This is a genomic window from Pseudomonas sp. PNPG3, assembly GCF_023093815.1.
Taxonomy (GTDB): Bacteria; Pseudomonadota; Gammaproteobacteria; order Pseudomonadales; family Pseudomonadaceae; genus Aquipseudomonas; species Aquipseudomonas asiatica.
In genome coordinates this window covers 71982-128727 of sequence record NZ_JALLKV010000011.1, presented here as the reverse complement: position 1 = coordinate 128727, position 56746 = coordinate 71982, and the positions used below count along the sequence as shown (strand labels likewise).

Below are 56746 nucleotides of genomic sequence, written 5' to 3'. Positions count from 1 at the left end.
ACGCCAACCGCGAAGCGCACTTCGCGCGCGCGGCCATGGAGGACTTCAAGCAGACCGGCTTTCGCCAGATGCGTCTGGTCAGCCAGTTCGAAATCGTCAACCAGGCGCTGGTGGTGGGCTTGATCATCGCTGCCGGTGGCTATGCGCTGTGGCTGTGGCACCAGGGCCAGGTCGGTACCGGGGCGGTGGCGGCGATCACCGCCATGGCCTTGCGTATCAACGGCATGTCGCACTGGATCATGTGGGAGATAACCTCGCTGTTCGAAAACATCGGCACCGTGCAGGACGGTATGGCCACCCTCACCCGCGGCCCCAAGGTAAAGGATGCGCCGGATGCTGTGGAGCTGGTAACCACAGGGGGCGCGGTGAGTTTTGACAAGGTCAGCTTCAACTACAACGGCGAGCGTCAGGTGCTCAACGACCTGAGCCTGCACATTCGCCCGGGCGAAAAAGTCGGCCTGGTCGGCCGCTCCGGCGCCGGCAAGTCCACCTTGATCAACCTGCTGCTGCGCTTCTACGACGTGGACCGTGGTGAAATCCGCATCGACGGGCAGAACGTGGCCAAGGTCACTCAGGACAGCCTGCGCGCGGCGATCGGCATGGTCACCCAGGACACCTCGCTGCTGCACCGCTCGATTCGCGACAACATCGCCTATGGCCGCCCCGATGCCACCGAAGCGCAGATCCGCGCCGCTGCGGCCAATGCCCAGGCCGATGGTTTCATCAGCCAGCTCAGCGACCGCCAGGGCAACACGGGTTACGACACCCTGGTGGGAGAGCGCGGCATCAAGCTGTCTGGTGGCCAGCGCCAACGCATCGCCATTGCCCGAGTGATGTTGAAGAACGCGCCGATCCTGCTGCTGGACGAAGCCACGAGTGCGCTGGACTCGGAAGTGGAAGTGGCCATTCAGGAGAGCCTGGATGAAATGATGCAAGGCAAGACCGTCATCGCCATCGCCCACCGGTTGTCGACGATTGCCGCCATGGACCGGCTGATCGTGATGGATGAAGGGCGCATCATCGAGCAAGGCACCCATGCGGAACTGCTGGCGAAGAACGGTACTTATGCGCGGTTGTGGCAGCACCAGAGCGGCGGGTTCCTGGGTGAGGACCAGGGTGTGGCCGAGGCGATGGAGTAGGCCTGTATGGGAGCGGGCCCGGCGAACACCGGCAAAGCCGGTGCCATGCGTCGACCTCCATCAGTTTCCATCGCGACGATGGACTGAGCTCAATCCTGGCCCTCAACCAAACACGTGCGAAGGCCGGCGCAGCACCGGGTCAAACGGGTTGACCCGTTCGCCAATCGCCGTCGCCTCGCGCTTGAGCAGCGCCACCACGGTCGGCATGCGGTTGGGCCCCAGGCGGTCGCTGATGGTCGCCACGCTCAGGGCCGCCACCGCATGGCCGTTGCGATCGAGGATCGGCACCGCCAGGCCGGCCATGCCATCGAGCACTCCGGTATTGCGCCCGGCATAGCCGAGGCTGCGCACATTGTCGATTTCGGCGCGCAGCATGACTTCGTCGTAATGGTGGAAATCCTTCAGCCGCGGCAGGTTGTAGCGGATCACCTCGTCGCGCTCCTCCTCCGGCAGGAAGGCCAGGATTGCCAGGCTGCCCTGCCCCACCCCCAAGGCCACACGGCCGCCAATATCGCCGGTGAAGGTACGGATCGGGTATGGCCCTTCGCTGCGGTCCAGGCACACCGCATCGAACCCCGAGCGCGCCAGCAGGAACAGCGAATCGCCCAACGAGGCCGACAGCCGCAGCAGGCTGGGGCGCACCACATCACGCAGGTTGCCGGCTTGCCCGGCCTTGGCCGCCAGGGCAAAAAAATCCAGGCTCAGCCGGTAGCGCTTGCTGGTCGCGCACTGGTCGACCATGCCTTCTTCAATCAGGCTGCGCAGCAGGCGGTGGGTTGTGGGTTGCGCCAGGCCAACCCGCTGCGCCAGCTGGCTGACCTTCTCGCCCTCGCCGCCGCATTCTCCCAGCGCACGCAACACGGCGAACAAACGCGACACCGCACCGACACCTACTTCCTTGGCCTGCACATTTCGTTTATCGGAATCCATTTTTCGTCAAACCCTTAAAAATTCCATTCAGTGGAATAATTTCAAAATAGCTGTCACCCAGTGAAATTACCCTTTGTCGCCATCCTAATCATTGCCCTACTCTCCGGTCCATAGGGCGATATCACAACATCGGCCGCCGCCACAGAAGCGAGCGCCAACGTCCGTAAAAGCATTGCTTTTCGCCGCTGGCGCTCTGCCCACCCTGAAACTGCCGGTTGACCCCGGTTCCGTTTGCGATGGAGCACAGCCATGACCTTTCTGTTGATCGACAAGCTTTGCAAGCGCTATGGCGCCACGGAGGCAGTGGCCAGCTCGTCACTGGCCATCGAGAAAGGCGAGTTCGTCTCCCTGCTTGGCCCTTCGGGCTGCGGCAAGACCACTACCCTGCAAATGATTGCCGGCTTCGTCGAGGTCACCAGCGGCCGCATTGTCCTCGACGGCCGCGACATCACCCACGCCAAGCCGGCCAGCCGAGGCCTGGGCGTGGTGTTCCAGAGCTACGCGCTGTTCCCGCACATGACCGTGCGCGACAACGTCGCCTTCGGCCTGCGCATGCGCAAGGTGGCCAACGCCGACATCGCCCGCCGGGTCGACCAGTCCCTGGCGCTGGTGCGCCTGGACAAGCATGCCGAGCGCTACCCGCGAGAACTCTCCGGCGGCCAGCGTCAGCGGGTGGCCCTGGCCCGCGCACTGGTGATCGAACCGCCGGTGCTGCTACTGGACGAACCGCTGTCCAACCTGGACGCCCACCTGCGTGAAGAAATGCAGTTCGAGATCTGTCGCATCCAGAACGAGGTCGGCATTACCACCTTGATGGTCACCCACGACCAGGCCGAGGCCTTGTCGATCAGCGACCGGGTGGTGGTGATGGAGGCCGGGCGCATTACCCAGGTAGATGACCCCTACCGCCTCTACGAACACCCGGGTACGCCCTTCATTTCCGATTTTGTCGGCAAGGCCAACCGCCTGCGCGGCGTAACCGGCCCCGGCGGGCAACCGCAGGCCAATGCCCAGGGCCCGCTGACCCTCAGCCTGCGCCCGGAAAAAATCAGCCTCGGCCCGGCCGGTAGCGGCAGGCTCCCAGGCCGCATCAGCTGCCGCTACTTCCTCGGCAGCCAGTGGCTGTATCGGGTCGACACTGCTCTGGGCAACCTGGCCGTGGTGCGTGCCAACGACGGCAACACACCGCTGGATGAAGGCACACAGGTCGGCCTGGACTGGAACGACGCCCTGCTGCGGGTACTGAACGTTGACGAGGTGGCGGCATGAGCGCGGCAAAGCTGCGCAGCAGCGCCTGGGGCTACGGCCTCAGCAGCCCGGCGCTGCTGTTGTTCCTGGCCTTGCTGGTGGTGCCACTGGGGCTGACCGTGCTGCTGTCGTTCAACGCGTTCGACTACAGCAGCGGCATCCAGGCCGGCCAGTACACCCTCGGCCATTACCTGAGCCTGGTGACCGACACCTACTACTACGAGATCTTCTTCCGCACCTTCTGGATCAGCGCCCTGGTCACCCTGCTTTGCGTGCTGATCGGCATCCCCGAGGCCTTGGTGCTCAGCCGCATGGGCGCGCCGTGGCGCTCGATCTTCCTGATCCTGGTGCTGACCCCGCTGCTGATTTCGGTGGTAGTGCGGGCCTTCGGCTGGAGCCTGCTGCTGGGCGCCGACGGCCTGGTCAACCAGGGCATCACTGCCCTCGGCGGCCAGCCGGTGAAGCTGCTGTATACGCCCTTTGCAGTGATCATCGGCCTGGTCCACGTGATGCTGCCGTTCATGATCATCCCGGTGTGGACCTCGCTGCAGAAGCTCGACCCGGCTGCCGAGCAAGCCGCGCTGTCACTGGGTGCCAGCCAGTGGACGGTGTTCCGCCGCATCGTGCTGCCACAGATCATGCCCGGCGTGCTGTCAGGCACGCTGATCGTGTTCGGCCTGGCCGCCAGTTCGTTCGCCATCCCCGGCCTGCTGGGCGGGCGCCGGCTGAAGATGGTCGCCACCATGATCTACGACCAGTACCTGGCCGAACTGAACTGGCCGATGGGTGCCACCATCGCCGTGGCCCTGCTGCTGATCAACCTGCTGGTGATGCTCAGCTGGAACCGGCTGGTCGAACGCCGCTACAAACGCGCACTTGGAGTCTGAACCGATGACCCGTAACGGCCCGCTGGCCCTGTCCTTTCACGCCCTGGTGATGCTGTTCATGCTCGCCCCGCTGGTGGTGGTGTGCCTGGTGGCATTCACCCCGGAAAACACCCTCAGCCTGCCCACCGCCGGCTTCTCGCTGCGCTGGTTCAGCGCCGTGTTCGAGCGTGCCGATTTCCTCGATGCGTTCTACAACAGCCTGAAACTCGCGGCCCTGGCTGCCACGCTGGCCACTCTGATCGCCGTGCCGGCGGGCCTGGCGATCACCCGCTACAGCTTCCCCGGCCAAGGCTTTCTCAACGGCCTGCTGCTATCGCCGATCATCATCCCGCACCTGGTGCTGGGTGTGGCCTTGCTGCGGCTGTTCGCCCTGCTGGGGGTCAATGGCAGCTTCGCCTGGCTGGTGTTCGCCCATGTCGTGGTGATTACCCCCTACGTGCTACGCCTGGTACTGGCTGCAGCCATCGGAATCGATCGCAGTGCCGAGCAGGCTGCGCAAAGCCTGGGCGCTGGCCGGGTCACGCTGTTCTGCAAGGTCACCCTGCCGATGATCCTGCCCGGTGTAGCCGGCGGCTGGCTGCTGGCCTTCATCAACAGCTTCGACGAAGTGACCCTGTCGATCTTCGTCACCTCGCCTGCCACCCAGACCCTGCCAGTGCGCATGTACGTATACGCCACCGAATCCATCGACCCGATGATGGCCGCCATCTCGGCGCTGGTTATCGCCGTCACCGCCCTGACCATGGTCGCCCTGGACCGCGTATATGGCCTGGACCGCGTGCTGGTGGGCAAGCAATGACAAGGAATGCTCCCATGCCCCTGTTCAAGCGCGTGGCCGAACACGACCGCGAGCCTGTGCCTTTCCTGCTCGACGGCCAACCGGCCAAAGGCATGAGCGGCGATACCCTGCTGACTGCCATCCTGACCAATGCCGGGCACCTGCGCGGCAGCGACTTCAACGCCGAACCACGCGCCGGCTTCTGCCTGATGGGCGCCTGCCAGGACTGCTGGGTACGCCTGCAGGATGGCCGTCGGGTACGCGCCTGCTCGACCTTTCTGGAACCGGGCCAGTGCGTGACCCGCGACCCGGGGCGCCAGCCATGAGTGCGATCGTGATCATCGGCGCCGGCCCGGCCGGCATCCGCGCCGCGCAAACCCTGGTAACCCACGGCCTGCGCCCGGTGTTGCTGGACGAAGCCAGCCGCGGCGGCGGGCAGATCTACCGCCAACAGCCGACCAACTTTCGCCGCTCGGCCAAAGCCTTGTACGGCTTCGAGGCAGGAAAAGCGCAAGCCGTGCACACCACCCTTGAGCAACTGCGCGGGCAGGTCGACTACCGCCCGGACACCCTGGTATGGAACGCCGAGCAGCAAGTGCTGGACACCTTGCAACAGGGCCAACTGGCCGACCGCCTGGCGTTCGACCGGGTGATCGTCGCCACCGGTGCCACCGACCGGGTGTTGCCGATACCCGGCTGGACCCTGCCTGGGGTCTATACATTGGGCGCTGCGCAAATCGTCCTGAAGTTCCAGGGCTGCGCGATCGGTGAACGGGTGGTGCTGGCCGGCAGCGGGCCGCTGCTGTACCTGGTGGCCTACCAGTACGCCAAGGCCGGTGCCACGGTCAGCGCGGTACTCGACACCTCACCGTTCAGCGCCCAGGTGCGTGCCCTGCCACGCCTGCTTCTACAACCGGGCACCTTTGCCAAGGGCCTGTACTACCGAGCCTGGCTGGCCCGCAAGGGTGTGCCGGTGCACCAAGGCGTGACCCTGCTGGGTATCGACGGCGAGCAACGTGCCAGCGGTGTGCGCTGGTCGCACAATGGCCAACAACACGACTTGCCGTGCGACGCCGTGGCATTCGCCCACGCCCTGCGCAGTGAAACCCAACTGGCCGACCTGCTGGGTTGCCAATTCGCCTGGAGCGTGCTCAACCGCGCCTGGCTACCGGTACGTGACGCCCAGGGCCGGGCCACCAGCCCTGGCGTGTACCTGGCGGGCGATGGTACCGGCATCCTCGGTGCCGACGGTGCCGAGATGAGCGGTGAACTGGCCGCCCTGACACTGCTGGCCGACCTTGGCAAGCCCGGCAACCCGCAGCGCCAGCAGCAACTGGAAAGGCGCCTGGCCACCTTGCAGCGCTTCCGCCAGGGGCTGGAGCAGGCCTTTCCATTCCCCGAGCAGTGGGCCCGGCAAGCCCCGGACGAGCTCACCGTGTGCCGCTGCGAGCAGATCAGCGCCGGGGAAATCCGCGCCACCGTGCGTGCCGGGCACTGGGAAATCAACCGGGTCAAGGCCATGTGCCGAGTCGGCATGGGCCGCTGCCAGGGCCGCGTGTGCGGTGCAGCTGCCGCCGAGTTGATCGCCTGCGAAAGCGGTCGGGCCATTGACCAGGTAGGGCGCCTGCGTGGCCAGGCACCGGTCAAGCCCCTGCCCTTTGGCCTGGAGATAAAACCATGAAGCTGATCGAAGTGGACGCCATCATCGTCGGCGGCGGCATCATCGGCAGCAGCGCGGCCTTGACCCTGGCCCGCGCTGGTCGGCAAGTGGCATTGCTGGAACGCGACTTCTGCGGCTCGCATTCCAGCGGAGTGAACTACGGCGGTGTGCGCCGCCAGGGCCGCTCGTTGGCCCAGCTGCCGTTGTCGATGCGCGCCCATGCCATCTGGGGGAATCTGCGCGAATGGATCGGCATCGATGGCGAATACGCCCGCAGCGGCCACCTGAAGCTGGCCCGCAGCGAAACCGACTTCGATGCCTTGAAGGCCTATGCCCGGCGTACCCAGGCTTTTGACCTTCGCCTGCAACTGTTTGAACGACGCGAACTGCGCCAGCGCTTCCCCTGGGTAGGCGATATCGCCGTCGGCGCCTCGTACTGCCCCGAGGACGGCCATGCCAACCCACGGCTGGTGTCACCGGCCTTCGCCCAGGCGGCCAGGCGCAGCGGCGCCCAGGTGCATGAACAGTGCAAGGTGCTGGAGGTGGGACACGACGGCCACCACTTCAGCGTACACACCAGCAGCGGCCAAGGCTTCAAGGCGCCCTGGCTGTTGAATTGCGCCGGCGCCTGGTCGGCGCAATTGGCCGAGCGGTTCGGCGAGCCGGTGCCGCTGACCGCGGCCCACCCAGCCATGCTGGTCACCGAGCCGCTGCCGCTGTTCATGACCGCCAGCACCGGGGTCGAAGGCGGCGGCATCTATGCCCGCCAGGTGGCGCGTGGCAACTGCGTGCTGGGCGGCGGGCGCGGTTTTGCCCTGACCCCGACCACCGCACGCCCGGGCCAGGCCGCAGTGCTCGACATCCTGCACAACGCCACCGAGCTGTACCCGGCACTGGCCGGCGCCCAGGCCATTCGCACCTGGAGCGGCACCGAAGGCTACCTGCCCGATGACGAACCGGTGCTCGGCCCCAGCCTGCACCAGCCCGGCCTGCTGCATGGTTTCGGCTTTGCCGGTGCCGGCTTCCAGATAGGCCCGGCTGCCGGTGAAGCGTTGGCGCAATGCATCCTGCACGGCGCGCCGACGCTCAGCCTGGCGGCTTTTTCCATCAACCGCTTTCAGCCCAACCACCACAAGGAAAACCTGTCATGACGCACAAGCAACGTTTGCTCGCCCTGTTCTGCACCGTGCCCGGCCTGTTCGCCTGCCTGCCCGCCATGGCCCAACCCACGCTGTACCTGGGCATGAACGGCGGCACCATGGAACGGCTGTTCAGCGACAATATCCTGCCAAAGTTCGAGCAGGCCAACGGCGTGAAGGTGGTGATTGTCCCCGGCACCTCGGCCGACATCCTGGCCAAGGTCCAGGCCACGCCGAACAAGCCGTCGATCCATGTGATGGTGCTGGATGACGGCATCATGTACCGCGCCATCGGCATGGGCCTGTGCAGCACGCTCAAACCCAACCCGACCTTGGCCCAGTTGCCGGAAAAGGCCCTGATCAAGGACAAGGCCGCCGCAGTCAGCCTGGGCGTGACCGGGCTTGCCTACAACAGCCGCCTGTTCAAAGCCAATGGCTGGGCGGCGCCCACCTCGTGGAACGACCTGGCTGACCCGCGCTTCAAGGACAAGGTGGTGTTCCAGTCGATGGCATCGTCCACCTTCGGCCTGCATGGTTTCCTGATGTACAACCGCCTGCACGGCGGTAGCGATACCGATGTCAACCCGGGCTTCACGGCCTGGCAGAAGAACGTGGGCCCGAACGTGCTGGAATACATCCCCAACTCGGCCAAGCTCTCGGAAATGGTGCAAACCGACGAAGCCGCGCTGTTCCCGCTCACCCCCACCCAGGTGACGGCGCTGAAGCTCAAAGGCATCCCGGTGGAGTACGCCGCGCCCAAGGAAGGTGCCGTGGTGCTCAACCAGGCCGAATGCGTCACGGCCAACAACGACCAGCCGGAACTTGCGCAGAAGCTCGCCGAGTTCCTGCTCAGCCCCGAGGCGCAGTCGCCGGCACTGGAGCTGGGTGACCAGATCCCGTCCAACCCCAACACCCCCACCAGCGACAAGACCCGTGGCCAGGTCGAAGCCATGCAGACCTACCTGCAGACTGCCGTGACCATCGACTGGGACCAGGTCAACACCCAGCGCCCCGAATGGAACGCGCGCTGGAACCGCCAGATCGAGCGATAAGCCGAGGGCCTGGGCCGCTCCCACCCCTTTGGGCTGCGCTGTCACGTATAGAACGGAATTCACAAGCGGTCCGCGTACCCTGTGGGAGCGGCTTTAGCCGCGAAGAATCCAGCGCGGTGCATGGCACCGGCTGCGCCGGTGTTCGCGGCTGAAGCCGCTCCCACAGGGTCCCGGCTAGCTCAATGAATCATGTTCAGTTCTATGAGATCGAGTTTCCCGCGAGAAGGCAACACGCCTCCAAACCCTAACACCTCAATCCAGCACCGGCCGCAACAACGCCTGGGCCTCGTACAGGGTCGGCAGATACCGCAAGCGTATTTCATCCACACTCAACCGCGAAGCATGGGTGGTGATGGTCAACGTCGCTTTCAGCCGGCCAGCCCGGTCCAACAGTGGCACACCCAGCACGCGCATGCCGATTTCATACTCCTGGTCCACGATACAGAACCCCTGCTCCTTCACCCGCAGCAACTCCGCCTCCAGCTGCAACCGGTCCGTCTGCGTATAAGGCGTCAACCCTCGCAGCGGGTTACGCGCAAAGTAGGCATCCCGCTCCACCTCATCCAGCCAGGCCAGCCAGACACGCCCACCGGCAGTGCAATACATCGGCACCCGCGAACCCGGCCGGATCGACAACGAAGACACATGGCTGTAGCGGCTGCGTACCAGGTGGATGATCTCGTCACCATCACGGGTACCTACCGACACATGCTCCTGGGTCTGCCGCGCCACCTGCTCGACGATCGGCCGCAGCATGCGCGGCAGTTGCGCCGAGTCCACATACGCCTGGCCAAGGCGCAGCGCCTTGGGCGTAAGCCAGTACTCACGGCTGTCGGTTTCGGCAAACCCTTCGTGCACCAAGGTCAACAGAAACCGCCGCGCGGCACTGGGGGTAAGGCCGGACAACCTGGCCGCCTGCGGCACGCTAAGGCGCGGCTGCTCGGCGCTGAACAGCTGCATCAGCGCCAGGCCCTTCTGCAAGCCGGCGATCAGGTCACGGGGGTGGATAGCGGGGGTGTTCATCTATTCGACTCGCAAGCAGGGCAAAAACAGCCGATTACCGCGATAACCGGATCAATGGTGCGATTATCGCATTAAACGCCCGATCAGCGCATTGTTGCCCACGCCCCCTTGCCTCACCCTTGGCCTGCATAACAACGCCAATAAGGAGGTCAGCATGATTCGTGGTTCGACTGAACTGGTCGCCATCGTCGGTTCGCCCATTGCCCAGGTGAAGTCCCCCGAAAACTTCAACACCTGGTTCGCCAACAACAACTGCAACCTCGCCATGCTGCCCATCGACCTGCAGGAGACCGCGCTGAATACCTTTGCCGGCACTCTGCGTGGCTGGCAGAACCTGCGCGGTTGCGTGGTCACCGTGCCGTACAAGCAGGCCCTGGCCAGCCGCCTTGATAGCCTGAGCGAGCGCGCAGCCGCGCTGGGCTCGGTCAATGTGATTCGCCGAGAGCGTGACGGGCGACTGCTGGGCGACAACGTGGACGGCGCCGGCTTCCTCGGTGCTGCGCGCAAACATGGCTTCGAGCCGGCCGGCAAGCGTGCGTTGGTAATCGGTTGCGGCGGGGTCGGCAGTGCCATTGCCTATGCACTGGGCGAGGCCGGCATCGCCAGCGTCACCCTCAGCGACCCCAGCACAGCGCGCATGGGCGCTGTGTGCGAGCTGCTCGGCAATGCCTTCCCCACGGTCGAAATCGCCACCCGGGTCGACGGGCTGGAAGGCTTCGACCTGCTGGTCAACGCCTCCCCTGTCGGCATGGGCGGTAGCGCGGAGCTGCCACTGCCTGCCGCCCTGCTCGCCACCTTGCAACCCGAAACCCTGGTCGCCGATGTGGTCACCTCGCCCGAGATCACCCCGCTGCTGAACCGGGCACGCCAGGTTGGCTGCGCGGTCCAGACCGGCCCGGAAATGGCCTTCGCCCAACTCGGCCACCTGGGCGCCTTCATGGGCGTCACGCCGCTGGAGATCTGAAGCCATGCCGACACATGAACATGCGCAACACAACTTTGACCTGGTCGTGCTGGGCAGCGGCGCCGGTGGCCTTACCGCTGCCGCCACCGCCGCCCGCCGGGGGCTGAAAGTGCTGGTGGTGGAAAAGGCCGAGCACTTTGGCGGTACCTCGGCAATTTCCGGTGGGGCGGTGTGGCTCTATGGTACTGATCAAGCCCGCGCCGCTGGTGCGGTGGATTCCCCCGAGGCCATTCGCACCTACCTCAGGCAGGTCATCGGCGACGGCTATGACCCCGCGCTGGTCGACGCCTTCATCGAGCATGGCCACCAGGCGCTGCGCTGGCTGGAGCAGAACACCGAACTGCGCTACGCCCTGCGCCCGCATTCGCCGGACTACTACCCGGACGCCCCCGGTGCCACCCAGTTTGGCCGGGCGCTGGAGATGGTCGAGTACGACGGCAGGCAGCTCGGCCCGCACTTCAAGGACCTGCAGATGCCGCCGCCCGGCATGTTGCTGTTCGGCGGCATGATGGTCAACCGCGTGGATATCCAGCACTTTCTCAGTATTCGCCGCTCGCCCCGGTCGCTGTGGCATTGCCTCAAGCTGATGGCGCGTTACGCGCGGGACCGCCTGCATCATCCGCGTGGCACCCGCCTTACCACCGGCAACGCCTTGATCGCCCGCCTGGCCAGCAGCGCCTTCGCCCATGGCACCCAGCTGTGGTTGCGCAGCGAAGCCCTGGAGCTGATCGTCGAACGCGGCGTGGTCACCGGCGTGGTGGTGCAACGCGAAGGGCGCCGTGAACGGGTGCTGGCCCGGGGCGGTGTGGTGTGCGCCATGGGCGGGTTCGCTGCAGGCGCGCTGGCCGACAGCTACCGGCCGGCCCGGCAGGCGCCGCACCTGACCATGTCACCGCCCAGCAATGACGGCGCTGCCCTGCGCCTTGGCCAAGCCGTGGCCGCTGCCCAGGGTGAGGGTCTGGTGGCCAACTTCTTCTGGGCACCGGTTTCGGAACTGCGCCATGTCAGTGGCGAGCGTGAGCGCTTCCCGCACCTGGTCACCGACCGCGCCAAGCCGGGGGTGATCGCGGTGGGCCCGGACGGGCGACGCTTCGTCAACGAGTCCGATTCCTACCACCACTTCGTGCAGACCATGTTCGCCAAAGGCATCGCCAGCTGCTGGCTGGTCTGCGATGCCGAAGCGATGAACCGCTACGGCCTGGGCCTCGCGCGGCCAAAGCCGGTGGACAACCAGGCGTTGATCCATGCCGGCTACCTGCACCGCGCCGCAACAGCGCAGGCACTGGCCAAGACCATTGGTGTCGACCCACAGGTATTCATGCAGACCCTGGAGCAGTTCAACGCCGACGCCCGCAACGGCATCGACCGCGCGTTCGGCAAAGGCGGCAACAGCTACAACCGCTACATGGGCGACCCGCAACACACGCCCAACCCATGCCTGGCGCCGCTGACCAGCGGCCCGTTCTACGCCATCCGCATCCACACCGGCGACCTTGGCTCAGCCCGCGGCCTGGTGACCAACGCCCAGGCCAACGTGCTGAACCGCGATGGCCAGCCGATTGCCGGGCTTTATGCAGTGGGCAACGACATGAACTCACTGATGAAAGGCACCTACCCCGGCCCCGGCATCACCTTGGGCCCCGCCCTCACCTTCGGCTGGCTCGCTGCCAACCACATCGCCGCGCGCCTGCAGGCGCCAACCACCCAAATGGAGACCCCAGCATGTACTACGAACTGAGAACCTACACCCTGGACCCACTGAAAATGGCCGACTGGCTGAGCCTGTACCAAAGCCACGCGCTGGAGGTGCAAAGCGAGCATCTCGGTAACCTGGTCGGCTTTTTCACCAGCGAGTTCGGCGAGGTCAACCAGGTGGTGCATATCTGGGGCTATGCCAGCCTCGACGAACGCATGGCACGCCGCGCAGCCATGGCAGCGGACCCCCGTTGGGCAGAGTTCTCAAGGCGCAATCGCGAGCTGGGCGCGGTGCTGCGCTTGCAGTCGCGAATGCTGCGGCCCACCGGCTTTTCGCCGCTGCAGTAAAACTAAAACCTTCCTCCAATGCCTGAGCGGAACCCCACGATGCAACCCCTCGAATGTGACGTACTCGTCATCGGCTCCGGTGCCTCTGGCCTGGCTGCCGCCGTTACTGCCGCCCATCACGGCCAGCAGGTGATCGTCGCGGAAAAAGCCAGCCAACTGGGCGGCACCAGTGCCTGGTCGGGGGGCTGGCTGTGGATACCGCGCAACCCGCTGGCCATTGCAGAAGGCATCGTCGAGACCGACGATGCCCCGGAGCGCTACCTGCGCGGGCAAACCCACGTCAGCGAACTGGACCCGCGCCAGCGCGCCTTCCTGCATTATGGCCCGGAGATGGTGGCGTTCTTCCAGCAACACACCGCCGTGCAGTTCCAGTGCGGCAGCCGCATGCCCGACATGCGCGAGGGCGATGGCAGCACGCGCGGTGGTCGTTCGCTGTGCGCCCTGCCATACGACGGGCGCCTGCTCGGGCCCTGGCTGCACAAGCTGCGCCCACCGCTGGACATCGTCAGCCTGGCCGGCATGGGCATTGCCGGCGGCGCCGACATGGCCGCCTTCTTCAACGCCACACGCTCGCCCACGGCCGCGCTGCATGTGGGCAAACGCCTGCTGCGCCATTGCCGCGATCTGCTGCTGCACCGCCGCGGCCTGCAACTGGTCAATGGCAACGCCCTGGTGGCACGGCTGCTGCGCAGCGCCTTGGACCTTGGCGTGACGCTACTGACCGACAAGCCGGCCAGCCGCCTGCTGGGCGAAGGCCGGGTCAGCGGCGCACAGTTTGCCGACGGTCAGATGATCCACGCCCGCCGCGGTGTGGTGCTGGCCTGCGGTGGCTTTGCGCATGATCGCCAGCGCATCGCGCAACTGATGCCGCATGCGCCGGACGGTACCCGGCATTACTCCGCAGCCCCCAGGGAAAACAGCGGCGACGGCCTGCACCTGGGCGAACAGGCCGGTGGCCTGGTCCAGGCGACCACGGCCCATGCGGGTGCCTGGGTACCTGTGTCGCGGGTGCCGCGCAGCGATGGCAGTTTCGGCCATTTCCCGCACTTGGTCGATCGCGCCAAACCCGGCTTCATCGCCGTGCGCCGCGATGGCCGGCGCTTCGTCAACGAGGCCGATTGCTACCACGACTTCATGAACGCACTGTTCGCCGCCACGCCAAAGGGTGAAGCGCCGGAAGCCTGGCTGATCTGCGACCATGCCGCGCAACGTCGCTATGGTATCGGCTGGGCCAAGCCCTTCCCTTTCCCCACCCGTCACTATCAACGCTGCGGTTACCTGCACAGCGGTCGCACGCTGGAGGAACTGGCGCAGCGCTGCGGGATCGACGTCGAGCAGTTGCAGCGCACGGTGGACGGCTTCAACCGCCATGCAGCCCAGGGTGAAGATCCGCTTTTCCGGCGCGGTGTATCGGCCTACAACCGGGCGCAGGGCGAGCCGTCGCAAGCCCCCAATCCGTCGCTGCGGCCACTGCTGCACGGGCCGTTCCACGCAGTGAAACTGTTGCCAGGCAGCCTGGGTACCTTCGCCGGCCTGGGCACGGATGCCTCGGCCCGGGTACTAGACCGCAATGCGCGGCCGATCCCCGGGCTGTATGCGGTGGGCAACGACATGCACAGCGTGATGGGCGGGCACTACCCGAGTGGCGGTATCACACTGGGGCCGGGGATGACATTCGGTTATCTGGCTGGTAGAGCGTTGAGTACCTTGACCACCTGAATTCACGTTGCCCCTTGCCTCGCCCGCAGGCCCAACGCAACCGTTCGGTAACCGAACACTAGCCCCTCCCCTTAATTGACGCTGCCGCCTTCACTGCTCACCATGCACCGGCCTTGCGTGCCCCCTGCCTGGGAACTGGTCACGTACTCGCAGCACCACAGCTGAATACAATTTCAAGAATCGAGCAGTTTATGAACCACTCCAAGATCACCCCCGCCGCCCCCCGGATGCCCCAGGGTTCGATCGGCGACAAGCTTCGCGGCGCCTTCGGCGTCGGCAAGACCCGTTGGGGCATGCTCGCCCTAGTGTTCTTCGCCACCACCCTGAACTACATCGACCGTGCCGCGCTCGGCATCATGCAGCCCGTACTGGCCAAGGAAATGAGCTGGACGGCGATGGACTACGCCAACATCAACTTCTGGTTTCAGGTCGGCTACGCGGTCGGCTTCCTGCTGCAGGGCCGGCTGATCGACAAGGTCGGGGTGAAGCGCGCGTTCTTCTTCGCCGTGCTGCTGTGGAGCCTGGCCACCGGCGCTCACGGCCTGGCCACCTCGGCCGCTGGCTTCATGGTGTGCCGCTTCATCCTCGGCCTGACCGAGGCCGCCAACTACCCGGCCTGCGTGAAGACCGTGCGCTTGTGGTTCCCGGCTGGCGAGCGGGCCATCGCCACCGGCCTGTTCAATGCCGGCACCAACGTCGGCGCCATGGTCACACCGGCCCTGCTGCCGATGATTCTGGCCGTGTGGGGCTGGCAGGCCGCGTTCATCGCCATGGGCAGCCTGGGCCTGGTGTGGGTGGTGCTGTGGGTGTTGAAGTACTACAACCCTGAAGATCACCCGCGCGTGCGCCAGAGCGAGGTGGAGTACATCCAGCAGGATGACGAGCCCGAGCCAACCCGCGTGCCGTTCAGCCGTATCCTGCGCCTGCGTGGCACCTGGGCCTTCGCGGTGGCCTACGCGATTACCGCACCGGTGTTCTGGTTCTACCTGTACTGGCTGCCACCGTTCCTCAACCAGCAATACAGCCTGGGCATCAACGTGACCCAGATGGGCATCCCGCTGATCATCATCTGGCTGACGGCGGACTTCGGCAGCATCGGCGGCGGCATCCTGTCTTCCTGGCTGATCGGCCGTGGCGTGCGCGCGACCACCGCGCGGCTGGTGTCGATGCTGATCTTCGCCTGCACCATGGTCAGCGTCACCTTTGCCGCCAACGCCAGTGGCCTGTGGGTCGCGGTGGCGGCCATCTCGCTGGCGGTGGGTGCGCATCAGGCATGGACGGCGAATATCTGGAGCTTGGTGATGGACTACACGCCCAAGCACCTGGTGAGTACCGTGTTCGGTTTCGGCAGCATGTGCGCTGCGATTGGCGGGATGTTCATGACGCAGATCGTCGGTAGCGTGCTGACCGCTACCAATAACAACTATGCCGTGTTGTTCACCATGATCCCGGCGATGTACTTCCTGGCGCTGGTGTGGATGTACTTCATGGCGCCGCGCAAGATCGAGAGCGCCTGAACGCGCTGACCATTTTCCTCTAGGGGCCCTTGCGGGCCCTTTTTTTGATCAGTCCGATGAACGCACTGTGTGGGGTCGCGCCTGAGTCAAGACATGCGCTGTACCTGTGGGAGCGGCTTCAGCCGCGAAGAATCCAACGCGGTGCCTGGCACCGGCTGCGCCGGTGTTCGCGGCTAAAGCCGCTCCCACAAGGGCTTCACAGGGCTCAAGCCATGCGCTGTACCCGTGGGAGCGGGCGTGCCCGCGAACACGGGCGGTAGCCCGTGCCATGCGCCGCGCTCTATCAATCAGACTCTGGCCAACACTGCCATGGCCTTCTCCAGCGCCATGCGCGCACGCTGTTCGCCGCTCATGCCCTGTTCCAGCAACTGCCGTGTGGGGATCTCCAGGCTCAACGGCACATTTGGCGGCAAGCCGCGCAGCAGGCCGACCAGATCGGCATCGCCCTCGCCCGGGAAGCGCCGCTCGTTGCGTGCCTGACGCAGGATCTCTTCCATCTCGGCCGGCACCGGGCCGGCAACGTCGCACAGCTGGGCATAGCGCATGCGCTGCGGTGCCAGTTGCGCCAGATCGTCCAGCGAAGAACCGGAGCGGTTGAAGTGGAAGGCATCCACCAGCACACAGCCATTGGCACGGTCAGCGTTGGCCACCACCCGCATGGCCTGGCGCAGATCACGCACATCAGTCCAGGGCATGAACTCCAGATGCGGATGGATGCCATACCCCACCGCCAGGTCACACAACGCAGCAAAGCGCTCGGTCAGCCGCGCTTCATCCGGGTCGTTGCCAGCCACCAGCAGCTCCGTGCCGCCCAGCTCGGCGCCCACCGCCAGGATCGGCTCGAAATCGGCGACACAGGTTTCCGGCTTCAGCCTCAGGATCTCCAGGTCGAGCACCTTGATGCCCGTGTCGCGCAGGCGCGCCTGGGTCTGCCGGCGCAGGCCGGCATCGGCCACCAGCGGGAAATGCTGCTCCTGCTCGGTGGCGGGCACCAGGCGCAGGCCAACGTGGCTGTAACCGGCGCGGGCTGCTGCCTCGACCATGTCCGGCGGGGACAGCTCGAGTACCGTCAGCGCTGCCAGAGAGAAAATTCGATCAGTCATTATCGTCACCCGACAATTCAAGCAATGTGCTCGGGCACACAGGCCCGGCCAGTTTCCGCTGCCTGGCGGATCGCCTCGATCAGCGCCAGGGTACGGCCACCATCGGCGGCATCGATCAGCGGCGCCTGTTCACCCCGGGCAACCCGTACGAAGTGTTGCAACTGCAAGGTCAATGCCTCGCCGGCGGGGATGCTTTCCTCGCTCTGCAACAACGGCGTGTGCCAGCCCGACCCGGCCTCGGCGTAGTGCCAGCGCTTGAGTTGCGGAATGCTCAGCGCCCCCTGGGTGCCGGCCAGGAGGTAGCACGGCTGGCCATCCTGGCGCGGGTAGACCGGGCTTTCGCCGGAGTCCAGCTCCCAGCTCCACGGCGCGGCCACCGCGTCGGAGCCAGTCAGGCTGCCCAATGCTCCATTGGCGAACTGCAGTAGCACCGCGGCGCTGTCCTCGTTGGCAAAACCGCGCACATCGTTGCGGGTGAATGCCTGCACCTGTACCACCTCGCCGCACAGGTGGCGCAGCAGGTCGAGGTCATGGATCAGGTTGGTCAGCAGGAAGCCAGCGCCCGGCTCGCGGCGCCAGGGGGTGTCGAAATAGCTGTCGGGCTTTTGCAACTGCCACAGCGCGGTGACGTTGATCAATCGGCCCAGCTTGCCGTCGGCAATCACCTGGTGAGCCTTGGCGATCAGCGGGTTGTGCCGGCGATGATGGCCGACCAGCACCGGCACATCGTGGCGGCGCGAGGCTTCCACCAGCGCGCGGACTTCATCCAGGTGCACGCCCACCGGTTTTTCGACCAGCACCGGTACACCGGCCTCGACGCAGTCCAGGGCGGTGGCGACATGCAGGTTGTTCGGGTTGGCGACGATCACTGCCTCGGGGCGCGCGTGCTCCAGCATCTGGCGGTGGTCGGCAAAACAGGGCACGCCGCATTCGGCGGCAAAGGCCTCGGCCTGCGGGCCCGGGTCGGCCACAGCGCACAGCTGGGCCTGCGGCACATTCAGCAAATGCTGGTAATGCTGGCGGCCCATGCTGCCGGCGCCGATCAAGGCAATACGAAGGGGTGCGTTCAACAGCCTGTCCTCTTGTCATTGTTGTCATGCGGATTCCGGAATCTGATTCCACAATCCACATTCGACAATTTAGAACCAGGTTCATCTTTTAAGAAGAAGCCGCAGGACAGAGTGTGCGGTAATCGACCGGAAATGCACCTTCAGGCGAACAACTCACTGGCCCGGCTGGCCGCCGATAGTTCCTCTGCCGCCGCCAGCAACAGCGGCGCCAGTTCTGCCAGGCGGCTTTGCGCCAGGCGCGCACTGGGCCCGGCAATGCTCAGCACACCGATCACCTCGTCACTTTGCGGGCGGCGCACCACCGCAGCCAGGGCCGAGGTGCCAATGGCCGAGGTTTCCTCGACCCAGGCATAGCCGCGCTCGCGAGCGCGGCGCAGGTAGCTGAGCAACTCGTCGGTGGAGCGCGGCGCATTCGGGCCGAACTGCGCCGGGTCGGCAATACCCTGGCGCAACACCATCTGCAGCGCCTGCTCATCGTCCAGGCTGGCCAGCCAGGCATGCCCGGACGCGGTGTAAAACAGCGGCGCGTCGCGGCCCATGTCCGGGTCATAGCGCAGCCCGGAGCGGGCACCCTGGGACTTGGCGATCCAGGTCTGGCGGGCGCCGTCGATCACGCCCAGACGCACCAGTTCGCCGCTGTCCTGGGCCAGGCGGTCGAGAATCGGCTGAATGATGTCGGCACCGCTGCTGGCCAGGTAGCGGAAGCCCAGCGCCACCAGCTTGGCCGACAGCTGGTAGCGGCTGTTATCCCGGTTCTGCCGCACATAGCCCAGCCGCACCAGTTCGGTGAGCATGCGATGGGTGGCGCTCTTGGGGATATCCAGGCGCTCGGCCAGGGTTTGCAACGGCAGCCCTTGCGGCTCACCGGTAAGGCTTTCTACAAGACTGAAGGCGCGTTCGATCTGACTACCAGCCATGACACAGGTCCCTGAAATTTCTGCGAATTCTAGAAGATGATTCCACACCGCCGATAGCCGCCGCAGCAAGGGCTGCACGAACTGTCCGGTTATCGCCCATTACTTGCCCGGAAGGGCCGCCATACCCTTGCGGGCCGATTCGCTGCCAATAAGAATGTGGAACCTTGTTCCAATAACAATACAGGAATCCCGCAATGCCTTCCGCTCCCTACGAAACCGAATGCGATGTGCTGGTCATAGGTTCTGGTGCCGCCGGGCTGGCTGCGGCCGTGACGGCGGCCTGGCATGGGCAGAAGGTGATCGTGGTTGAGAAGGAGCCAGTGTTCGGCGGCGCCACCGCCTGGTCCGGTGGTTGGGCCTGGGTGCCGCGCAACCCGCTGGCACGCCGGGCCGGCATCGAGGAAGACATCGAGCAGCCGCGTACCTACCTGCGCAATGAACTGGGGGCGTATTACAACGCCGAACGCGTCGACGCCTTCCTCGAAGCCTGCCCGCACATGGTGGCGTTTTTCGAAAAGCACACGGCGCTGCAGTTTGCCGACGGCAACGGCATCCCCGACATGCATGGCGACACACCGGGCGCGGCCCAGGGCGGGCACCAGGTGATTGCCGCGCCCTATGACGCCCGCGAGGTGGGTGCGCTGCTGCCACGCCTGCGCAAGACCATGCGCGAAACCTCGTTCATGGGCATGCCGATAATGGCGGGTGCCGACCTTGCCGCGTTCCTCAACATGACCCGCTCGCCCAAGGCCTTGCTGCACGTGTGCAAACGCTTTGGCCGCCACCTGTACCACCTGGCCCGGTATGGCCGGGCGATGCACCTGGTCAACGGCGTGGCGCTGGTGGCCCGCCTGGCCAGGTCGGCACAAGACCTGGGCGTGCGCCTGCAGGAATCGGCGCCGGCCAAACGCCTGCTGGTCGAGGATGGCCAGGTGCGGGGCGCGCTGGTGGCTACACCGCTGGGCGAGCAACTGATCCGTGCCAAGGCCGTGGTGCTTGCGGCGGGTGGCTTCCCCAACGACAACGCCCGCCGCCAGCAACTGTTCCCGCGCGATGCCAGTGGCCATGACAACCTGGCCCTGCCCCCCAAGGGTTGTTCGGGTGACGGCCTGCGCCTGGGCGAGTCGGCCGGCGGTGTGGTCGCTACCGACCTGAAGTCGCCGGTGGCCTGGGCGCCGGTTTCGCGAGTGCCGCACCGCGACGGCAGCGTCGGCCATTTCCCGCACATCATCGAACGAGGCAAACCGGGCATCATCGGCGTGCTGGTCAACGGCAAGCGTTTCGTCAACGAAGCGCATGGCTACTACGACTACGTGTCAGCGATGATCGCGGCGGTGCCGCAGGGCGAAGAGGTGTGTTCGTGGCTGGTCTGCGACCACCGTTTCCTGCGCCGCTACGGCCTGGGCCACGCCCGCCCGGCGCCACTGCCGGTGTGGCCGCACGTGCGTAGCGGCTATCTCAAGCGGGCTGCCACCCTCGAGCAGTTGGCCCAGGCCTGCGGCATCGACCCGGTAGGGTTGCGCGCCACGGTCAGCGACTTCAACAACCATGCCCGCAACGGTCAGGACCCGGCGTTCGGCCGAGGTTCCACACCGTTCAACCGCAAGCAGGGTGACCCGCAGCACAAGGGGCCAAACCCTTGCGTGGCGCCTATCGAACATGGGCCGTTCTATGCAGTGAAGGTGCAGCCCGGCTGCTTTGGCACCTTTGCCGGGCTGCGCACCGACGGGAATGCCCGGGTGCTGGATGAAGCTGGGCAGCCGATTGCTGGCCTGTATGCGGCGGGTACCGACATGGCCAGCGTGTTTGGCGGCTGGTATCCGTCGGGTGGTATCAACCTGGGCCCGGCGCTGACCTTTGGCTATGTGGCCGGGCGGCATATTGCCGGGGCGCAGGGGTATGAATGAGGTGAGCGGGTCACTGATGGCTGTGCCCTGTGGGAGTGCTGAAACATCTCGAGTGCCTGAGCCGGCCCTTTCGCGGGTAAACCCGCTCCTACAGGATCCTGTAGGAGCGGGTTCACCCGCGAAGAGGCCAGCCCTGGCGACACTTCAATAAAGCCTTACTGCAAAGTGCTGGGCCCATTGGCCTACAAGGAAGGGGCTGAATCTGATTTTTCGCTCAAGCCGGGCAACGCATCTGCCCCAGCCAGTACGCCACGTCCACCTCGTCGATCTGCTCGGCACGCAGGAACCGCTCGGCATACTGGCGGTACACCCCACTGCTGAGGAACAGCTCCAGCAACTGGCCGTCGATGTGCCCGCCGCGGGCCATGCCCACCAGGATCTTCACCGACTCGGACAAGGTCTTCGGCGCCTTGTAGGGCCGGTCGGCCGCGGTAAGCGCCTCGAAGATGTCGGCAATGGCCATCACCCGCTCGGCAATGCCCAGGTCCTGCTTGCCCAGCCTGCGCGGGTAGCCGCTGCCGTCCATTTTCTCGTGGTGGTTGCCAGCGATGTCCGGAACCCGCTTGAGCTGGCGAGGGAACGGCAAGGAACTGAGCATGATGATGGTCTGCACGATGTGTTCGTTGATCTTGAAGCGTTCCTCGTCATTCAGCGTGCCGCGGCGGATCGCCAGGTTGTACAGCTCGCCGTAATTGCTGGCACAGGCCGGCAGGCGCATGTCGAAGCCCCAGCGGTTGCGCGGGTCGTCCTTGGCCACTGGCGGCTTGCGGGGGCCCCAGGGTACGCAATGCTCGGGGCGGTCGGCCAGCAGTGGCTCGTCAACCGGTAGCGCAGGTGGAGGCACGTCGGCAAAGCGCTCCAGCTCATCACGGGAGATGCCCAGGCGGTTGTCGAAATGGCGCTGCCAAAGGCGCTGGCCAATCTGCTGCAGGCGCTCGATGTCGGCGTCCTGCATGAACTCGCCGCCGATGTTGGCCTGGGCGACGAAGGCGAAGTCGTCCTGCAGCTGCGCCTGGCTGCGCACCAGGGTGGCTTGCAGCGCCTGCTGGTCGCCACCGCTGGCCAGGCCTTGCCAATAGGCCAGCTCGGCATCCCGCCAGAGCACCTCGAAACGCATGCGTACCTCGTGGATACGGTTGTACAAGGTTTCCAGCTTGGTCGCCTTGTCCACCACATACTCGGGGCTGGTGACCTTGCCACAGTCGTGCAGCCAGGCCGCGACGTGGAATTCGTAGCGTTCAGCCGCGGTCATGTTGAAACTGGCGTACGGGCCGGTTTCAGCCGCCACCGCCTGGTCCAGCAGCATCTGCGCCAGTTGTGGCACCCGCTCGCAATGGCCACCGGTATAGGGGCTCTTGGCATCGATGGCATCGGCCAGCAACTTGATCATGGCATCCAGCAGGCGTTGCTGGGCTTCGGCCAGCTGGCGCGTCTCGATCGCCACCGCCGCCACCCCGGACAGTTCCGCGACAAAGCTGCGCAACGGCTGGCCTGCCTGCTCGTGTACATGTCCATCGCCCAGTTGCAGGATCAATATGCCCAGCAGCGCCTGGCTGCGGTCATTCAGCACCAAGGCCAGGGTGCCCTCATGCAGGCCGAGGGCCTGGCTCACTGCCGTGGCCAGGTGCTGCTGGGCAGTTTCATCCACGGCCAGCTCGCCAGGGTACTGCTCGCCATGGCAGGCAGCGGCCAGGCGCAGCAAGGCGTGTTCGGCATCGAACAGGTAAACCACGCCGGCACTGCCCCCGGCGGCTTCCACCAGATGGGTCAACACACCGTCGAGCATGCGTTCCAGGTCGCGCTCGCTGCTGAGTGTGAGGGTAATCGCCTGAAAGCTGCGGATGGTGCCGGACATGCGGCTAAGCACGCGGCTCAGCTCGCGCACTTCGGATACCCGCGAGCGCACCCCGACTTCGCGGCTGAAATCAAAGCCGGCCAGGCCTTGTACCTGTTCAGCCAGCAACCGCAACGGGCGGCCGATACGCCGGCCAAGCACACCACCCAGCACCAGCAGCACGCTAATCAGGGCAGCGGTCCAGAGCAACTGTTCGAGCAGTACCTTGCGTGCACCGGCCAGCAACTCATGGCCTGGCACGGCAATCAGCACCTGCAGGTCCTGCCCGGCCAGGTTGGTCAGTTGCACACGCATGCCATACCAGGTCTGCCCGTCCACCTGATAAGGCTGCGGCCGGGTGCCTTGCGGCAGGTCGGCGTAAAGGTGCTCCAGGCTGGGAATGCCCAGTTCGGCGATGCGCGACAAGCGCACGGCCTGCCCTTCGTGCACGATTACCCGCTGCAGGTCCGGGTAGGCCACCACGCTGCCCTGGTCGTCGATCACGACGATCTCGGTGCCGGGGGTCATGCGCAGGCCCTGAGTCTCACTGGCCAGGTCGTCGACCGAAACGTCCATGCCGATCACCGCCCCGCCGTCGAGGCTGCGCTGGGCCATGGTCAGGCCGATCTCGCGGGTGGTGAAGAACACATAGGGGTGGGTCAGCACGGTGGTGGGCTGGGCACTGGCTTCGACAAACCATGGGCGCGTGCGCGGATCGTAGCGGTATTCAGGCTTGGCCTGGGCCTGCAGCAGGTTCAGCGAGCGGTCGTAGAACCGCCATTCACCCTGCACCGCCCCGCCCTCACGACTGACGCTCTGCACCAGAAATGCCGTGCCCGGCGGTGCGGCGAAACGCTGCAGCATCTGCGGGTCGCGCAAGCGGCGCACCAGCAGGAACTCACCACTGGGATAACCGATGTAGGCAGCACTTAGCATGCGGTTGGCGTCCAGCGTCTCGACCAGTTGCGGCAAGCGCTCCAGGCGCTGAGCCGGGGTTTGCGCGGCCGGGTTGTGGGCGAGCAGGCGGATGCTGCTGTGCACGGGGTCGATCAGGCGCCGGGCGCGCTCGTCGATGGTCTTGCCAATTTGCTGGGCGGAGTCACCTGCTGCTGCCACCAGGGTCTGGCGAATGCCGTGATAGCCCTGCCAGGCCAGGGCGGCGCCGAGCAGCAACATGCCCAGCACGATGGCGAGTGCCACCAGCCACTGCAGTGAAATGCCACGTCCGGCGTTGCCAGCAGCACGACCATTCGACACGCAGCCCATCTCAGGTACTCCATGTATGGCGGTTTGACGGGGCAGCCAGGACGATCATGCAGGCAGAAGCCATTCGCAGGCAGCGAGACGGGGGGCGTGGCGGCACATAGCCCTGCCCCATCTTGGCAGCAGTGTAGAGCGGACCCGAGCTTTCTGCCGGGTTGGCAAGGAAAATTAACGGAACGCCATGAATGATCCGGGTACCGCGTCGCCTGCTTCGCGGGCTTGCCCGCTCCCACAGGGACCGCGCAGCACCGGAGCCAGTGCAGTACCTGTGGGAGCGGGCGAGCCCGCGAAACAGGCGACGCGGTGCAAGATCGGATGTATCAGGCGCGCAACTGGTACCAGGTGGTCTTGAGCTGTGAATACTTGTCGAACGAGTGCAGCGACAGGTCGCGGCCAAACCCGGACTGCCTGCCACCGCCGAACGGCACCGTCACATCCAGCGCATCGACCGTGTTCACCGACACGGTGCCGGCCTTCAACGCCCGTGCCACGCGGTGCACCTGGTTGAAGTCATCGCTCCACACCGACGCCGCCAGCCCATAGATGCTGTCGTTGGCCAGGCGCACGGCCTGCTCTTCACTGTCGAAGGCACTGACCGCCAGCACCGGCCCGAATACCTCTTCCCGCGCCAGGCTCATACGGCCATCGACACCGGCAAAAATGGTCGGCTCGATATAATTGTCCGAACCATCGATAGTCAGCCGCCGACCACCGCACACCAACCGCGCACCATCCTGCCCGGCGCGGGCGATGGCGGCTTGGATCCGGCCAGCCTGACCGGCATCGACAATTGCACCGGCACGGCTCGCCGGGTCCAGCGGGTTGCCTGGCAGCCACTGGCGGGCCTTGGCCTGCAGGCGCTCGATGAACTCGTCATGGATGGAGCGCTGCACGTACAGCCGCGAGTTGGCCGAGCACACTTCGCCCTGGTTGAAGAAGATGCCGAATGCCGCCTTTTCCGCAGCCAGGTCCAGGTCCTGGCAGTTTTCGAACACCAGGTTGGGGCTCTTGCCGCCGCACTCCAGCCATACCTGCTTGAGGTTGGACTGGGCCGAATACTGCATGAAGTACTTGCCCACCTGGGTGGAGCCGGTGAACACCAGGCAGTCCACGTCCGGGTGCAGGCCCAGTGCCTGCCCAGCCTGCTCGCCCAGGCCCGGCACCACGTTCAGCACACCTTCCGGCACACCGGCCTGCAGCGCCAGCTGGGCCAGGCGCAGCGCCGAGAACGGTGATTGCTCGGCGGGCTTGAGCACCACGCTGTTGCCGGCAGCCAGCGCCGGGGCGAGCTTCCAGGCGGCCATGTCGAGCGGGAAGTTCCACGGCACCACGGCGGCGACCACGCCGAGGGCTTCGCGGGTGATGGTGGCCAACGCATTGGGCGCGGTGGGTGCCACCTGGTCGTACAGCTTGTCCAGCGCCTCACCGTACCAGGCGAACACCTGCGCCGAGCCCGGCACGTCGATGTTGTAGGCGTCCATGACCGGCTTGCCCATGTTCAGCGAGTCGAGCAGGGCCAGTTCTTCGCGATGGGCCAGGATCAGCTCGGCCAGGCGCAGCAGCACTTTCTTGCGCTCACCCGGGGCCATGCGCGGCCATGGGCCTTGCTCGAAAGCCCTGCGGGCGCTGGCGACGGCCAGGTCGACCTCGGCCTGACCGCAGGCGGTGACCTGGGCCAATACCTTGTTGGTGGCGGGGTTGATGGCGGCGAAGGTGGCGCCGTCCTGTGCGTTGACGGGCTTGCCGTCGATCAGTGCATTGGCCGGGAGGTAGAGGTCCGAGGCACGTTGTTGCCAGAATTCGAGGGTGTACATTTGTACTCCAGGCGACCGTCGTGGCGGTCTCTCTGTTGCTCGTAAGGTGCAGTGTCGATACAGCGCTGGGGGAGCGGGTTCATCGAGGCGTCGAACCGCCGCGAACACCGGCGAAGCCGGTGCGATGCACAGCGTCGCATTCTTCGCGGGTGAACCCGCTCCCACAGGGGCTGCGGAGCGCTCACAGGTTTTTAGAGCTTGCCGACCAGGCGCGCCGTGCGGTCCACGGCAATGCGGGTCTTCTCTACCAGCTCATCCAGCTCGCTGTGGTTGGCGATCAGTGCCGGCGCCATGATCATCCGGCCCAGGGTGGAGCGAATGATCACCCCTTCCTCGAAACCGAAGGTGCGGCACTGCCAGGCCAGGTCGTTCTCGTTGGCAAAGCGCTTGCGCGTCGGCTTGTGCTCGGCGAACTGCAGCGCCGCCACCAACCCGGCACCCTGCACCTGGCCGATCAACGGGTGGTCGGCGAACACCTCGCGCAGGATGCGTTGCAGGTACGGCCCGGTGTCTTCCTTCACCTGGCGCACGATGCCTTCGTCACGCAGCGCCTTCAGGTTGGCGATGGCCACCGCCGCCGCCACCGGGTGGCCGGAATAGGTCAGGCCGTGGGCGAACACCCCGCCCCGCTCCACCAGCGCCTCGGCAATGCGCTTGCTCAGCACCAGGCCACCCATGGGCACATAGCCGCTGGTCAGGCCCTTGGCGATGGACAGGGTGTCGGGCTCGAAGCCGAAGTACTCGTGGGCGAACCATTCACCAGTGCGGCCAAAGCCGCCGATCACTTCATCGGCGCACAGCAGCACGTCGTACTGGCGGCAGATGCGCTGGATCTCGGGCCAGTAGCTTTCCGGCGGGAAGATCATGCCGCCCGCGCCCTGGAACGGCTCGGCGATAAAGCCGGCGACGTTCTCGGCCCCCAGTTCGAGGATCTTCTCCTCCAGCTGCAGCGCGCAGCGGCGGCCGAACTCGGCCGGGGTCAGCTCGCCGCCCTCGGCGTACCAGTACGGCTCATCGATGTGCGCCACATCCGGGATCAACCCGCCCATTTCGTGCATGAACTTCATGCCACCCAGCGCCGTGGCCGCCAGGGTCGAGCCGTGGTAACCGTTCCAGCGGCCGATCATGATCTTCTTGTTCGGCTGGCCGACCACCTGCCAGTAGCGGCGCACGGTACGGATCAGCACCTCGTTGGCCTCGGAGCCGGAGTTGGTGTAGATCGCGTGGCTGTAGTGCCCCGGCAACAGGCTGAACAGCAGCTCGGACAGTTCGATCACCGCCGGGTGGGTGGTGTGGAAGAACATGTTGTAGTAGGCCAACTGGTCCATCTGCGTGGCAGCTGCGGCTGTCAGGTCGCGGCGGCCGTAGCCGAGCTGGGTGCACCACAGGCCGGACATGCCGTCCAGGTAGCGCTTGCCCTCGCTGTCCCACAGGTGCAGGCGTTCGCCACCGACGATCACTCGTGGCCCTTCGGCGTTCAGCGCCTTCTGGTCGAGGAAGGCATGGATGTGGTGCGCGGCATCGGCTGCCTGGTAGTCACGGGTCTGGCGTTGCGGGGCGAAAGGCGCATTCATTGTTGGTTTTCCTTTGCGGTGGGGTTGCAGGGTGGCTTGCGCTCAGCGCAGCTTGCCCATGTAGCTTTCCAGCGGGTCCTTGCCCAGCACGCCCTGGGCATTGGCCAGCGCGTCGATGAACAGGGAGAACAGCTCGGACTGGGTGCCGATGTCGAGCTTGGCGTAGACGTTCTTGCGGTGTGACTTGATGGTGTCCTCCGACACCCCCAGGCGCTCGGCCAGCGACTTGGTCGAGTGGCCACGCAGGATCAACTGGGCGATACGGCATTCACGCTCGGTCAGCAGCGAGCTGCCGAAGTTGTTCAGCGCCGCGTGGATGCGCTGCTCGAGGATGTTCTCGAAGCGCCCGGCGCGGCTGTCCAGCCCGGCGAAATGCTTGCCGAGCACCGCCAGCACCCAGGGCGTGATACGCGCGAACAACGCACGGGTTTGCCCATCGAGCTTGTCGGTGAACGCCAGCGATACTGCCAGGCTCTGCCCGGGCGCGACCTGCAGGATGTAGTTGAGCTCATCCTCCAGGTGCGAGTGCCGGTAGAACGACTGGTAGTACTCGCTGACCTCGAAGTGGTCGGGCGCCACTTCGAACAGGCCGTAGCAACCGGACTCGACCTGCTCCACACAGGCGCCGTAGAACGGGTCGAGCAGATAGAAGCCGGACAGGTAGCGGCTGACATTGCCCTCGGGCTGCCAGGGCGCCTTGTCGTCCTGCTCGAACAGCGCGCAGGGCATGCCGTCGTGCGGGTACAGGTACACCGTGGTCGCCTGGATCGGCCGGATCACGCCAAGCGCAGCAAACAGGGTGGCGGCAAAGCCCGGTCGGCCGATTGCCTCGGTGACCTTGGCCTGGTGCTCGAACCACTGTTGCGAAAGCAATTGATCAGTCACTTTGGGCCTGCCGTCTCAAGTAAAGGCACCGCCGCCAGTGCGGTGCGTCGTTGGCCAGATACTCCCATGGCACTGCAAACACCGAAATCACCCTTTGGGGTGAGCAGGCAAAGCCCCCTGCCGGCTCACCCCAAAGGGTGATTCCGGGTACCGGCGGGGTGTGGGAGCATCAACCCGCCCCAGCGCTGCGAGCCACCCGCTCGACCTCCTTGCACAACACCCACCGGTATCGAGCCCGCTCGCATACCGCGGCGTCCTGCATCCCTTTCCAGGAGTTAGCAATGCATACAACAACAAGTACAGCCCATAGCCCTGCACATAGCCCGTCGCAACCCACCGCCAGTAACGGCCGTTTCCGCAAGTCCATGGGGCTGCCCGCCCTGGTGCTGTTCGGCCTGGCCTACATGGTCCCACTTGCAGTATTCACCACCTATGGGCTGGTCACCCAGATGACCAAGGGGCACCTGCCCATCGCCTACCTGCTGACCCTCGCCGCCATGCTGCTGACCGCCTACAGCTACGGCCGCATGGTCCAGGCCCACCCCTACTCCGGCTCGGTCTACACCTACACCCGCAAGGCCTTCGGCAGCCACATCGGCTTCATCGCCGGCTGGACCCTGCTGCTCGACTACATCTTCCTGCCGCTGCTCAGCTACCTGCTGATCGGCATCTACATGTCGGAGTACTTCCCGGCCATCCACGCCTGGGTGTGGGTGGCGGGCTCCATTGCCCTGGTCACCTTCCTCAACCTGATCGGCATCGAGTCGATCACCCGGGTGAACTGGATACTGGTGGTGGTGCAACTGGTGTTCATCGTCGTGTTCGTCGCCCTGTCCATCCACAACCTCAGCGGGCAGGCGCAGCCGGTGTCGCTGCTGGCGCCGTTCCACCACGAAGGCTTCAGCGTGCCGTTGATCATGACCGGCGCCGCCGTGCTGTGCCTGTCGTTCCTGGGCTTCGATGCGGTCTCGACCATGGCCGAGGAAACCAGCAACCCCACCTACCGCATTCCCGTGGCGATCCTCGCCGTGTCGCTGATCGGCGGCATGTTGTTCCTGGTGGTGTCGTACTGCGCACAGATGGTGTTCCCTGACTGGGGCAGCTTCGCCGACCCGGACTCGGCGTCGGTGGACGTGATGCGCCGGGTCGGCGGCGAACTGCTGGTGACCGCCTTCACCGCCACCTACGTGGCCGGCTGCTTCGCCTCGGCCATGGTGTCCCAGGCCAGCGTGTCGCGAGTGCTGTTCGCCATGGGCCGCGACGGTGCGTTGCCCCGCGCGTTCGGCCAGCTGGTGACGAAAAAGCGCGTACCGGCCACGGCCATCCTGCTGGTCAGCCTGCTGTCGCTGATTGCCTTGGTGATCAGCCTCGACACGGTGGCCAACATGATCAGCTTTGGCGCGCTGTTCGCCTTCTCGGCGGTGAACCTGGCCGTGGTCAAGCACTACCTCATCGACCAGAAGCTGCGTGGTGGTCGCAACTACCTGCTGTATGGCGCCATTCCCGGCCTGGGCTTTCTCAGCACGCTGTGGCTGTGGAGCAGCCTTACCAGCCTGTCGTTCACCATCGGTTTGTGCTGGATGGGCATGGGCCTTGTGGTGCTGCTGGGGCTTACCCGCGCGTTCCGGGTGAAGCTGCCAGAGTTGCAGATGGCCGAGTGACTTACGCGCTGTCGAGCATTTGCGCGGTCCCTGTGGGAGCGGGTTTACCCGCGAATACCGGCGAAGCCGGTGCCATACACCGAGTCGCCTGCTTCGCGGGTGAACCCGCTCCTACAGGGGGCCGTGCATACGATAGAAACTTTTGAAGAAGGCCGTTGCGATAACGATCTGTTATCACCTGATCCGCATTAATCATTATTCAGCATGCATTTCGCCCCCTACAGTCCCAGCCCATCGACTGTCATTGCCAACGGGAAACGAAATGTCCATCGAACATCGCCTGAACCACATCGCCGGCCAGCTCAGCGGCAACGGTGAAGTGCTGCTGAACAGCGTCGACGCCCACACCGGCGAGCCTCTGCCATACGCCTTCCACCAGGCGACCAGCAACGAAGTCGATGCCGCCGTGCAGGCCGCCGAGGCTGCCTACCCGGCCTACCGTAGCACCAGCCCGGAACAGCGCGCCGCCTTCCTCGACGCCATCGCCAACGAACTGGACGCACTGGGCGATGACTTCGTCCAGCATGTGATGCGCGAAACCGCTCTACCCGAGGCACGCATCCGCGGTGAGCGTGCCCGCACCAGCAACCAGCTGCGCCTGTTCGCCGATGTGGTGCGCCGTGGCGATTTCCTCGGTGCGCGCATCGACCGTGCGCAGCCCGAGCGCACCCCGCTGCCACGCCCGGACCTGCGCCAGTACCGCATCGGCGTCGGCCCGGTGGCCGTATTCGGTGCCAGCAACTTCCCGCTGGCCTTCTCCACCGCCGGCGGTGATACCGCCTCGGCGCTGGCGGCCGGCTGCCCGGTGGTGTTCAAGGCCCACAGCGGGCACATGCTGACCGCTGCCCACGTGGCCGCGGCCATTGACCGCGCGGTGGCCGGCAGCGGCATGCCAGCAGGTGTGTTCAACATGATCTATGGCGCCGGCGTGGGTGAAGCACTGGTCAAGCACCCGGCCATCCAGGCGGTCGGCTTCACCGGGTCGCTGCGTGGTGGTCGCGCCCTGTGCGACATGGCGGCTGCGCGCCCGCAGCCGATCCCGGTGTTCGCCGAAATGAGCAGCATCAACCCGGTAATTGTCCTGCCCCAGGCCCTGCAGGCCCGTGGCGAGCAGGTAGCCGGCGAACTGGCCGCCTCGGTAGTGCTGGGTTGCGGGCAGTTCTGCACCAACCCGGGCCTGGTGGTGGGCATCAAGTCGCCGCAGTTCGAACGCTTCGTGCACACGCTGGTGGCGCGCATGGCCGACCAGGCGCCGCAGACCATGCTCAACGCCGGCACCCTGCGCAGCTACCAGAGCGGTGTGCAGCACCTGCTGGCGCACCCTGGCATCCAGCACCTGGCCGGGCAGCCACAAGCCGGCAAGCAGGCCCAGCCGCAGCTGTTCAAGGCGGACGTGAGCCTGCTGCTGGACAGCGACCCGCTGCTGCAGGAAGAAGTGTTCGGCCCGACCACCGTGGTGGTGGAAGTGGCCGATGCCCAGCAACTGGCCGAAGCGCTGCGCCACCTGCAAGGCCAGCTGACGGCCACCCTGATTGCCGAACCGGACGACCTGCGTGCCTTTGCTGCGCTGGTGCCGCTGCTGGAGCGCAAGGCCGGGCGCCTGCTGCTGAACGGCTACCCGACCGGCGTAGAGGTATCGGACGCGATGGTGCATGGCGGGCCATACCCGGCCACCTCCGATGCCCGAGGCACTTCGGTCGGTACCTTGGCCATCGACCGCTTCCTGCGCCCGGTGTGCTTCCAGAACTACCCGGATGCGCTGCTGCCGGAGGCGCTGAAAAGTGCCAACCCGCTGGGGATTGCGCGGTTGGTGGATGGGGTCGCGAGCCGTGGCGCGGTTTGATCTGACATCGAGGTAGCCTGTACTGGCCTCTTCGCGGGTAAACCCGCTCCCACAGGTACTGCACAGTGCTTGAATTCTGTGTAGTACCTGAGGGAGCGGGTTTACCCGCGAAGAGGTCGGCACAGGACCATCAGCCCTGTATACAATCCGCAAAAACCTTGCTTACAATGCCATGCGCCTATGACATCGGTAATCGCCGATGCGTATTGCGACAGGCTTAAGCCATGTCATCTACAAATGCTCCAAGAACGCTACTGGTCAAAAACGCCGAACTTCTGGTCACCATGGACGGCGAACGCCGCGAGATCAAGAACGGCGGAATGTTCATCGAAGGCAACCTGATCCGTCAGGTCGGCCCCAGCGATACCCTGCCACAGCAGGCCGACGTGGTGCTGGACATGTCCGGCAAGGTGGTCATCCCGGGCCTGGTCAACACTCACCACCACATGTACCAGAGCCTCACCCGCGTGGTGCCAGCGGCCCAGGACGGCGAACTGTTCAACTGGCTGACCAACCTGTACCCGATCTGGGCACGCCTGACCCCCGAGATGATCGCGGTGTCGACCCAGACCGCCATGGCCGAACTGATCCTGTCCGGCTGCACCACCTCCAGCGACCACCTGTACATCTACCCCAACGGCTGCAAGCTCGACGACAGCATCCATGCCGCCGACGAGATCGGCATGCGCTTCCACGCCGCGCGCGGCAGCATGAGCGTGGGCCGCAGCCAGGGCGGACTGCCGCCTGATTCGGTGGTGGAGAAGGAAGCCGACATCCTCAAGGAATCCCAGCGCCTGATCGAGGACTATCACGACGCCAGCCACGGCTCGATGCGCCGCATCGTGGTGGCGCCCTGCTCGCCGTTCTCGGTCAGCCGCGACCTGATGCGCGAAGCAGCCGTGCTGGCGCGCCAGTACGGGGTGTCGTTGCACACCCACCTGGCCGAGAACGTCAACGACATCGCCTACAGCCGCGAGAAGTTCGGCATGACCCCCGCCGAATATGCCGAAGACCTCGGCTGGGTCGGCCACGACGTGTGGCACGCCCACTGCGTGCAACTCGACCAGCATGGCATCGAGCTGTTCGCCCGCACCGGCACGGGTGTCGCCCACTGCCCATGCTCGAACATGCGCCTGGCCTCGGGCATCGCCCCGGTGCGCAAGATGCGCGACCACGGGGTGCCGGTGGGCCTTGGGGTCGACGGTTCGGCATCCAACGACGGCGCCAGCATGATCGGTGAAGTGCGCCAGGCCTTGCTGCTGCAACGGGTGGGCTTTGGCCCCGACGCGATGACTGCGCGCGAGGCGCTGGAAATTGCAACGCTCGGCGGCGCCAAGGTGCTCAACCGCAATGACATCGGCGCACTGGCGCCAGGCATGGTGGCCGATTTCGTCGCCTTCGACCTCGGCCACGTGGCCTATGCCGGTGGCCACCACGACCCGTTGGCGGCGCTGGTGTTCTGCACCCCGACCCAGGTGCACACCAGTGTCATCAATGGCCGTGTGGTGGTGAAGGACGGCCAGCTGGCCACGGTCGACCTGCCACGGGTGCTGGAGCGCCACAACCAGTTGGCACGCCAGCTGGTCAGCGGCGAATAAGCAACCATTCAGGGCCGCCTTGGCGGCCCATCGCCGGCAACGCTGCCGTGTCTTGCGAAATCAGAGGACCATGAGCATCTCATGCCAGGCCATGCCGCCGTGGTCCGACGGCGACGGTTTCACGTACTGATACCCCAGCTTCTGGTACAGGGCCACATGCTGCTCCTTGCACATCAGGTGAATGGTCAGCTTGCCCGCCGCCTTCATGCGTGCGATGAATTCATCCATCAACTGCTTGGCGTAGCCTTTGCCCTGGTACGCCGGGTCAACCACCACCGACATGATCACCACGTTTGGCGCCGCCGGGTCGTGCCCGACCAACTCCTTGAATGCCTCATCGGACATCACCACTTCGTGGGCACAGCCGCTGTTGATGAAACCGACGATCTCGCCCGCATTTTCCAGCACCAGGAAGCCCTGCGGATACTGCGTGATGCGGGTGCGGATCTTCTCCAGCGTGGCCGCCTCGTCGCCTTCGTAGGCACCGATTTCGATGGCATAGCAGCGTTCGGCATCGGCGGCTGTGGGGGTGCGAAACTGGGGGGCGCTCATGGCGGGTTTCCTTGGTAATGGGCAAAAACAACCGCCATGGTAAATGAGCGCCGCTGCCACAGGTACAGCTTGTTTTGTGTCGCCATAGGCGCAAAGTGCCCTTTTTTGAAGCGCTGAAGTTCTACAAGTTGTTGCCGCTGCGAACTTTTTCCCGTTTACCGGTCTATGTGGGAGGCACAGAAAGGAAACGGAACGCGAGACTAGGTTCGCCCGACACCTGCTGGCCTGATGGCTCAATTGTTATCAGAGGTTGGCTTCGCTCATGAAAATACATGTCGCAAGGTTGATGCTGCTCGGCCTGTTCTCGTTCGCGGCGATGGGCACGGCATCGGCAACACAGATGAAGGCGCCCGCAGTGGCTGCCCCGGCGGTTCAATCATCGTTGCAGCCTGCCGGCAACCCCTGGTCCAGGGTGGCCAGTGTGGCCGATCAACAGCCAGCCACGTTGCTGGCCCACGATGACGACCGCTGGCATGACCACCGCAGCGACTGGCGCCGCGAACAGTGGCGCCGCGAGCAGGCCCGCCGTGATTGGGAGCGCCGGCGAGACTGGGAACGCCGACGCGACTGGGAACGGCGCCGCGACTGGGAGCACCGCCATGAGCGGGCCATGCACCACCGCTACAACGATGACTACCGCTACTATCGCCGTTGATCGTTGATCCGCAGTTGGCACGCTTGATGTGGGAGCGGCCTTGTGTCGCGAAAGGGCTTCGCAGCAGCCCCAGCATTGGTTGCCGTAATGCTGGAACCAGGGGGCCGCTCTGCGGCCCGATCGCGACACAAGGCCGCTCCTACAAGGTCCGCGTCAGCCAGTCAGGTGGGGGTATCCCCCGCAGCCTCGGCCTCCATCTTCAAACGGTCGGCCTTGCAAATGTACTTGGGCTTGCGCGGCGCCAGCTTGGCACTGGCCTTCTTGGCGTGCGCCTGCAGTAGCTGCTTGATCTTCTTGCGACGGTTCATTCTCACTCGACCTGTCAGTCCGGTTTGGCTGAATACATCATACCTTGCCTGGGCCAGCGTCTCGTTGACGTTATTTTCACGCTCGGCAGATTAGCGTCACGCCCTTTCCGGCCACGAGCACATCCGCTGGCCGCCAAGTACGACGAGGCATACGTGTCACACACTCCATCCCCCTCCTCGCCCAAGCGCGTGGATTGGGCCGGCCTGGGCTGGCTTTTGCTGTTCTTCTGGTACTTCTCGGGGGTGACCCAGGCGTTGCTGCTGTTCAGCGGTACCACCGGGTTCGCCGGTTTTCGCGATGCATTCTTCCTCAGCAGCCTGTGGCTGGCCCCGGTACTGCTGCTGCCGCGCTTCACTCGCGCCACGGCGGCGGTCATCGGCCTGGTGTTGTGGGCTGCTTCGCTGGTGGGCCTGAGCTACTTCGGCATCTATCGCCAGGAGTTCTCGCAAAGCGTCATTTTCGTGATGTTCGAGTCCAACACCGCCGAGGCCGGTGAGTACTTCAGCCAGTACTTCAGCGCCTGGCTGGGCCTGGCATTGCTGTTGTACACGCTGGGGGCGGTGCTGCTGTGGAAGCGCGTGCGCCCGGTCAGCCTGCCACTGCGCAGCCGCCTGCCGGTGGTCGCCCTGTTGCTGCTGGCCAACCTGGTGTACCCGTTCTACAAGCAGATGGTCACCCAGGAGCGCAGCTTCGTCGACGCGGCGGAGAAAGTGCAGCAACGCATGGAGCCCGCCGTGCCCTGGCAACTGCTGGTCGGCTACCGCCAGTACCGCCAGCAACTGGACAACATGCAAGAGCTGCTGGCCAAGAACGCCGCGCTACCGCCCCTGCAGAACCTGCGAGACAGCAGCGGTGCAGCGCCACGCACGCTGGTGCTGGTGCTGGGCGAATCCACCACTCGCGAACACATGCACCTGTATGGCTACAACCGCGACACCACGCCCAACCTCGATGCGCTGGCCGCCAGCGACAAGGGCCTGACGGTGTTCCGCAACGTGGTGTCGCCACGCCCGTATACCATCGAAGTGATGCAGCAGATCCTCACTTTCGGCGACGAGCAGAACCCGGACCGTTTCCTCACCGACCCGTCGCTGATCAACCTGATGAAACAGGCCGGCTACAAGACCTTCTGGATCACCAACCAGCAGACCATGACCAAGCGCAACACCATGCTGACCACCTTCTCGCAGCAGACGGACGCGCCGGTCTACCTGAACAACCAGCGCAACCAGAATGCCAGCCAATACGACGACGTGGTGCTGTCGCCGTTCGAGAAGGCACTGCAGGACCCGGCGCCAAACAAGTTCATCATCGTGCACCTGCTGGGTACGCACATGGACTATCGCTACCGCTACCCGAACGACTACGCGCACTTCAACGACCGCCAGGGGGTGCCCGGCAAGCTGACCGACGACCAGGTGCAAACCTACAACTTCTACGACAACGCGGTGCGCTACAACGACTACGTGGTGTCTAGCCTGATCAAGCGTTACTCGGCCAGTTCCCCCAATGGTTTCCTGCTGTACCTGTCCGACCATGGCGAAGATGTGTACAGCTCTGGCAACCACGACCGCCTGGGGCGCAACGAAGGCGCGCCGACCCGGCCGATGTACACCATCCCGTTCTTGCTGTGGACTTCGCCAAGCTGGCAGGCCGAGCACCCGCGCGACTTGCAGGCGATGGCCGATCGCCCCTACAGCAGCTCGCACCTGATCCATACCCTGTCCGACCTGGCCGGGCTGAGCTACGACCGTTACGAGCCGGCCAAGAGCCTGGTGAGCCCGCAGTTTCTGGTGGCGCCGCGCTGGATCGGCGACCCGTACCGCAAGGATGGCCTGCGCGACTTCGACCAGTTGCCAATGGACAAAACCGAGCGGGGACAGGAAACGGTCAGCAGTGGCAAGAAACAGAATGCTGGACGCCTGAACTGATCACCCTGTAGGAGCGCGAGACGCTCAGGATGCAGAACAGCTGCCCTGACGGGCACTCACCCGCACCGCCTCGGCCAGTTTGCGCAGATTGGCCTGGTGGGCATTGACCAGGCTGGCGATGCTGTTGTCTGCGGGCGTCTGTAGCGAGGTACGGCAGGTCAGTTCGGCCTCCCCCGAGCGCGTCAGACGCCATACCGCCTCCAGCGAGGCGTAGCGCCCCGGCACGGTATCGAAGCGCTGCACGTCCACGCGCAACAACACCTTGCCGCCACCCACCGGCCCGCCCAACTGGTCCTGCAAGGCGCTGCGAAACTCATCCACCAGGTTGGCGCCCCACCACTCCGTCTCGAGGATGGCCAGGCCGCTCTGCCCTTGCCGCACCACCAACTGCGGGCGGTCCACTTGCGGCGGCACGACCACCCTCGCCACCTGGATGCGCTGGCCACCGTCGCGTACAGGCTCGCTCGGTACCAGCGTGTGATAGTTGTTCGGGGTACTGCTGCAGCCCAACAGCACTGCCAGCAGGCCGGCGCCACATACATTGCGCAGTCGAAGCATCGGCTGTCTCCTCAGGGTTCCAGCTCGGCGGCAGTGGCCGCTTTCGGCCGGCCGCGTATCAGTGATTCGGGGTGCCGCCCCAGGTAATCGGCAAGGTCTCGCAGCGAACGCGACATGCGCTCCAGTTCGTCCAGGGTTTCCCCCATCCGCTCGCGCTGCGGCGAGTCCTCGGAAATGGCCGAATTGGCCGTGCGCAGAGTCTTGTGCACTTCGTCCAGTGCCACCTTCACCTCCGGCAGCGTCTGGCCATTGAACTGCTTGAGGCTGGCACGCAGCTCTCGCAGGCTGCCGTCCAGGTTGCTGGCGATGCTCTCCAGCGGCAGTTTGCTGATGCGCTCCACCACCCGCTGCAGCTGTTCCTGGAGCTGCTCCAGGCTGCCGGGCAATGTGGGGATGATGATAGGGTCTGCGGTCTTGTCGAAGGTCACCTTGGGGGCATCCGGGTAGAAGTCCAGGGAGATGAACATCTGCCCGGTGATCAGGTTGCCGCTGCGCGCCTGGGCCCGCAGGCCGTGCTCGACGAAGGTGCCGATCAACCGTCGCGCGCCGTCCATGTCACCTTCGGAATGCTTGAACACAGACAGCATCTTGCGGTGTACCGGCCCCAGCCGCTGCGGGTAGATCACCGCTTCGACCACCACCGGGAAGGTCTGGCGGGTGGCATCATAGTCGAGCTGCACCGATGTGACTCGGCCAAACTCGACCCCCTTGAACTCCACTGGGGCGCCTACCGACAAGCCGCGCATGGCCTGGTCGAAGCGCAACTGCAGGTACTGGGCCTGGCCACTGGGCGGTGCCAGGGCGGTATCGCGGTCGGCAAACAGCTGGAAGTGCGCCTGGTCGGCAGCAGCCTCGGCTTGCGGGGCGAAGTCGGGCGAGCCAAAGGCCAACCCGCCCACCAGGATCGATGACAGTGATTCGGTATCGATCTTCAGGCCGTTGGCACCGATCTGCATGTCGACGCCACTGGCGTTCCAGAAGCGGGTATCGGCGGTGACGAAGCTGTCGTAAGGGGCCTGCACGAACACGCCGATCTCCACGCCCTTGCCATCGCCCTGCAGGGCAAAGGACACCACTTCGCCCACCGGGATCTTGCGGTAGTAGATCGACGAGCCAATATCCAGCGAGCCCAGGTCACTTGCGGTCAGGACAAAGCGCTTGCCCTTTTCGTCGTAGGTGATCGGCGGTGGCAGCTCCAGGCCGACAAAGGACTTTTCCGGCACTTTCGATTCGCCGGAATCCGCCCCGATGAAACTGCCCGACAGCAGCGTGTCCACGCCGGACACGCCGCCCACGCCAATGCGTGGCCGCACCACCCAGAAGCGCGCCCCCTGGGTGGCGAAGGCACGGGCGTCGTTGGACAGCTGGACCTTGGCGACCACGCTCTTCTTGTCGTCGGCCAGGTCCACCGTGGTGACTTCGCCGATCACCACGCTGCGGTACTTGACCTGGGTCTTGTGCGCCACCAGCCCTTCCCCGGTGTGGAAGGAAATGGCGATGACCGGGCCCTGCTGCATCCAGTTGCGCACCACCAGCGAAGCGCCGATCAGGATCGCCAGTATCGGCACGATCCATACCAGCGACACGCTCCAGCGCCGGGTGCGCACTTCAACCTGCCCCGCGCCATCGCGCTTGTCAGTCTGTTGCACCATCAATGCGGCCTCCCTCGTTGGTACGGCTATCCCAGATCAGGCGTGGATCGAAGCTCATCGCAGAAAACATGGTCAGTACCACCACCATGCCGAAAAACAGGATGCCCACCCGCGGCTCGATGGTGCCCAGCCCGCGCAGTTGCACCAGCGCCGCCACCAGCGCCACCACCATCACATCGAGCATCGACCAGTAGCCGATAAGCTCGACGAAACGGTACAGCTGCGAGCGCTGCCGGCAGGCCCAGGTAGAACCGCGCTGGGCGGTGAACAGCAACAGGCCGAGCGAGAAGAACTTGATGGCCGGCACACCCACGCTGGCAATGAAGATGATCAGCGCGATGTCCCAGGCCCCTGCCTCCCAGAACTCCAGCACGCCGCCGCCGATGGTGCTTTCGCTGCCACTGCCGAGCATTTCGGTGTGCATCACTGGCAACAGGTTGGCGGGAATGTAGAAAACCAGCGCCGCCAGCAGAAACGCCCAGCCACGGCTGATGGCATTGGCCTTGCGCCGGTGGATGGCGGCACCACAGCGCTCGCAGGTGTGCTTGTCGCTGCCCAGTTCGCAGGCCTGACCGCAGCCATGGCACAGGCACAGGCCCAGGTCGTCGGCGTTGGCCGGGGTATTCATACCTGCTCCCAAAGGCCGCGGATGTCCTTGCCGGCGATATGGATGATCAGCATGCTCAGCGCGGCCAGCGCCAGCAGGCCGATGCCAGGTATCACATCGAGAAACCCCGCCAGCTTGATCACCGCCACCATCGCCCCCAGCAGGCACACCTCCAGCATGCTCCAAGGCCGCAGGCCCTCCAGGCTGCGCATGCACAGGGCAAAACCGGGTGCGCGCTGGCCGGCCAGGGCGAAACCCAACACCCAGCACAAGAGGGTAATCTGCAGCACCGGCGCAAAGATGATCGACAGGGCCATGACCAGGGCGATGAAGGTGATGCTGCCGTGGCTGAGGATCTGTACCGAGTCCCATAATGTCGCGGAATGGGTGAGCCCTTGCATGCCGATGGTCATCACCGGGTAGGCGTTGGCGAACACCAGCAGGATGCCACCCGTCACACTCAGGGCCAGGCGTTGCTGCACCGTCAGCGAGGTATGCCGGTACAGTACGCCGCCACAGCGCTGGCAAACGGCGCGCTGGTGCTTGAGCAGCGGCGCACGGTGGTACACCGTGTCACAGTACTCACAGATGATCAGTTGCTGGCTCTGGCTCATGGGGTTTCCACAGGTAGCCCGGATTCACGCCGTGATACGCAGGCGAACCACGTTTGATATCCGGTTTAGACCATCCCGGCAAAACTGCCATCATCGGCAGCAAAGAGAACTATCCTGTGAAACGGGATCCCCACCCGCTGGAGGTTTGCCATGCGTACGTTCACGTGGAGTTGCCTGCTGGTGCTGCTGTGCGCGGCATCGGCAGCCCAGGCGCAGTCGGTGGTGCCGCTCAAGGGCCAGAGCAGCCAGCAGATGCAACTGGATATCAATGATTGCAATACTGTCGCGACCAATGCCGCGAACAGTGCCGCGACCTCCAGCGACCCCCATGTCGGTGGCCGGGTACGCGGTGCCGCCGCCGGCGCGGTTGCCGGTGCGGCAGGCGCGCAGGTGCGCGGCAACCAGCACGACGAGCTGTATGACCGGGTCGGTGACGATGCCAAGGAGCAATACCGACAGAACCGCGCCGGCGAAGTGGCCGCCGCCGGTGCTGCGGTTGGTGGCATGCGCCAGCGTCAGGACCGCCGTCAGGACCGGCGCGGCCAGGACGAAGCGAAAGCCCAGGCTCATGCCAGTGCCTACGCCGGCTGCCTGCAAGGTCGCGGCTATCAGGTCAACCCCTGATCAGCAGGCACGCCATGCCTCGGCAGGAGGATGCATGGCGTGCCCGTTTCAGAACTTGGCCAGTTCTTCCCGGCAAAACTCGACGAACAACTGCGCCGGCTTGGTCAGTTGCACCCGTTTCAACCACGCCGCCGCCAGCCCTGACAGCGCCACTGGCTCGGCGATATCCAGCATGGCCAGACGTTGCCCGTCGTAGGTGTACTCCGAATGCGGCCGCGTCACCAGCAGCGAAAAGCCAAAGCCCTGCCCGACCATGCCGCGTACCATCTCGATCGACGGCGAACTGAAGACGATATTGGGCGTCAGGCCCATTTCGTTGAACAGGCTGACGAAGTAGGTACGGCTGGGGGCAACGTCCAGCAGGATCATCGGCTCCGGGCACAGATCGCGCAGCGACACCTGGGCCTGCCCGGCGAAGCGGTGGTTCTCGGGGAGCAGCACATAGGGCTTCTGCGGCGGCATCAGCGGCTCGGCCTCGATGGTGCCGTCCAGGTCATGGTCGTAGAGGAACGCCAGGTCGAAGGTACCGGCAGTCAGACCCTGGATCAGGTCCTGCTGCTCGCCGTCGCGCAGGCGGATATCCACCCCCGGGTAACGCTGGCGAAAGCCGGCGATCAGGCGCGGCAGGTACAGCGGTGCCACGGTTTCGAAGCAGCCGATGTCGATTTGCCCGGCCACGGTGTCGTTGTCGGCCAGGGCGTTCTGCTCGAACTCGTGGGCCATCTGCAGCAGCGACTTGGTCTTGGCATAGAAGCGCTTGCCGCTGGGCGTCAGAGACACACCCTGGGCGTGGTGGCGGATGAACAGCTGCACGCCGAAGCTTTCTTCCAGGCTCTTGATGGCCGTGGAGATGGACGGCTGGGCAATGTACAGCTGGCGTGAAGCCTCGGCCACGCTGCCGGCCTCGACGGTGGTGACGAAGTACTTGAGTTGTCGCAATGTGTAGGCCGCCACGGGCACCTCTCTGACGCCGGTCTGGGCGCGCTGGGATCATGCCTGTCACTTTACCCTCGGCAGCGGCTGGGTGGGGGCCGGGTGATGAAGGATTTACCTATGGCTTGAGCAGGTTTTTACGAGGGGCGCGATGCGCCCCCCCCTTTGCTTCACTCGAAATCGATATTGGCGATTACACAGTCATCACCAATCAGCTTGTACCCTGGCCTGCAGGGCATGCCGACTACTGGCCCTATACCGCGCTTGCGCCTGGACAACGTTGCCTGCGGTTCTGCATTTTCCAGCTGTTCGTGGTCGAGCGTGTCGTCTGGCTTGTTAACGGGTTCTTCTTGCATGGGGTTCACTCCTTGGTTTGGGTGGTATCGCCCGATCAACGCTACAACCCCCATTGCCACCAACCCATCTGGAACTTTGACCGTGAAGAGAAATGCTGTCGGATCGCGTTGCAGGGTTAGCAGTGAACCCGGTGCCCTGGCCAAATGCCGCTGATTGTCTTTACTGGTACTCAACGACTCCAGGCATACGGTGTGCGTTCATGAAGATCATAGTCACCAGCATCCTCGTCGACGACCAGGCCAAAGCCCTGGCTTTCTACCACTACGTACTCGGTTTCGAGCCCAAGCACGACATCCCCATGGGCCGACACCGCTGGCTGACGCTCACCTCCCCCAACGACCCCAACGGCGTCGAGCTGCTGCTCGAGCCCGACGCGCACCCGGCCGCCAAGGTCTACAAGGCAGCGCTCAAGCAGGACGGCATCCCCGCCACCTCGTTCGGCGTGCGGGACATCCAGGCCGAATATACCCGGCTGTGCGCAGCGGGCGTGCAGTTCACCCAACCGCCTACTGCCATGGGGCCGGTCACCGTAGCGGTGTTCGATGACACTTGCGGCAACCTGATCCAGATCGCCCAGAAACACTAGCAAGCGTTCAGGGCTCCACGGGCAGGCGCAAGGTCGCGCGCAATCCGTGTGGCGTCTGGTTGCGCAACTGCACGCTGCCACCCAGGCGGGTCATGATGGTGCTGACGATCGACAACCCCAGCCCGGCGCCATTGGTCGAGCCCTTGCTGTAGAAACGCTCGAACACCCGCTGCTGGTCAACCACCGCTATGCCCGGCCCTTCGTCGTCGACGCTGACCAGCAGGGCCTGGTCTTCGCGCTGCAGGGTCACGGTGATGCGACCGCCTGCAGGCGAATGGTCCACGGCATTGGCCACCAGGTTCTGCAAGGCAATACCCAGCGCGCCAGCGTCGGTGTGCAAATGGTAGTCGCCGTCGGCGATGTCCAGCGAAGGCTCCAGCCCGCGCTCCAGTATCCAGGGGGTAAGCTCTGCCAGGGTCTCGGCCACCACGCCCTCCAGGTCCACCCGCGGCCAGTCACGCCGGCCTGGTCGCGGCTCCAGGCGGGCCAGGGTCAACAGCTGGTTGACCACCCGGGCAAGGCGGTCGACACCGCCCATCAGGAACTGCAGGGCCTTGTCCCGCTCGGCAGCGCTGTCTGCATTCAGGGCGTTCTGCGCATGCAGGCGCAGGATGGCCAAGGGCGTGCGCATCTCGTGGGCAGCGTCGGCGATGAAACGGTGTTCGCGGCGCAGCAGGTCGTCGATCTGCCCGAGCAGGCGGTTGATCGCCGCCTGCATCGGCTCCAGCTCCTTAGGCAACGGCACCAGCTGCAACGGCTCGAGCGACTCGGCGTGGCGGGCGCGGATCACCCTGGCCATGTTCTGCAGCGGCCGCAGCCCCCAGCCTATGGCCGCCCACACCAGCAAGGCCAGGGCCAGGCTGCCGAACAGGAATGGCAACAGCGTGTGCTGCACGATGCGTTCGATCAGGTCGTCACGCACGTCGTTGCGCTCGCCCACCCAAATCACCCAGTGTTTTTCCGGCACCGGCAAGACAAAACTGCGCCAACGGCGCCCATCCACCACCACGTCGGCAAAACCCGGCACCCGCGGCGCCTGCCCCAGCTGCGGGGCGCTGGGCGTGTGTACCAGCAGCCCGCCGTCGTCGGCCCATACCTGGAAGGCCAGCTTGCTTTCGTAGCGGTGCCCCACCTTGTGGTGCCCGGCCTTGCTCAAGGCCTCGTCGAAGGCGCGGTACAACTCGTCACGGCTCTGCTCTTGCACCGGCAGGCTCATGATGCCCTGCAGCAGCCGGGCGTTCTGCGCCAGGTGGGCATCGTACACTTCGTTAATTTCGTGGCGGCTGTCGTGATAGTTATACAGCGCCAGCAACCCGCTGCCGACCAGCAACAGCAGCATCACCCGCCACAAGGTGCGTTGGCGCAACGAGCTCATGACTTGCGTTCCACCAGGTAGCCAATCCCGCGCACGGTGCGGATCAGGCCGTTGAACAGTTTCTTGCGCAGGTGGTAGATGTTCACTTCCAGGGTGTTGCTCTCCGGCTCTTCATCCCAGCCATACAGCAACTGGGTCAAGCGTTCGCGGGTGAACACCTTGCCCGGCTGGGCCAGCAGCTCGTGCAGCAGCAGGTATTCCTTGGGCGTGAGTATCACCGGCTGGCCCAGGTAGTGCACTTGCTGGCTGACCGGATCCAGGCATACCCCGGCATGCTCTATCAGCACCCGGGCGCGGCCGCTACTGCGCCGCAGCAAGGCCCGCAAGCGGGCCTTGAGTTCGTTGAGGTCGAAGGGTTTGACCAGGTAGTCGTCGGCGCCGGCATCCAGCCCGGCAATGCGGTCATCGGTGGCGTCGCGGGCGGTCAGCACCAGCACCGGCAGGGTCTTCCCGGCCGCACGCAGGCGCCGCAGCAACTCGATGCCATCCAGGCGCGGCAAGCCCAGGTCGAGGATGGCCAGGTCGAACTCTTCGTGGCACAGGGCATGCAAGGCACTGGCGCCATCCTGCAACCAGTCGAGGGTATAGCCCTCGCGGCGCAGGCCGTCACAAATCCCCTCCCCCAACGCGGCGTCGTCTTCTACCAACAGCAAGCGCATGCTTAATCCTGTTTGTCCTTGATCGCTTTGAGTAAAGCATCTATTTCACCACGCCGGCCCTGGTCGGCCAACTCTCTCCCGGGCCGGGGCGGTGCCTGCAACGCCTTTTGCAGGGCGGCGCGGGCTTCGTCGTAGCGGTTTTGCCGGTACAGGTGGTCGGCCCAGAAATAGTTGCTGTCGATACCGTCCGGGTTGATCGCCAGCGCCTGGCGCAGCATGGCCTCGGCCTTGGCCTGGTCGCCGAAGCTCAATGGCCAGCCGGGCACTTGGTCGTACAGCGCGCCCAGGCTGGTGTAGGCCGAGCCTTGCAGCGCCTTGGGGTCCATGGCCAGGGCCTTTTCCAGGCTGGCGCGGGCGGCCTTGACCTTGCCCAACGCGCCCAACCCACCGGTGGCGCCGGCCCAGCTGCTGTTGACGATGCCGTCCCAGATCAGCGGCTCGGCCGAGCCCGGATGCTGGTGCACCAACGCCGCCGACTGTGCCGCCAGGGCCTCGAATGCCCCGGCACGCTGGGCTTCGGGCAGGTTATAGCGAACCACCGCCCAGCGCTGCTGGATGGCGTTGAGTTGCTGGGTACCGTTCTGGTCGAGGGCCCAGGTGAACGGGGCGATGGCCAGCAGGCTGGCCAGTATCAGACGTTTCATTTGCTCGACTCCTTGCTGTGCCAGTTGCTGTAGCGACGGATCAGCGGCAATTGCTTGCGCAGGGCGCGGTCGACCACGCCTGGCAGCATGCCGTTAAGGCGCACGAAGAGTTTCTCCGGCCAACCCAGGTACAGTTCGCTGCGCTCGGCATGTACCGCGTCGAGCACTGCCCGGGCGACATCGTGCGGGTCATCGACGCCTACCTTCAACGCCTGATTAAGGGCCTGCGCGGCGCTACTGTTCATCGTCGTGCGGGTAGTGCGCGGTGCGGCATACAGCACGTTCACCGAGGTGTCGGCAAGCTCGCGGCGCAATGCCTCGGAGAACCCGCGCAAGGCAAACTTGCTGGCGCAGTAGGTGGCGTAGCCTGGGTAGCCGATGGAGCCGTAGATCGACCCCACGTTCACCACCAGCGCACTGGGCTGGGCGCGCAGCAGCGGCAGGCACAGGCGGGTGAGCTGCACGGCGGCCTTGATGTTGAGGTCGAACAACTCGTCGAGGGCGGCCTCGTCCATCTGTTCGAGCAAGGCGAAGCGGTTGACCCCGGCGGCGTTGATCAACAGGTTGCAACTACCCATCGCCCGCGCTGCCTCCAGCACGTCACGGCGGCCTTCGGCGCAGCGCAGGTCGGCCTGTTGCCAGCGCAATTGCCCGGGGTAGCGCGCCATCAGTTCGGTCAGCTTGCCCTGCTGCCGGCTGACCGCCAGTACGCGAGCACCGGCACTGCATAGCTGGGCCGCCAACTCCAGGCCGATGCCACCGCTGGCACCGGTGAGCACCGCCACGCAATCAGGCAAGCGCATGCTTTACCTCCTGCTGCGCGGTACGCGGCAGCCCTTCGAACATGGCGGTATACAGGCGATACACCACTTTGGCAGCGTGGATTACCGCCTGCTGGTCTTCGGGCTGGTCCAGACGGTTCATCAGGCCACGGTAGGTGGCCATGTGGTCCTGGTCCAGGGCGCCGTGGGAACTCAGGTAGCTGAACGCCTTGTCCGGCAGGCCTAGGCTGCTCTGCAGGGTACCGGCAGCCTGGGTAGCCAGGGCAATGCTGGTGCCTTCGAGCACGTTGACCATGCCGAACAGCCCGACCGGGTTGCCACGGGCAATCTGGTCGTAGAGAAATGCCACCATCAGCTCGATGGGCAGTGCCGGCCGGCCGCCGACCACTTGGTGCGGGTCGCCACCGCAGGCGGCGATGTCATCGAGAATCCAGCGCTCATGGCCGTACTCCTCGTCGATGTACTCGCACACTGCGCCGCGCAGCCACTCAAGCCGCGCCGGCAAACGGGCCCCGCAGGCCATCATCAATGGCACGGTGTGCCGCACGTGGTGGTAGGCCTGGGTGAGAAAGGCCACATAGGCCTCGAGGCTGGCCTTGCCGGCCAGCGCGTCGCGGATGACCGGGACACTGAACAATGCCGTACGCTCGTCGGCGGTTTCCTGCTGCAGCATGTCGAAGAAAAGCATGGCAAACCTCGTAGATCATTGAAGGTCGGATAACAGGGACTGGTAACACCGCAGGATCTGTTCGCGGCGTGGCCGGCCGTTGGCGGTCAGGGTTTGCCCGGCGGCGCTCAAAGGTTCGGGCAGACGCCGCCAGGCATGCACCCGGGCATAATCCGGCAGGCCGGCATTGGCCTGGCGGATGGCCTGTTCCAGGGTGTGGTCGTCAGCCTGCGGGTCCAGCGGCCAGATCAACGCCAGGTTGTGTGCCAGGCCTTCGCCGTGGACGAACGCCTGGGCGATCACCCCGCCCTGGGTCAGTTCGGCCTCGACCCATTCGGGGTTGACGTTGCGCCCGAAGCTGGTGCTGTACTGGTGCTTCTTGCGCCCGGCCAGGTACAGGAAGCCGTCGCTGTCGAAGTGGCCCAGGTCACCGGTCGACAACCACGGCTCGCTGAAGGGTGGTTCGCCCAGGTAGCCGAGCAACGCCGAACCGGCCACCTGCACTTCGCCATCTTCGGCAATGCGCACCTGCACATGCGGCAGCGGCCGCCCGACACTGCCCGCACGATGCGCCCCGGGGCGGTTGAGGCATACCACCGAAGCGCATTCGGACAAGCCATAGCCCTCGAACACCGGTAGCCCGATGGCCTGGGCCCGGGCCAGCAGGCTCGGCGCCACCCGCGCGCCGCCCACCGCCACGAAGCGCAACGGGCCGACCCGCATCAGGCCGCGCTCGATGGCGGTGACCAGCCCAAGCAGCAGTTGCGGCACCAGGATCAGGCTTTCGGCACCACTCAAGGCGATGGCGCCCAGCAATTGCTTGAAGTCGACCTGGCTGGCACCGCGAAAACCCAGTTGCGCCTGCGGATACAGGGCAATGCTCGCCCCGGCCAGCAGGGCCGCGTACAGGCCCAGGTTTTCCAGCAGCACCGCCAGAGGCAATACCGCCAGGTACTTGCCGGGCGCCGTGGGCCGGCTGGCAGCCTCCAGCTCACGCGCTACCCGCAGCATGGCCTCGGCGCTCAGGCATACGCCCTTGGGTGCACCTGTACTGCCGGAGGTGTAGGTGACTTTCGCGGTGCCCGGCGGCAAGGGTGCGGCCGCTGGCGGCTGCCGGCTCCAGAAGCGCTCACCGGCAGTGAAGCCGCTGGCGTGCAAGTCGTCAGCGAAAGCCTCTTCGGCCAGCGCCAGCACCGCCCCGCTCTGTGCCAGGCAGTGGCGGCGCTGGGCGCTGCTGAAGAACGCCGGCAGAATAACGATTGGGCGCCCCGCGAACAGCGCCGCCAGGTCCCAGAACAGCGCCTCGGGACCGTTCTCCAGGGCCAGGGCGAAAGTGCCCGGTGGCTGCGCGCTCAGCCAGGCCTGGCGTTGCTCGACCTCGTCCAGCAATTGTTGATAGGTGAACGGCCCGCCAAGGCCCAGCAACGCCGGTTGCGCCCCTCGGTGGCGGGCATGCAGTTGCAACACTTCCCTGAACAGCTGGCATTCACGCGGCATGGCCGGCCTCCTGCAAGCTCGCGGGTAAGCCCAGCCGCTCGAAAACGCCGCCACGGGCCAGGGCTGCATGGCCGTAGCCGATGTTGCCAACGAACACTTGCGGGTGCTGAGCGTAGTAACTGCCCCAACTGTCGGCATCGCCGTTCAGCCGGCCAGGGTCGGCCACAGCCAGCGCCGTCGGCACCAGGCCCAGGCGATGAAAGCTGTTGACCAGGGTCGCGGCACCGGTGAAGGCCACCCACTGCAAACCGCGGGCGGCCAGCAACCAGGTCACGGCAATGATCATGATCCGCGCACTGCCGGCGCTGAGCGCGGCCAGGTTGCCCACTTCGACCAACTGTGCACGGCTCACCGAGCTGCCAGACAGCCGGGTCACGGCCGCTTCCAGCGGCTCATCCAGATAACGCTCGAGAAAAGTCGGCCCACTGCTGGCCAGGCGTATGCCGGCGGCGGCCATCAGGCGCCCGTGGCTGTCATGCAGGCCGAGCAGTTCGGGCAGGTAGTGCTGCACGTCGGCGTGGTGCGCACAGGCAAAGCGGGCGTGAATGAACTGTTCCAGCTCGTCGCGCCCGGGCTCCCCCGGGCGTTTCAGCGTCATGCGGGCAAGGCGCTCGCCGTGGCTGCCGATAGCCAGTGGAAACAGGCTGGCGCTGTCTGCCTGAGTCATGGCGGTCCCCCTTTCAAGTCAGGTGTTGGGGGCAGTATCAGGGGGCAATCTGAAGCCAATCTGAAGTGCTACATTTGCCATTGCCCTCACGCGCACCAACAAGGAAAACTGATGCGCCACGAATTCAGCGAAGTGCTCAACGACCTGGTCGACTACTTTCTGCTCGGCGATATCCAGTTGCTCGAGCGCTTCAAGCAACAACATGAATTGCCCGACGACCTTGCCCATGCCTTCACCCACGGCGACAGCGGCGACCAGGCCGTGCGCGAAGGGGTCGTGCTGCCACTGGCCGGGGTCGATAACCTGCCCTACCGCATCCTGTTCACCCTGGACAACCATACCCCGGCCCTGCGCGAACCCGGCAGCCGCCTGAAGCACCGCCGCAATGGCTATGTGCTGCAGGTCGAGCACGGTGCGCTGATGCTGTACACCTGGCGCATCCTGCAGCACTTCACGCCCAAGACACTGGGTGACCTGATGGCGCGTTACCAGGTGCCGGGGCGGCCGATCATCGAGCTGGACAATGGCTGGTATGACGTGGAGGTGCTGGCGGGTGCACTGGTGCGGGACGGGCTGTACGAGCCAGCGTTCGAGTTCGTGTTGAAGAAGCGCTGGAGCCGCGGCGAGGCTGCTGGGGTGGATACCGGGTATGCCTTTGGGTTGCGTGGCTATTTCGACTGATGGGCTGACTGTACCGGCCTCTTCGCGGGCTTGCCCGCTCCCACAGGGCACAGTGATATCCCTGTGGGAGCGGGCAAGCCCGCGAAAAGGCCGGTACAGTCAGCCTCAACCTTCAAGTGTGGTTGATATCGCGGTCCTTGGTCTCCGGCAGGAAGAAGATCCCCAGCACCGCCGTCATCACTGCAATCACGATCGGGTACCACAAGCCGTAATAGATATCCCCGGTCGCCGCCACCATGGCAAACGCCACGGTCGGCAGGAAGCCGCCGAACCAGCCGTTGCCGATGTGGTAAGGCAGCGACATCGAGGTGTAACGGATGCGTGCCGGGAATAGCTCCACCAGCCAGGCCGCGATCGGCCCGTAGACCATGGTCACGTAGATCACCAGAATGGTCAGCAGCAACAGCACCATCGGGTAGTGGATCTTCGCCGGGTCGGCCTTTTCCGGGTAGCCGGCTTCCTTCAACGCCCCGGTCAAGGTCGCGGTAAAGGCATCGCTCTGTGCCTTGAAGTCCGCTGCCGCCAGGCTGCGTCCATCAAAGCTTGGCAGCACCCGTTCACCAATGCGGATCTGCGCCACGCTGCCAGGTTCTGCCGCTTCGTTGGTATAGGGGATGGCCCGCTTGGCCAGCAGGCTCTTGGCGATATCGCACGAACTGGTGAATTTGGCCTTGCCCACCGGGTCGAACTGGAACGCGCACTGGGCAGGGTCTGCCATCACCACCACCGGGTTCTGCTCCTGGGCGACGAACACGTCCGGGTTGCCGTACTGGGTCAGTGCCTTGAAGATCGGGAAGTAGGTCAGCGCGGCGATGATGCAACCGGCCATGATGATTTTCTTGCGGCCGATGCGGTCGGACAGGCTGCCGAAGAAGATGAAGAACGGTGTGCCGATCAAAAGCGAACCGGCAATCAGCAGGTTGGCGGTCTGCGGCTCGATCTTGAGCATCTGCAACAGGAAGAACAGCGCATAGAACTGCCCGGTGTACCACACCACGGCCTGGCCGGCGGTGCCACCGAGCAGCGCCATGACCACCACCTTGAGGTTGTCCCAGCGGGCGAACGACTCAGTCAGTGGCGCCTTGGACGCCTTGCCCTCGGCCTTCATCTTCATGAACACCGGCGACTCGTTGAGTTGCATGCGGATGTACACCGAAATCGCCAGCAGCAGTATCGACAGCAGGAATGGCACTCGCCAGCCCCAGGCCTCGAACACCTCGTTACCCATGGCCGTGCGGCAAGCCATGATCACCAGCAGCGAGAGGAACAGCCCCAGGGTGGCCGTGGTCTGGATCCAGGCAGTGAAAAAGCCGCGCCGGCCCTTGGGTGCATGTTCGGCCACGTAGGTGGCCGCACCGCCGTACTCGCCACCCAGTGCCAGGCCCTGCAGCAGGCGCAGGCTGATGAGGATGATTGGCGCTGCCACGCCGATCGTGGCATAGCTGGGCAACAGGCCCACCACAGCGGTGGACAAGCCCATGATGACGATGGTGATGAGGAAAGTGTACTTGCGCCCGATCATGTCGCCCAGGCGACCGAACACGATGGCGCCGAATGGCCGCACGGCAAAGCCGGCGGCAAAGGCCAGCAAGGCGAAGATGAACGAGGTGGTTTCATTGACCCCGGCAAAGAAGTGCTTGGCGATGATCGCCGCCAGGGAGCCGTACAGGTAGAAGTCGTACCATTCGAATACCGTGCCCAGGGATGAGGCGAAGATGACCTTGCGCTCCTCCCGGGTGATACCGCGTTGGGGCGCGCTGCCCGTGGATGTGCTGTCGAGAACCGCCATGGGGTGCCTCCGTCTTGTCGTCATGCAGGCCGGGAGCACCTCAAATCTTTTTCACCATCGCACCCAGGCCCTGGGGGGCTTGCTTTGGATATGCGAAGCACGACGAGGCAGGCCGCCTCGGATCGCAGCAAGGTAACTGAAGCATAATAGGCTTTGCCGGGATATCCACTTGAGCCTTGCGCGATCCGTGCAGGACCGCGTCAGCCTGGGGAAAGGTCAGCGCAAGAACTGCAGGACTTCCTCCAGTACCCGCTCGGCCTGCTCCCGATGCGGCACATGGCCACAACCTTGCAGCAGGCGCATCAACCCCGGGCCGCCAGCCAGCGCCACCAACCGCTCGGGGTGTGCCGGCGAGCCGAACTCGTCGTTGTCGCCATGCAGGCTCAACAGCGGGCAGCGTACCTGCGGCAGCAGCGCATCCAGGCTCCAATCGGCAAAGTGCTCGGACAACCAGTTGTCCACCCAGGCACGCAATACCCACTCGGCCTTGCCGCCGTGGTAGCGCTCCAGCCGTTGCAACTGCCCGGGTTCGGCAAACTGCTGGTCGGCCACGCGAATGCCCTCAAGGGTACGGGCCTCGACAAACGCCTGCGCCGATTCGGTAATCAGCCCCACACACTGGCTGGCGAAGGCCGCCGCACAGGCCACGGCCATGCCGCCGCCAACGCTGTGGCCGAAGACAATGAAATCGCCCATGCCAAAATGCTCGCGCAGCGCCGTGAACCCCTGCTGCGCCTCATCTTCGACAAAGCCCAGGCGCAAGCTGCCGGGGTGGGCGTCGGAGCGGCCAAAGCCCAGGCGATCGTAGGCGATTACCCGGTGCCCGGTGGTTTGCGCAAGCTGCGCCGGGAACTCGCGCCACAAGGCCACGCAACCCAGCGAATCGTGCAGCAGGACGATCGGCGCACCCTGCGCCTGCAGCGGCGCCCATTCCTGGGCGAAGAGCTTGCCTTGGGCGGTGTCGATCCAGTGCTCGCGGGTGTGCAGGTTGCTCATGGAGCCTCCGTTGCCGGTACCGGCCCTTTCAGCTCGACCTGGTTGCCATCGGGGTCGTAGCAGTACAGCGACAGCCCCTCGCCTTCGGCGCCATAGCGTTTTTCCGCAGGTTCGACTTCAACCCCCGCAGCTTGCAGGTAGGCCGTAAGTGCAGCCTCGTCGAACGGCTCGATGCGCAGGCAGAAATGGTGGAGGTTGCGCCCCTCGGTCCCCGGCGCCGCTCCACCAGGCTTACCCAGGGGACCGTCCAGGGTCACCAGGTCGATCATCGCCGTGCCTGTGGCCAGGTGGACCATTCCCAGGTCTTCGCGCACGCGGCTGACCGTGCAGCCGAGCAGTTGGGTGTAGAAAGCGACGCTGCGCTCCAGGTCGCTGACCCGCAGAACGAGGTGGTCGATGTGCTTGATGACGAATGGTCGCATGCCAAGGCTCCTTGTGGCCGCTGGATTCCTGTGGGAGCGGGCGTGCCCGCGAATCAGGCGTTGCGGTGAATGGCACGGGCTTCGCCCGCTCTCATGGAACTGCACATAACTCATTGAATTAGCAGGGCCCCTGTGGGAGCGGCTTTAGCCGCGAACACCGGCGCAGCCGGTGCCATGCACCGCGTTGGATTCTTCGCGGCTAAAGCCGCTCCCACAGGGTACGAGGATCGCTTGCGAATTCAGTTATCTGCGCGACAGCGCAGCCCAAAGAGCTGGACAACTTCCCACAAGGGATCACGCAAGCCCGATTAGATTCACCACCATAGCCCACGTGCGCATGGCATGACCATATCCAGTTACTCGTTTACCAACCGTTGCAGCACACCCCCTTCATGGCGGGCGAGGATGCGCAGCAGTTGATCGACCAGCGCCCGGTCCGGCGCATCCAGGTGGAAGTGGTGCCCGCCCGGATGCCAGGAGATCTTCGCCTGGCTGGGCAAAGCCGCCTGGCGCCGGGTAAAGGCCTCACCGGTGAATGCCCCCTGGCGACCGAACAGCAGGTACAACGGGCAACGGATCTGGCTGAGCAGGTCGCAGGCTTCGCGCTCGGTCAGCGGCATGGGTTCGGGCAGCACCAGGCGTGGGTCGTGGCGCCAGCAATAGCCCTCGCCCAGCTGCAGCAGGTCGCGCAGCGCCAGCAGCCGTGCCGCCTCTTCCGACAACTCGGTGTCCAGGCGCTCGCGGCGTTGTGCCAGGGCCGTGTCCAGGTCCTCGAAACGGCCGACGTCCGGCTCGGCAAAACCCTGCAACTGGCTGCGCTGCACCATGCGCTTGAGCCGGTAGGCCCGGGCCAGGTGCTGCACGCGGTCGTCCTCGGCCACCGTGAACGGTGCGCCCATGCCGTCGAGGAAGGTCATGCTGGCAATACCGCTGGTCATGGCCGCCAGCAGCGACGCCACCCCGGTGCCCATGCCATGGGCCAGCACATGGAATTGCACCATGCCCAGGCTGTCGGCCACCGCCAGCATGTCCTCGGCATGTTCCCACAGGTAGTAGCCACTGTCGTGGCGGCGATGGTCCGAGCGGCCGTGGCCCACCAGGTCGGGGGCAACCACGAAGCAGCCGTCGAGCATCGGTGCCAGGCGCTCGAACGAGGCGGCGTTGTCCAGCCAGCCATGCAGGGCCAGCACCGGGATGCCGTCCTCCGCCCCCCAGGTCCGTACCGCAATTTCAATACCGTCGAGGTCCAGCAGGTGATCCTTGGGACTGCACAGCGAATGCATCTTAGTTCTCCCTGATAGAGCGCCGGCCCATGGCCAGGCATCACATGACACCGACCCATACCCCACACGCCGGCGTCATCCACACGACATGCCTACCCCATGCCTTGCGCCACCATCTCCCAACAGCCCTGCCCGCGCTGCTCCCCTACCGACGCTCTCGTGCACAGAACCGACCTGCGCATTCAACTAAATACCACCGCATGCCAAGGCGAAACCTGTCGACTGGCGCCTCCATTGACCACGGAGTATTCAGCATGACCAGCACACCCGTGCCTTTCCATCAGGCCCAGATTGTCCGTAACCTGCCTACCTGGTGCCGAACGATGCACCCCGACCATACCCGCCGCGTCGTGCAGAGCGTGCGCAAGGACTACCTCGACGAAAACGGCTCGCCTTACGCCTGGTACGCTGCAGCCAGCGATGAAGACCAGGCGCGTTTACGACAGCTGATCAGCGCCCGCAATGCCGGGTTCAAAGCGCTGCAAGCCTTGCTCGATGACTTCAGGCAGATCAGCGAATTCTGCAAGCCTTTGCTCGAGGGCCGGTTGGGCCCGGATGTCGAAGTGGACAAAGCCCAGTACCTGCACCAGCCGTTCAAGGTGTACACCACGCTGGAAAATGTCCCAGGCCTCGATTTTTCCCTCGGCGGTGACGATACGTACATCAAGCGCCCCGAAGGGCCGCCACAGAAGCGCTCGCTGCTGGAGGCCGCACTGCACAATTTCGAAGGGCCCGACGAAGTGGGCCCGTTCGACACCCTGACCCTTGGCACGGACAACGTCGCCTCACTTCCCGGGCTCGAGCCCGAAGCGTTCGTGAACCTTTGCCGAAGCCTGAACCTGGGCCAGCAGTATCAAGACCACCTGCAGGGCATTTATGAAGGCCCCAGAAAGGCCGCGATCGAACAGCAGTGGATCGATGCAAGCCAGCAGGCACTGAAAACCGAGGCAATGATCGCCTACCTCAAGGGCCTGTTGACGCTCAAAGGCCACAATGCTCTGGTACAGCTATGCGACAACGAAAGCACGCCGCGTTACGGCGAACACAAGCTTCGCTGCTGGCGCTTCAGCCTGTTCGGCATCCCGCTTCATGGCGTACTGCTGATAGGCCCCGATGAAGCCGACCAGACCAACCCCTGCATGCTCTACATTCCCCACGATTCCGAACACCCGGTAAGGGAGTTCGCTTCCTTGCAAAAAGCCGGCTCACTCATGCGTCAACGCCTGGTGCAAACCACGTTTCGCCAGCACTTGATCAGCTTCGCTGACCAGGACAACCAGGTCGAGCTCAGCCGCAAGCTCGAAAATGCCTTGTTCGAGCACGACGCCTCCACACGCAAACCCAAGAACAAGCCTGAGCTGCACTTCAAACGAACGCGCCTGGCCTTTCCTATCTGGCAGGTGCTTTACAGAGACCACAAGCGCCGCGTCAAGGCAACTGCCAGAGCAATTGCAGTACCGACCGCCGATGCCGACGCCAAGGCACGCAAGGAACGGCTGCAGCACTGGCTGGACGCAGGCATGAACGTACTGAACGTGGCCGCCTTCTTCGTGCCTGGGCTGGATGCCGCGATGCTTGGGGTATTTGCCTACGACCTCATGGACTCGGTGTTCACCGGGTTCGAAGCCTGGGAAGAAGGCGATACCCAGGAAGCGCTGCAACAACTCGAGTCGCTGGCCATCAATGCCGCCGTGATTGCCGGTTTCGCCGTCGGCAGCAAAGCGCTCAAGGCATCGGGGTTCGTCGATGCGCTGGAAAGCGTCTGGAAAGGTGGCCGCGAACGGCTTTGGCACCCAGACATGGGCCCTTACAGCACTTCGAGCTCGTTGCCGGTGGGTGTGCAGAAAAATGCCCAAGGGCTCTACATCATCGATGGCAAAACCCACGTTTGGCTTCAAGGCAAACTGTATGAGGTGTTCGAAACCGACGGACAGTGGCATGTGCGCCACCCGGACGCCCCCGATGCCTACACTCCGGCCTTGCGCAACCTCGGCGACCAGCGCTGGCAGTTGGCCCACGACAACCCGCTCGAATGGGACGATGCGCAGTTGCTCGAGGGGCTGGGCCGGTTCGGCCAGGGGCTGGATGCATCGGACCAACTTGCCGCCTTGCGCATTACCGAAGTCGACGCAGACACCTTGCGTCGCAGCCAGGTCACCGGCTCGCAGCCGCCGCCTCTGCTGGCCGATACCTTGCTGCGCCTGCGACTGGCTGACGACGTGGAGGGCATCATCACCCGGGTACGTCATGGCCAGCCTTTGGCTGCACATATGAACTTCGCGCTGCCGGAACTGGTACAGCTGCCTGGCTGGCCCGAGAACTACAGGCTGAAGGTCTT

General features: G+C 65.0%; 51 protein-coding genes (2 of these 51 only partly in view). 23 read left to right on the top strand and 28 right to left on the bottom strand.

Features of this window, described 5'->3' with window-relative positions:
• Positions 1-1139, top strand: partial view of an ABC transporter ATP-binding protein gene (locus tag MJ643_RS10550; RefSeq protein ID WP_024086806.1) — the 3' portion only. It extends 715 nt beyond the left edge of the window; 1139 of the gene's 1854 nt are visible here — the last part of the coding sequence; its start codon lies beyond the left edge, outside the window; its stop codon occupies positions 1137-1139.
• Between the two features lie 102 nt (positions 1140-1241).
• Here MJ643_RS10550 and MJ643_RS10545 read toward each other — a convergent pair whose 3' ends face one another.
• Positions 1242-2069 carry an IclR family transcriptional regulator gene (locus MJ643_RS10545; RefSeq protein WP_024086805.1) on the bottom strand — a complete coding sequence of 276 codons (828 nt, stop codon included), beginning with the start codon at positions 2067-2069 and terminating at the stop codon, positions 1242-1244.
• A 249-nt stretch (positions 2070-2318) separates the two neighbouring features.
• Between MJ643_RS10545 and MJ643_RS10540 the strand changes: the two genes are divergently transcribed.
• From MJ643_RS10540 to MJ643_RS10510, 7 genes are read left to right on the top strand one after another with little or no spacing between them, the layout of a single operon-like run.
• Positions 2319-3338: an ABC transporter ATP-binding protein gene (locus MJ643_RS10540; protein ID WP_047595416.1), complete on the top strand. Its 1020-nt coding sequence runs from the start codon at positions 2319-2321 to the stop codon at positions 3336-3338.
• Positions 3335-4204: an ABC transporter permease gene (locus tag MJ643_RS10535; protein ID WP_013972117.1), complete on the top strand. Its 870-nt coding sequence runs from the start codon at positions 3335-3337 to the stop codon at positions 4202-4204. The genes MJ643_RS10540 and MJ643_RS10535 overlap by 4 nt, the downstream gene beginning before the upstream one ends.
• Before the next feature lie 4 nt (positions 4205-4208).
• Positions 4209-5003, top strand: coding sequence for an ABC transporter permease (locus MJ643_RS10530; RefSeq protein ID WP_024086803.1), 795 nt, complete (start codon positions 4209-4211; stop codon positions 5001-5003).
• 14 nt (positions 5004-5017) lie between these two features.
• Positions 5018-5308, top strand: coding sequence for a (2Fe-2S)-binding protein (locus MJ643_RS10525; RefSeq protein ID WP_024086802.1), 291 nt, complete (start codon positions 5018-5020; stop codon positions 5306-5308).
• Entirely contained in the window at positions 5305-6663 is a 1359-nt protein-coding gene (locus tag MJ643_RS10520) for an FAD/NAD(P)-binding oxidoreductase (RefSeq protein WP_247726790.1), read from the top strand. The genes MJ643_RS10525 and MJ643_RS10520 overlap by 4 nt, the downstream gene beginning before the upstream one ends.
• Positions 6660-7793 carry an FAD-dependent oxidoreductase gene (locus MJ643_RS10515; protein WP_038409324.1) on the top strand — a complete coding sequence of 378 codons (1134 nt, stop codon included), beginning with the start codon at positions 6660-6662 and terminating at the stop codon, positions 7791-7793. Before MJ643_RS10520 ends, MJ643_RS10515 begins: the two co-directional genes overlap by 4 nt.
• Positions 7790-8833, top strand: a complete 1044-nt coding sequence (locus MJ643_RS10510) for an ABC transporter substrate-binding protein (RefSeq protein WP_013972112.1) — start codon at positions 7790-7792, stop codon at positions 8831-8833. Before MJ643_RS10515 ends, MJ643_RS10510 begins: the two co-directional genes overlap by 4 nt.
• Before the next feature lie 252 nt (positions 8834-9085).
• On the opposite strand, the gene MJ643_RS10505 is transcribed toward MJ643_RS10510, so the two are convergent.
• Entirely contained in the window at positions 9086-9856 is a 771-nt protein-coding gene (locus tag MJ643_RS10505; protein WP_013972111.1) for an IclR family transcriptional regulator C-terminal domain-containing protein, read from the bottom strand.
• Positions 9857-10010: 154 nt separating this feature from the next.
• Between MJ643_RS10505 and MJ643_RS10500 the strand changes: the two genes are divergently transcribed.
• From MJ643_RS10500 to MJ643_RS10480, 5 genes are all read left to right on the top strand, one after another.
• A complete protein-coding gene (locus tag MJ643_RS10500; protein WP_024086799.1) occupies positions 10011-10820 on the top strand; it encodes a shikimate dehydrogenase in 810 nt (269 codons plus the stop codon).
• Between the two features lie 4 nt (positions 10821-10824).
• The gene (locus MJ643_RS10495) at positions 10825-12558 is read left to right on the top strand and encodes an FAD-dependent oxidoreductase (protein ID WP_013972109.1); all 1734 of its coding nucleotides are present in this window, start codon (positions 10825-10827) and stop codon (positions 12556-12558) included.
• The gene (locus MJ643_RS10490; protein ID WP_013972108.1) at positions 12543-12863 is read left to right on the top strand and encodes an NIPSNAP family protein; all 321 of its coding nucleotides are present in this window, start codon (positions 12543-12545) and stop codon (positions 12861-12863) included. The genes MJ643_RS10495 and MJ643_RS10490 overlap by 16 nt, the downstream gene beginning before the upstream one ends.
• Positions 12864-12902: 39 nt before the next feature.
• Positions 12903-14582: an FAD-dependent oxidoreductase gene (locus tag MJ643_RS10485; protein ID WP_023662477.1), complete on the top strand. Its 1680-nt coding sequence runs from the start codon at positions 12903-12905 to the stop codon at positions 14580-14582.
• Positions 14583-14773: 191 nt separating this feature from the next.
• Entirely contained in the window at positions 14774-16099 is a 1326-nt protein-coding gene (locus MJ643_RS10480) for an MFS transporter (RefSeq protein ID WP_015269991.1), read from the top strand.
• A gap of 287 nt (positions 16100-16386) precedes the next feature.
• On the opposite strand, the gene MJ643_RS10475 is transcribed toward MJ643_RS10480, so the two are convergent.
• The 3 genes from MJ643_RS10475 to MJ643_RS10465 form a co-directional block, all read right to left on the bottom strand.
• The gene (locus MJ643_RS10475) at positions 16387-17202 is read right to left on the bottom strand and encodes a sugar phosphate isomerase/epimerase (RefSeq protein ID WP_023662478.1); all 816 of its coding nucleotides are present in this window, start codon (positions 17200-17202) and stop codon (positions 16387-16389) included.
• Between the two features lie 17 nt (positions 17203-17219).
• Entirely contained in the window at positions 17220-18272 is a 1053-nt protein-coding gene (locus tag MJ643_RS10470) for a Gfo/Idh/MocA family oxidoreductase (protein ID WP_023662479.1), read from the bottom strand.
• Between the two features lie 140 nt (positions 18273-18412).
• Complete coding sequence (locus MJ643_RS10465) at positions 18413-19189, bottom strand: IclR family transcriptional regulator (protein WP_023662480.1); 777 nt, start codon at positions 19187-19189, stop codon at positions 18413-18415.
• A 194-nt stretch (positions 19190-19383) separates the two neighbouring features.
• Here MJ643_RS10465 and MJ643_RS10460 point away from each other — a divergent pair, with 194 nt between their 5' ends.
• On the top strand, positions 19384-21096 hold the full coding sequence (locus MJ643_RS10460) for an FAD-dependent oxidoreductase (protein ID WP_024086796.1): 1713 nt from the start codon (positions 19384-19386) through the stop codon (positions 21094-21096).
• Between the two features lie 214 nt (positions 21097-21310).
• Here the strand turns inward: MJ643_RS10460 and MJ643_RS10455 are convergent, their stop codons facing one another.
• The 4 genes from MJ643_RS10455 to MJ643_RS10440 form a co-directional block, all read right to left on the bottom strand.
• Positions 21311-24196: an HD domain-containing phosphohydrolase gene (locus MJ643_RS10455; protein ID WP_013972101.1), complete on the bottom strand. Its 2886-nt coding sequence runs from the start codon at positions 24194-24196 to the stop codon at positions 21311-21313.
• A 317-nt stretch (positions 24197-24513) separates the two neighbouring features.
• The gene (locus tag MJ643_RS10450; protein WP_013972100.1) at positions 24514-26007 is read right to left on the bottom strand and encodes an aldehyde dehydrogenase; all 1494 of its coding nucleotides are present in this window, start codon (positions 26005-26007) and stop codon (positions 24514-24516) included.
• 191 nt (positions 26008-26198) lie between these two features.
• Positions 26199-27581 carry an aspartate aminotransferase family protein gene (locus tag MJ643_RS10445; RefSeq protein ID WP_038409318.1) on the bottom strand — a complete coding sequence of 461 codons (1383 nt, stop codon included), beginning with the start codon at positions 27579-27581 and terminating at the stop codon, positions 26199-26201.
• Between the two features lie 42 nt (positions 27582-27623).
• Positions 27624-28466 carry a helix-turn-helix transcriptional regulator gene (locus MJ643_RS10440; protein ID WP_061302460.1) on the bottom strand — a complete coding sequence of 281 codons (843 nt, stop codon included), beginning with the start codon at positions 28464-28466 and terminating at the stop codon, positions 27624-27626.
• Positions 28467-28747: 281 nt separating this feature from the next.
• Between MJ643_RS10440 and MJ643_RS10435 the strand changes: the two genes are divergently transcribed.
• The 3 genes from MJ643_RS10435 to MJ643_RS10425 all read left to right on the top strand — a co-directional run bounded on the left by MJ643_RS10435 (position 28748) and on the right by MJ643_RS10425 (position 33568).
• A complete protein-coding gene (locus tag MJ643_RS10435) occupies positions 28748-30127 on the top strand; it encodes an APC family permease (RefSeq protein ID WP_024086793.1) in 1380 nt (459 codons plus the stop codon).
• A 262-nt stretch (positions 30128-30389) separates the two neighbouring features.
• Positions 30390-31970, top strand: a complete 1581-nt coding sequence (locus tag MJ643_RS10430) for an aldehyde dehydrogenase (NADP(+)) (protein WP_208209437.1) — start codon at positions 30390-30392, stop codon at positions 31968-31970.
• 224 nt (positions 31971-32194) lie between these two features.
• Positions 32195-33568, top strand: a complete 1374-nt coding sequence (locus tag MJ643_RS10425; protein WP_013972095.1) for an 8-oxoguanine deaminase — start codon at positions 32195-32197, stop codon at positions 33566-33568.
• A gap of 60 nt (positions 33569-33628) precedes the next feature.
• Here MJ643_RS10425 and MJ643_RS10420 read toward each other — a convergent pair whose 3' ends face one another.
• Positions 33629-34120, bottom strand: a complete 492-nt coding sequence (locus MJ643_RS10420) for a GNAT family N-acetyltransferase (protein WP_023661927.1) — start codon at positions 34118-34120, stop codon at positions 33629-33631.
• Positions 34121-34406: 286 nt separating this feature from the next.
• On the opposite strand from MJ643_RS10420, the gene MJ643_RS10415 reads away from it, so the two are divergent.
• On the top strand, positions 34407-34775 hold the full coding sequence (locus MJ643_RS10415; protein ID WP_041506086.1) for a hypothetical protein: 369 nt from the start codon (positions 34407-34409) through the stop codon (positions 34773-34775).
• Between the two features lie 161 nt (positions 34776-34936).
• On the opposite strand, the gene MJ643_RS10410 is transcribed toward MJ643_RS10415, so the two are convergent.
• Positions 34937-35083 carry a DUF2986 domain-containing protein gene (locus tag MJ643_RS10410; protein WP_023662626.1) on the bottom strand — a complete coding sequence of 49 codons (147 nt, stop codon included), beginning with the start codon at positions 35081-35083 and terminating at the stop codon, positions 34937-34939.
• Between the two features lie 153 nt (positions 35084-35236).
• Here MJ643_RS10410 and MJ643_RS10405 point away from each other — a divergent pair, with 153 nt between their 5' ends.
• A complete protein-coding gene (locus MJ643_RS10405) occupies positions 35237-37015 on the top strand; it encodes a phosphoethanolamine transferase CptA (RefSeq protein WP_080708146.1) in 1779 nt (592 codons plus the stop codon).
• Positions 37016-37039: 24 nt separating this feature from the next.
• Here the strand turns inward: MJ643_RS10405 and MJ643_RS10400 are convergent, their stop codons facing one another.
• The 4 genes from MJ643_RS10400 to MJ643_RS10385 are packed head-to-tail and all read right to left on the bottom strand — an operon-like array spanning position 37040 to position 40446.
• Positions 37040-37573, bottom strand: a complete 534-nt coding sequence (locus MJ643_RS10400; protein WP_013972090.1) for a PqiC family protein — start codon at positions 37571-37573, stop codon at positions 37040-37042.
• A gap of 11 nt (positions 37574-37584) precedes the next feature.
• Positions 37585-39225 carry an MlaD family protein gene (locus tag MJ643_RS10395; RefSeq protein ID WP_024086790.1) on the bottom strand — a complete coding sequence of 547 codons (1641 nt, stop codon included), beginning with the start codon at positions 39223-39225 and terminating at the stop codon, positions 37585-37587.
• Positions 39209-39853 (bottom strand): paraquat-inducible protein A, encoded by a 645-nt coding sequence (locus MJ643_RS10390; protein ID WP_024086789.1) that lies wholly within the window; start codon positions 39851-39853, stop codon positions 39209-39211. The genes MJ643_RS10395 and MJ643_RS10390 overlap by 17 nt, the downstream gene beginning before the upstream one ends.
• Complete coding sequence (locus MJ643_RS10385) at positions 39850-40446, bottom strand: paraquat-inducible protein A (RefSeq protein WP_013972087.1); 597 nt, start codon at positions 40444-40446, stop codon at positions 39850-39852. The genes MJ643_RS10390 and MJ643_RS10385 overlap by 4 nt, the downstream gene beginning before the upstream one ends.
• A 150-nt stretch (positions 40447-40596) precedes the next feature.
• On the opposite strand from MJ643_RS10385, the gene MJ643_RS10380 reads away from it, so the two are divergent.
• A complete protein-coding gene (locus MJ643_RS10380) occupies positions 40597-41070 on the top strand; it encodes a YMGG-like glycine zipper-containing protein (protein WP_003259312.1) in 474 nt (157 codons plus the stop codon).
• Positions 41071-41118: 48 nt separating this feature from the next.
• On the opposite strand, the gene MJ643_RS10375 is transcribed toward MJ643_RS10380, so the two are convergent.
• Both MJ643_RS10375 and MJ643_RS10370 read right to left on the bottom strand, forming a co-directional pair.
• Positions 41119-42024, bottom strand: a complete 906-nt coding sequence (locus MJ643_RS10375) for a LysR family transcriptional regulator (RefSeq protein ID WP_013972086.1) — start codon at positions 42022-42024, stop codon at positions 41119-41121.
• 149 nt (positions 42025-42173) lie between these two features.
• Positions 42174-42359, bottom strand: a complete 186-nt coding sequence (locus MJ643_RS10370; RefSeq protein ID WP_023663548.1) for a hypothetical protein — start codon at positions 42357-42359, stop codon at positions 42174-42176.
• Between the two features lie 200 nt (positions 42360-42559).
• Here MJ643_RS10370 and MJ643_RS10365 point away from each other — a divergent pair, with 200 nt between their 5' ends.
• Entirely contained in the window at positions 42560-42946 is a 387-nt protein-coding gene (locus tag MJ643_RS10365) for a VOC family protein (protein WP_013972085.1), read from the top strand.
• A 7-nt stretch (positions 42947-42953) separates the two neighbouring features.
• Here MJ643_RS10365 and MJ643_RS10360 read toward each other — a convergent pair whose 3' ends face one another.
• The 7 genes from MJ643_RS10360 to MJ643_RS10330 are packed head-to-tail and all read right to left on the bottom strand — an operon-like array spanning position 42954 to position 49237.
• The gene (locus MJ643_RS10360; protein ID WP_024086788.1) at positions 42954-44321 is read right to left on the bottom strand and encodes an ATP-binding protein; all 1368 of its coding nucleotides are present in this window, start codon (positions 44319-44321) and stop codon (positions 42954-42956) included.
• A complete protein-coding gene (locus tag MJ643_RS10355) occupies positions 44318-44980 on the bottom strand; it encodes a response regulator (RefSeq protein WP_024086787.1) in 663 nt (220 codons plus the stop codon). Before MJ643_RS10355 ends, MJ643_RS10360 begins: the two co-directional genes overlap by 4 nt.
• A gap of 2 nt (positions 44981-44982) precedes the next feature.
• Positions 44983-45624 carry a tetratricopeptide repeat protein gene (locus tag MJ643_RS10350; protein ID WP_024086786.1) on the bottom strand — a complete coding sequence of 214 codons (642 nt, stop codon included), beginning with the start codon at positions 45622-45624 and terminating at the stop codon, positions 44983-44985.
• Positions 45621-46427, bottom strand: coding sequence for an SDR family oxidoreductase (locus MJ643_RS10345; RefSeq protein WP_196184545.1), 807 nt, complete (start codon positions 46425-46427; stop codon positions 45621-45623). Before MJ643_RS10345 ends, MJ643_RS10350 begins: the two co-directional genes overlap by 4 nt.
• Complete coding sequence (locus tag MJ643_RS10340; protein ID WP_024086785.1) at positions 46414-47094, bottom strand: iron-containing redox enzyme family protein; 681 nt, start codon at positions 47092-47094, stop codon at positions 46414-46416. Before MJ643_RS10340 ends, MJ643_RS10345 begins: the two co-directional genes overlap by 14 nt.
• 15 nt (positions 47095-47109) lie before the next feature.
• On the bottom strand, positions 47110-48570 hold the full coding sequence (locus MJ643_RS10335) for an AMP-binding protein (protein WP_024086784.1): 1461 nt from the start codon (positions 48568-48570) through the stop codon (positions 47110-47112).
• On the bottom strand, positions 48560-49237 hold the full coding sequence (locus tag MJ643_RS10330; protein WP_024086783.1) for a thermostable hemolysin: 678 nt from the start codon (positions 49235-49237) through the stop codon (positions 48560-48562). The genes MJ643_RS10335 and MJ643_RS10330 overlap by 11 nt, the downstream gene beginning before the upstream one ends.
• A gap of 111 nt (positions 49238-49348) precedes the next feature.
• Here MJ643_RS10330 and MJ643_RS10325 point away from each other — a divergent pair, with 111 nt between their 5' ends.
• Positions 49349-49918, top strand: a complete 570-nt coding sequence (locus tag MJ643_RS10325) for a hypothetical protein (RefSeq protein ID WP_013972078.1) — start codon at positions 49349-49351, stop codon at positions 49916-49918.
• A 112-nt stretch (positions 49919-50030) separates the two neighbouring features.
• Here the strand turns inward: MJ643_RS10325 and MJ643_RS10320 are convergent, their stop codons facing one another.
• From MJ643_RS10320 to MJ643_RS10305, 4 genes are all read right to left on the bottom strand, one after another.
• Entirely contained in the window at positions 50031-51707 is a 1677-nt protein-coding gene (locus MJ643_RS10320; protein WP_013972077.1) for an MFS transporter, read from the bottom strand.
• Between the two features lie 216 nt (positions 51708-51923).
• The gene (locus MJ643_RS10315; protein ID WP_024086782.1) at positions 51924-52703 is read right to left on the bottom strand and encodes an alpha/beta hydrolase; all 780 of its coding nucleotides are present in this window, start codon (positions 52701-52703) and stop codon (positions 51924-51926) included.
• Positions 52700-53125, bottom strand: a complete 426-nt coding sequence (locus MJ643_RS10310; protein ID WP_013972075.1) for a VOC family protein — start codon at positions 53123-53125, stop codon at positions 52700-52702. Before MJ643_RS10310 ends, MJ643_RS10315 begins: the two co-directional genes overlap by 4 nt.
• 356 nt (positions 53126-53481) lie before the next feature.
• On the bottom strand, positions 53482-54408 hold the full coding sequence (locus tag MJ643_RS10305; RefSeq protein ID WP_013972074.1) for an alpha/beta fold hydrolase: 927 nt from the start codon (positions 54406-54408) through the stop codon (positions 53482-53484).
• Between the two features lie 254 nt (positions 54409-54662).
• On the opposite strand from MJ643_RS10305, the gene MJ643_RS10300 reads away from it, so the two are divergent.
• Positions 54663-56746: the 5' end (the start) of an NEL-type E3 ubiquitin ligase domain-containing protein gene (locus MJ643_RS10300; protein ID WP_332108787.1), read on the top strand. The gene runs 2785 nt beyond the window's last position; only the first 2084 of its 4869 coding nucleotides appear in the window; it begins with the start codon at positions 54663-54665; its stop codon lies off the right edge, out of view.

Bases quoted from the DNA above. Each gene is read 5' to 3' on its own strand.
- MJ643_RS10545 (WP_024086805.1), bottom strand. From the start codon at position 2,069: ATGGATTCCGATAAACGAAATGTGCAGGCCAAGGAAGTAGGTGTCGGT.
- MJ643_RS10540 (WP_047595416.1), top strand. From the start codon at position 2,319: ATGACCTTTCTGTTGATCGACAAGCTTTGCAAGCGCTATGGCGCCACG.
- MJ643_RS10535 (WP_013972117.1), top strand. From the start codon at position 3,335: ATGAGCGCGGCAAAGCTGCGCAGCAGCGCCTGGGGCTACGGCCTCAGC.
- MJ643_RS10530 (WP_024086803.1), top strand. From the start codon at position 4,209: ATGACCCGTAACGGCCCGCTGGCCCTGTCCTTTCACGCCCTGGTGATG.
- MJ643_RS10525 (WP_024086802.1), top strand. From the start codon at position 5,018: ATGCCCCTGTTCAAGCGCGTGGCCGAACACGACCGCGAGCCTGTGCCT.
- MJ643_RS10520 (WP_247726790.1), top strand. From the start codon at position 5,305: ATGAGTGCGATCGTGATCATCGGCGCCGGCCCGGCCGGCATCCGCGCC.
- MJ643_RS10515 (WP_038409324.1), top strand. From the start codon at position 6,660: ATGAAGCTGATCGAAGTGGACGCCATCATCGTCGGCGGCGGCATCATC.
- MJ643_RS10510 (WP_013972112.1), top strand. From the start codon at position 7,790: ATGACGCACAAGCAACGTTTGCTCGCCCTGTTCTGCACCGTGCCCGGC.
- MJ643_RS10505 (WP_013972111.1), bottom strand. From the start codon at position 9,856: ATGAACACCCCCGCTATCCACCCCCGTGACCTGATCGCCGGCTTGCAG.
- MJ643_RS10500 (WP_024086799.1), top strand. From the start codon at position 10,011: ATGATTCGTGGTTCGACTGAACTGGTCGCCATCGTCGGTTCGCCCATT.
- MJ643_RS10495 (WP_013972109.1), top strand. From the start codon at position 10,825: ATGCCGACACATGAACATGCGCAACACAACTTTGACCTGGTCGTGCTG.
- MJ643_RS10490 (WP_013972108.1), top strand. From the start codon at position 12,543: ATGTACTACGAACTGAGAACCTACACCCTGGACCCACTGAAAATGGCC.
- MJ643_RS10485 (WP_023662477.1), top strand. From the start codon at position 12,903: ATGCAACCCCTCGAATGTGACGTACTCGTCATCGGCTCCGGTGCCTCT.
- MJ643_RS10480 (WP_015269991.1), top strand. From the start codon at position 14,774: ATGAACCACTCCAAGATCACCCCCGCCGCCCCCCGGATGCCCCAGGGT.
- MJ643_RS10475 (WP_023662478.1), bottom strand. From the start codon at position 17,202: ATGACTGATCGAATTTTCTCTCTGGCAGCGCTGACGGTACTCGAGCTG.
- MJ643_RS10465 (WP_023662480.1), bottom strand. From the start codon at position 19,189: ATGGCTGGTAGTCAGATCGAACGCGCCTTCAGTCTTGTAGAAAGCCTT.
- MJ643_RS10460 (WP_024086796.1), top strand. From the start codon at position 19,384: ATGCCTTCCGCTCCCTACGAAACCGAATGCGATGTGCTGGTCATAGGT.
- MJ643_RS10455 (WP_013972101.1), bottom strand. From the start codon at position 24,196: ATGGGCTGCGTGTCGAATGGTCGTGCTGCTGGCAACGCCGGACGTGGC.
- MJ643_RS10450 (WP_013972100.1), bottom strand. From the start codon at position 26,007: ATGTACACCCTCGAATTCTGGCAACAACGTGCCTCGGACCTCTACCTC.
- MJ643_RS10445 (WP_038409318.1), bottom strand. From the start codon at position 27,581: ATGAATGCGCCTTTCGCCCCGCAACGCCAGACCCGTGACTACCAGGCA.
- MJ643_RS10435 (WP_024086793.1), top strand. From the start codon at position 28,748: ATGCATACAACAACAAGTACAGCCCATAGCCCTGCACATAGCCCGTCG.
- MJ643_RS10430 (WP_208209437.1), top strand. From the start codon at position 30,390: ATGTCCATCGAACATCGCCTGAACCACATCGCCGGCCAGCTCAGCGGC.
- MJ643_RS10425 (WP_013972095.1), top strand. From the start codon at position 32,195: ATGTCATCTACAAATGCTCCAAGAACGCTACTGGTCAAAAACGCCGAA.
- MJ643_RS10420 (WP_023661927.1), bottom strand. From the start codon at position 34,120: ATGAGCGCCCCCCAGTTTCGCACCCCCACAGCCGCCGATGCCGAACGC.
- MJ643_RS10415 (WP_041506086.1), top strand. From the start codon at position 34,407: ATGCTGCTCGGCCTGTTCTCGTTCGCGGCGATGGGCACGGCATCGGCA.
- MJ643_RS10410 (WP_023662626.1), bottom strand. From the start codon at position 35,083: ATGAACCGTCGCAAGAAGATCAAGCAGCTACTGCAGGCGCACGCCAAG.
- MJ643_RS10400 (WP_013972090.1), bottom strand. From the start codon at position 37,573: ATGCTTCGACTGCGCAATGTATGTGGCGCCGGCCTGCTGGCAGTGCTG.
- MJ643_RS10395 (WP_024086790.1), bottom strand. From the start codon at position 39,225: ATGGTGCAACAGACTGACAAGCGCGATGGCGCGGGGCAGGTTGAAGTG.
- MJ643_RS10390 (WP_024086789.1), bottom strand. From the start codon at position 39,853: ATGAATACCCCGGCCAACGCCGACGACCTGGGCCTGTGCCTGTGCCAT.
- MJ643_RS10385 (WP_013972087.1), bottom strand. From the start codon at position 40,446: ATGAGCCAGAGCCAGCAACTGATCATCTGTGAGTACTGTGACACGGTG.
- MJ643_RS10380 (WP_003259312.1), top strand. From the start codon at position 40,597: ATGCGTACGTTCACGTGGAGTTGCCTGCTGGTGCTGCTGTGCGCGGCA.
- MJ643_RS10370 (WP_023663548.1), bottom strand. From the start codon at position 42,359: ATGCAAGAAGAACCCGTTAACAAGCCAGACGACACGCTCGACCACGAA.
- MJ643_RS10365 (WP_013972085.1), top strand. From the start codon at position 42,560: ATGAAGATCATAGTCACCAGCATCCTCGTCGACGACCAGGCCAAAGCC.
- MJ643_RS10360 (WP_024086788.1), bottom strand. From the start codon at position 44,321: ATGAGCTCGTTGCGCCAACGCACCTTGTGGCGGGTGATGCTGCTGTTG.
- MJ643_RS10355 (WP_024086787.1), bottom strand. From the start codon at position 44,980: ATGCGCTTGCTGTTGGTAGAAGACGACGCCGCGTTGGGGGAGGGGATT.
- MJ643_RS10350 (WP_024086786.1), bottom strand. From the start codon at position 45,624: ATGAAACGTCTGATACTGGCCAGCCTGCTGGCCATCGCCCCGTTCACC.
- MJ643_RS10345 (WP_196184545.1), bottom strand. From the start codon at position 46,427: ATGCGCTTGCCTGATTGCGTGGCGGTGCTCACCGGTGCCAGCGGTGGC.
- MJ643_RS10340 (WP_024086785.1), bottom strand. From the start codon at position 47,094: ATGCTTTTCTTCGACATGCTGCAGCAGGAAACCGCCGACGAGCGTACG.
- MJ643_RS10335 (WP_024086784.1), bottom strand. From the start codon at position 48,570: ATGCCGCGTGAATGCCAGCTGTTCAGGGAAGTGTTGCAACTGCATGCC.
- MJ643_RS10330 (WP_024086783.1), bottom strand. From the start codon at position 49,237: ATGACTCAGGCAGACAGCGCCAGCCTGTTTCCACTGGCTATCGGCAGC.
- MJ643_RS10325 (WP_013972078.1), top strand. From the start codon at position 49,349: ATGCGCCACGAATTCAGCGAAGTGCTCAACGACCTGGTCGACTACTTT.
- MJ643_RS10320 (WP_013972077.1), bottom strand. From the start codon at position 51,707: ATGGCGGTTCTCGACAGCACATCCACGGGCAGCGCGCCCCAACGCGGT.
- MJ643_RS10315 (WP_024086782.1), bottom strand. From the start codon at position 52,703: ATGAGCAACCTGCACACCCGCGAGCACTGGATCGACACCGCCCAAGGC.
- MJ643_RS10310 (WP_013972075.1), bottom strand. From the start codon at position 53,125: ATGCGACCATTCGTCATCAAGCACATCGACCACCTCGTTCTGCGGGTC.
- MJ643_RS10305 (WP_013972074.1), bottom strand. From the start codon at position 54,408: ATGCATTCGCTGTGCAGTCCCAAGGATCACCTGCTGGACCTCGACGGT.